Here is a 56,884-nt window from a genome sequence, read left to right on the forward strand (position 1 = left end):
CCGGGCTTTTCCCTTCGGTCTTGCGTTTCCGACTCTATCAGACTCTTTCGTGTCCGATTCCCGGTCGAAGCGGGGCCGCTTTCCAGTTCCACGCTTTCGCGTTTCCCTTTCCAGCGGTTCCAACCTTACCAGACTCTTTTCTCACCGTTTCCGGTTCGAATATGAATTCCGGTGGCCGATTGGAGCGGCCTTGCCTTTCGGCTGACTCGACTTTATCAGAAACATTCAGTCGAACTAAATCGACTGTGTGATTCGGAATGAGAGAATCAATGGCTCTGCGGAAATGTGTTTCCGGTGAGAGCGAGCTAGACGTTAACCGTTGGGATCGGACCTGTCCAGTCCGACGCAACCGTTAAAATCTACCTCCCCATGTCCACCGTGTCAACGGTCTCTTGGGGAGAAGTTGAGACTAGCAGGTCAGCGGGGTCGTACGCACATCAGGCAGCGACCGGAAGCTCGGCGCTGCGTTCCGTGGGATCCAGGTCTCCCTGGTCTCCTGCTCGTGCGGCTCGGCCTCCCAGGATGTAGACGTACCCGAGGAAGGCCAGCTCGGCCGTGATGCCGAGAGCGATTCTCGCCCAGGTCGGAAGGCCGGAGGGGGTGACGAAGCCTTCGATGAGGCCCGAGACGAACAGGACCAGGGCGAGGCCGATGGCCATGCCCATCGCCGCTCTGCCCCGTTCGGCGAGGGCTGAGCGGCGACTCTGCGGGCCCGGGTCGATGACCGTCCAGCCGAGGCGCAGGCCCGTACCCGCTGCGACGAAGACAGCGGTGAGTTCGAGCAGGCCGTGCGGGAGGATCAGCCCCAGGAATGTGTCGAGTCGGCCGGCCGCGGACATCAGACCGATGCCGACCCCGAGGTTCAGCACATTGGCGAAGAGGATCCAGATCACCGGGATGCCGAGGAACGCTCCCAGGACCAGGCACATGGCTGCGGCCTGGGCATTGTTCGTCCAGACCTGGGCGGCGAACGATGCGGCCGGGTGGCTGGAGTAATAGGTCTCGTACTCCCCGCCCGGACTCGTCAGGCGGCGGAGGTCGTCCGGTGCCGCGATGGCCGACTGGACTTCCGGATGCGTACCGATCCACCAGCCGATGACTGCGGCCAGCAAGGTCGAGAGCACAGCCGTGGGTATCCACCAGTGTCTGGATCGGTAGACGGCGGCGGGGAAACCACTGGTCAGGAAGCGTGTGGCGTCGCGCCAAGTGGCTCGGCGAGTGCCTGTCACCACCGACCGGGCACGGGCCACGAGCTGAGTGAGGCGCGCGGTGAGCATCGGATCCGGGGTACTGGACTGGAGAAGAGAGAGGTGCGTGGCCGTGCGCTGATATTGCTCGACGAGTTCATCTGCTTCCGCGCCGGTGAGTCGGCGCCCGCGGCGCAGGAGATGGTCCAGGCGGTCCCACTCGGTGCGGTGGGTGGTCACGAAGACGTCGAGGTCCATGGTCGGCTGCTGCTCCAGGCATGGGTGCGTACGGGGTGCGTACTACGGCGGCGCGCTGCGGGTCAGCTTGGCAGACTGAGGCCCCGACGGGCAGGGAAGACCGGCGAAGGATGGGGTAGCGATGAGTGAGCTCGTGACCGGGGACGCGGTCGTGCTGGGACTGCGGCCGGCTGAATTGCCGAGTCGGGCTCTGGCTCTGGCCATCGATCTCGCCCTGGTGGGGACGGCGTTCGTCCTCGTGTCGATCGGGCTGGCCATGGCGACGGCGAAGCTGGACGACGCGGCACTCGCGGCGATATCCGTCGCCTCCTTCCTGCTGGTGCTGGTGGGTGGGCCGATCGCGGTGGAGACGCTCAGCCATGGGCGTTCGCTGGGGAAGCTGGCGTGCGGGCTGCGGGTGGTCCGGGACGACGGCGGGCCGATCCGATTCCGGCATGCTCTGGTGCGCGGGGCCATGGGGGTCGTCGAGGTTCTGATGACGCTCGGGGTTGTCGCCTGTATCGCTTCGCTGGTGTCGGCGCGGGGACGGCGGCTCGGTGATGTGTTCGCGGGGACGCTCGTCGTACGTGAGCGGGTGCCGGCCGGGCGGGCGGCTGCCGTGCCGCCTCCGCCGCCGTGGTTGGTCGGGCGGTTCGCGGGACTGGATCTGTCGGCGGTGCCGGACGATCTCTGGCTGGCGATACGCCAGTACCTGACGCGGATCCATCAGCTCGACGCGCAGGTGGGCTGGTCCATGGCGGGACGGCTGGCCGGAGAGTTGGCGACGCGGACCGGAGTTCCGGTGCCCGAGGGGGTGCCGGCCGGGGCGTATCTGGCGGCAGTGGTGAACGAACGCCAGGCGCGGGATGCGCGGCGGGTGCTCGCCGCTGGTCGAGGCAGTGCGGTGCAAGCGAGGTCCGGGCGGGTCGAGGGTGCGGACGCCGGTGCGGGCGGGCAGGCGGGGAGCGGGGCATTGAACGGTGGAGATGTTGCTTCCCCGTCGGCAGAACCCCTGCCGGTGGAGTCCCGGCCGGCTGCGGAGGTCGCCGGGGCACCCGCTCCCGTGGGGCTGGTGGTGGAGGAGAGCGGGGCTGCGCCCGCTGCGACGGGGTTCGCGCCGCCTGCCTAGTGCTGTGGCCTTTCGTTCTGGATCAGGCCGGATCGGTGCACCGGGGCACGCGAGCCCCGGTGAGATCCGGACGGAAGACCTCAGCGCGGTGACGGTGGGGATTCCAGGTCTTCGAGCTCGATGCCGGGCGCCGAGAGGACCACGTCGCCGGCGATGTGCACAGTGTGCTGTTCGCCGGTGTCCAAGGCGCTGACCTGGTATTCGTCCACCGTCAGAGGGCCGTTGTCAGTGGTGTGCGCTTCACTGTTCACCAGGGCCCAGGACTGGTCGACGGTACGGGGGGCGAGGACCGGGTCCGTGAAGGCGACCAGGCGGACGCGGGTCGCGGGGGAAGCGGGGGTGAGGCGCAGCAGTCGTGCGGTCGCGACGAGGAATGCGGGGGATGTGCCGGTGAAGGCGTGGGCGCGCGCATTGCCTTCGGTGGCGTGAGTGCCGGTCGGGTCGGTGCGGACCCAGGTGACGCCTTCGAGGGCGGCGCCGCGGACCTGCCAGCTCGCGGCGTGGAGTTCGAGGCGGATGGGGCGGCCCAGTGCATCGAGGGTGAGGTCGACGGACCCGAGGTGGTCGCCGGAAGGGGCGGTGGTCTGGGAGACGTAGCGCCAGCCGGAGGGACCGGGGGCGCACTGGAAGTGTTCTTCGCCGAGGAGGGTGTGATCGTGGAGATCGTGGAGCGAATATCGGCCGCGGGGCATGGGGTCCTTCGGGGTTCCTCGGGCTGAGCGGGTGCGGTACGGCGCAGGCCCCCGACACGGGGGTGCGGGGGCCTGCGCTCGTAGCTGCTGCTGAGGCTGTTCCGTCTGTCACCGGTCGGTCGTCACCGACCGGTGGTGACGTGCGCGGTCGCTGACGGGCGGGATCAGTAGCGGTAGTGGTCGGGCTTGTACGGGCCTTCGACCTCGACACCGATGTAGGCGGCCTGCTCGGGGCGGAGCGTCGTCAGCTTCACGCCGAGCGCGTCGAGGTGGAGACGGGCGACCTTCTCGTCCAGGTGCTTGGGCAGCACGTAGACGTCGGTCGGGTACTCCTCGGGCTTGGTGTACAGCTCGATCTGGGCCAGGGTCTGGTCCGCGAACGAGTTGGACATCACGAACGACGGGTGGCCGGTGGCGTTGCCCAGGTTCAGCAGACGGCCCTCGGACAGCACGATGAGGACCTTGCCGTCGGGGAACGTCCAGGTGTGGACCTGCGGCTTGACCTCGTCCTTGACGATGCCGTCGATCTTCGCCAGGCCGGCCATGTCGATCTCGTTGTCGAAGTGACCGATGTTCCCGACGATGGCCTGGTGCTTCATCTTGGCCATGTCGGCGGCCATGATGATGTCCTTGTTGCCCGTGGTGGTGACGAAGATGTCGGCCTTGTCGACGACCTCGTCGAGCGTGGTCACCTGGTAGCCGTCCATCGCCGCCTGCAGCGCGCAGATCGGGTCGACCTCGGTGATGATCACGCGGGCGCCCTGGCCGCGCAGGGACTCCGCGCAGCCCTTGCCCACGTCGCCGTAGCCGCAGACGACGGCGGTCTTGCCGCCGATGAGGACGTCGGTGGCGCGGTTGATGCCGTCGATCAGGGAGTGGCGGCAGCCGTACTTGTTGTCGAACTTGGACTTGGTGACGGCGTCGTTGACGTTGATCGCCGGGAAGAGGAGGGTGCCGTCGCGGTGCATCTCGTAGAGCCGGTGCACACCGGTCGTGGTCTCTTCGGTGACACCGCGGATCTCGGACGCCAGCTGGGTCCACTTCTGCGGGGACTCACCGAGGGTACGGTTCAGCAGGGTGAGGATGTGGCCGTACTCCTCGCTGTCCGCGGTCGACGGGTCCGGGGCCGCACCGGCCTTCTCGAACTCGACGCCCTTGTGGACGAGGAGCGTGGCGTCACCACCGTCGTCGAGGATCATGTTCGGGCCACCCGTGGGGGTGTTCGGCCAGGTCAGAGCCTGCTCCGTGCACCACCAGTACTCTTCGAGCGTCTCGCCCTTCCAGGCGAAGACCGGGACGCCCGCAGGAGCGTCGGGGGTGCCGTTCGGGCCCACGGCGATGGCCGCGGCGGCGTGGTCCTGGGTGGAGAAGATGTTGCAGGAGGCCCAGCGGACCTCGGCGCCGAGGGCGACCAGGGTCTCGATCAGCACGGCCGTCTGCACGGTCATGTGCAGCGAACCGGTGATGCGCGCACCGGCCAGCGGCTGCGTGGCGGCGTACTCCTTGCGGATCGACATCAGGCCGGGCATCTCGTGCTCGGCGAGGGTGATCTCCTTGCGACCGAACGCCGCGAGGGAGAGGTCGGCGACCTTGAAGTCCTGGCGATTGGCGACCGTTGTCATAACGGGCTGCTCCTCGTGATGGGTGTCGAGGTGGGCACGGCTGGCTCTGCGGCGCCGGACATACGAATGCCCGGGTGCTCGCAGCACAGTCCGTCGGAGGCCCTCTCTCCCTCGGCCGGTCCGCGCGTACGGACCGATCGACCGCCATCAGCAGCGACGTCTGACACTGGCATCGAATCTACACCGATCGGCCCAGCCGCTCCCAGCCCGCCCGGACGGGCGGGGGTGAGGAGCGGCATGCCGGGGCGATCGGGACGGCGGGCCGAAAGGCTGGTGGCCGCCGATGGGAGGGGCGGTCGGGAAGGGGCCGGAGGATGTGGGTGCGTGGCTGCGTTCAGTGGCCGGAATGTGTCGAGGAGTCCGAAGGGCCGTCGGGAGTCGGCGAGGGAGATCCGCCCGGGGCCTTGCCGGGGTTGGTGCCGGCTGCGGCGGCCGCCTCGCTGTAGATGTCCGGTTCCAGGTAGATGACGCGGGCGATCGGGACGGCTGCGCGGATACGGGTCTCGGCGGCGTTGATGGCGTTGGCCACTTCGGTGGCCGTGTCGTCGTGCTGCACCGCGATCTTGGCGGCGACCAGCAGCTCTTCCGGGCCGAGGTGGAGCGTACGCATGTGGATGATGCCGGTGACCGTGTCGCCGTCGACGACCGCGGCCTTGATCTTCTCGACCTGGTCGGCTCCGGCGGCCTCACCGAGCAGCAGGGACTTCGTCTCGGCGGCGAGGACGATCGCGATGACGATCAGCAGGACGCCGATGCAGAGGGTTCCGATGCCGTCCCAGACGCCATTGCCGGTCGCGAGGGCCAGGCCGACGCCCGCGAGGGCAAGCACCAGGCCGATCAGTGCGCCGAAGTCCTCCAGGAGCACGACGGGGAGTTCGGGGGCCTTCGCGCGGCGGATGAACTCCTTCCAGGAGAGAGATCCACGGGTCGCGTTGGACTCCTTGATGGCCGTACGGAAGGAGAAGCCCTCGGCGATGACGGCGAAGACCAGTACGCCGACCGGCCAGTACCAGGCCTCGATCTCGTGGGGGTGCTTGATCTTCTCGTAGCCCTCGTACACCGCGAACATGCCACCGACCGAGAACAGCACGATGGAGACGAGGAAGGCGTAGATGTAGCGCTCACGGCCGTAGCCGAAGGGGTGCTGGGGGGTGGCCTCGCGCTGGGCCTTCTTGCCGCCGAGCAGCAGCAGTCCCTGGTTGCCCGAGTCGGCGACCGAGTGGACGCTCTCCGCGAGCATCGACGACGAGCCACTGAACAGGAACGCCACGAATTTGGCCACTGCGATCGCGAGGTTGGCGCCGAGTGCCGCCACGATCGCCTTGGTTCCGCCTGACGCACTCATGGGTGCCTGGTGTCCCTTCTTCGATGCTGCGGCCCTGGCGCCGCGGTACGGCCGGACATTGTTGCAGCCGTTGGTGCGGACGGTACGTCAGACCACCACAGTCGCGCGGAACAGGGTTCCCGTACCGGACACTTCGACCTTTTCGCCGGAGGGTACGAACACCGAGGCGCCGGGGGTGAGACCGAGCGTGCCCGCCTTCGGGGCGCCCGCGGTGCAGAGCAGGATCTGCGGGGCGCCCCTGGTCAGTTCGACGGGGTCCGCGCCGGGCGACAGATCGAAGCGCGAGAGCCGGAATTCGTCCACGGGCGTCTCGTACAGTTCCTCGCCGGACGGGGACGCCTCGGGGCGCAGGACACCGGGGTCGGTCGCCTCGAAGCGGACGATGCGCAGCAGTTCGGGGACGTCGATGTGTTTGGGCGTGAGTCCGCAGCGCAGCACGTTGTCCGAGTTGGCCATGATCTCGACGCCGAGGCCGTCCAGGTAGGCGTGCGGGACACCGGCGCCGAGGAAGAGTGCTTCGCCGGGCTGCAGTTCCACATGATTCAGCAGCATCGCGGCGAGGACACCGGGGTCGCCGGGGAAGTGGTGGGCGATCCGCGCGTACGGGGCGTGGGCTCCGCCGAGACGCTCGGCGGCAGCGGCTGCCAGGTTCACCGTTTCGGCCATTTCCGTCGGGTCGGCGCTGAGGATCGCGGTGAGGACCTCGCGCAGGGCCGCCTCTTCGGGATGGGCGCCGAGCAGGTCGACGTAGGGCTTGAGGGAGTCGATGCCGAGAGCCGCCATCGCCTCGGCCGCCTCGGTGGGCCTGCGGAAGCCGCACAGGCCGGTGAAGGGGGTGAGCGCGCAGATCAGCTCGGGCTTGTGGTTGGCGTCCTTGTACGTGCGGTGGGGTGCGTCGATCGGGACGGATCGGCGCTCCTCGTCCTCGTAGCCCCGCCCGGCCTGTGCGAGGTCGGGGTGGACCTGGAGGGAGAGGGGGGCACCGGCGGCGAGCAGTTTGAGGAGGAAGGGCAGGCGGGGGCCGAATTTCTCGACGGTGGCCCGGCCCAGTTCGCGCTCGGGGTCTGCGGCGATGACCTCGGTGAGGGCCTGTTCGTGGCCCGCCTCTCCGGTTCCGGTCATGCGGGTGAGGCGGGAGGGGGCTCCGGGGTGGGCGCCCATCCACATCTCGGCCTGGGGTTCCCCGGTGGGGGCGATGCCGAGCAGCTCGGGGATGGCGGTGGTGGAGCCCCAGGCGTAAGGGCGCACGGTGTTGGAGAGCCGGTCCATGGGTTCGTCCTTGTGAGATGCGTGGATCGGGGTGGTGGAGGCGGGCTTGGCGGCGCGGCGCGGGTGCAGTGGGGTGTGGTGTGCGGTGCGGGACCGGTTCGGGTCCTCAGGCGCGGGCTGCCGACGCGAGTGCCAGGTAGACGGCCGCGAAGTCGGTGACCGCGAGGAGTTCGGCCAGGGCTTCGAGCTCGGTGCCCTCGTCCGGTTCGAGCTCGCTGATCGCCGTGTCGTGGCCGAGGGCCAGTTCGCGGGCGGCGGGGCCGGCGCTCAGTCCGCCGGTGGGGCGGTCGCGGAGCAGTACGACGCGGGCGTGCAGCGGCTCCGGCTCCTCGACCCGGTCGCGGAAGAAGTCGTCGGGGTCGGCCCCGGCGGCGAAGGTGCCCGCCAGCAGCGCGCCGTGGGCGGGAAGTGCCTCGGGGAGTTCGGCGGCGAGGGCCGGTCGGCCGGACAGCTCGGCCAGGACCGCGGCGAATCTACGGCCGACCGGGGCCGCGGATTCGCCCTCCGTCCAGATGAGGGGCAGGCTGTCGGCGAGTTCGGCGGCGAGGGTCTTGGCCGGGTTGCTGTATGTGGCGATGGCCGGACCGCAGCGTTCCGCTGTGCGGTCCAGGCGGTCGGCGACACTCTGCAGTGCCTCGGCGGACGCGGTGACCAGGCCCACCCGGTCGAGCAGCGCGAGCAAGGGGGTGAACAGGGCCCACAGCGTGCCGGGTCCCGCCGCGGACGTCTCGGCGTCGTACTCGCCGTGCGGGGCGGTGGCCATCGGTACGAGGAGTCCGTGTGCCCCGTCGATCGCCTCGCGCAAGGGTGACTGACGGGGGGCGACGGCGACGACGCTGCAGCCGCGGCGGTACGCCTGTTCGGCGAGGAGGGAGAGGCCGGGTTCGGAACCTTCGGCCGTGACGATGAGCAGCAGGTCCACGGGGCCGGCCCAGCCGGGAAGCGTCCAGCGCAGCGCGCCCGCGGCAGGGGCGACCCCGGTGGGGTGGATGCGGGTGACGGGCGCGGAGGCTCCTGCCAGGGCGGTGATCAGGTCGGCCACGCCGGACGCGGCGGTGCCGGAGCCCGCGATGAGTACGGCGCGGGGGCGGCCTTCCGGGTTCAGCGCGGCGATCCCGGCCTCCGCCGCGTGCCGGGCGGCCGTGCGGACCCGGGCCCCGGCCTCGGCGGCGCCGCGGAGCAGGCCGCGGCGGTCGGCTCGGGCCAGCGATTCCGGGGCGTCGAGCAGCGACTCGTCGAGCATGGGGACGGTCCTCCGATCACATGCTGATCACCGTGCGGGTTAGGGCACGGATGCCGTTACGCGGGGCGGCGGGCCTCGTCGACGAGGAGGACGGGGATGCCGTCCCGTACCGGGTAGGCCAGACCGCAGTCCTTGCCGGTGCAGATCAGCTCGGGGCTGTCGGCTGCCGACCGGTCGTCGAGCGGAGAGTGACAGGCCGGGCAGGCGAGGATCTCCAGGAGGCCGGCTTCGAGCGGCATGGGGTGAGTCCCTTCAAGCAATCGAACAAGCGGTTCGGGTTCACACGGATCGGGCGACGTCAGCCTACCGCCGGGGTACGGGGGGCGCGGGCCGGGGCGAGGCGGGGTCGAGGAGCGCGAGGGCCGGGTGCGGGCTCGGCCGGGCGGGGGTCGCGGGGCAGGCCGATCGGCACCGCTCGGCAGGCCGGAATCGCTCGACCGGGCCGAATCCCCGGCCCTCGGACTCTCGCGGCAGTGCCCGTCCCCGTCCGCCCGGTCCCGCCCTACGCGGCCCGTGCCCGGACCAGGGCCAGGACCTCGTCCCGTACCGCCGTCATCGTCCGCTCGTCGCGGGCCTCGACGTTCAGGCGCAGCAGCGGTTCCGTGTTGGAGGCCCGCAGGTTGAACCACCAGTCCGGGCCCATGACCGTCAGGCCGTCCAGGTCGTCGGTCCTCACGCCGTCGCGGGGTGCGAAGGATTCGCGTACCGCCGCCGTGCGGCCAGGCTGGTCGGCGACCGTGGAGTTGATCTCGCCGGACCCGGTGTAGCGGTCGTACTGGGCGACCAGTTCCGACAGGGTGCCGTTCTGGCTCCCGAGCGCGGCCAGGACGTGGAGCGCGGCGAGCATCCCCGTATCGGCGTTCCAGAAGTCGCGGAAGTAGTAGTGCGCGGAGTGCTCGCCGCCGAAGATCGCGCCGTGCTCGGCCATCTCCGCCTTGATGAAGGAGTGACCCACGCGGGTGCGGACCGGCGTTCCGCCGTTCTCGCGGACGACCTCGGGGACGGAGAGCGAGGTGATCAGATTGTGGATGACGGTGCCGCTGCCGCCGTTGCGGGCGAGTTCGCGGGCCGCGACCAGGGCCGTGATCGCGGACGGGGAGACGCCCGCGCCCCGCTCGTCGACGACGAAGCAGCGGTCGGCGTCGCCGTCGAAGGCGAGACCCAGATCCGCGCCCTCGGCCACGACCCGGGCCTGGAGGTCGACGAGGTTCTTCGGGTCGAGAGGGTTGGCCTCATGATTGGGGAAGGTGCCGTCGAGCTCGAAGTACATCGGTACGAGGTCCACGGGAAGGCCGGCGAAGACGGTGGGGACGGTGTGGCCGCCCATGCCGTTGCCCGCGTCGACGACCACCTTCAGCGGGCGGATCGATGCGAGGTCGACCAGCGACAGCAGGTGTGCGGCGTAGTCGGGAAGCGTCTCGCGTTCGGTGAGGGTGCCCGGGGTGACGGCGGGCTGCGGCACGCCGGTCTCGGACCACTTCTCGACCAGGGCGCGGATCTCGGCGAGCCCGGTGTCCTGGCCCACGGGTGCGGCGCCGGCCCGGCAGAGCTTGATGCCGTTGTACCGCGCCGGATTGTGCGAAGCGGTGAACATGGCGCCGGGGAGACCGAGGCTGCCCGAGGCGAAGTACAGCTGGTCGGTCGAGCAGAGGCCGATCATGGTGACGTCCGCGCCGCGCGCCGCCGCACCGTGCGCGAAGGCTGCCGCGAGGCCGGGCGACGAGGGCCGCATGTCGTGGCCGATCACGATCGCGTCGGCGTCCGTCACCTCGACGAACGCGGCCCCGAAATGCTCGGCCAGCGACTCGTCCCACTGGTCGGGCACCACTCCGCGCACGTCGTACGCCTTCACGATCTGCGACAGATCAGCAGCCACGGGCCGGTCCTCCTGAGATTTCTTCGGACCGCCCAAACTACCCGGCGGCCGATCGGGCGGGCCGTGAGGTCCTGCGGCCGCAAGGCTGCACGGCTGCCCGGTCGTGCCCACGGTGCCGGTAGGCCGGTTGCTGCTCGGTCGTCCGGCGGCGGGCGGGACAGCCCTCGGGGCAGCATCCGTCCCAGCACCGTCGTGCTCCGCGCCAGGACCGGTCAGTCCGTCGATCGGGGACGTCGAGGAACGACCAGGCGAACACGCGAACGAGACGTGCCACTGCACGCCTCGCTCAGGAGTTCAGGAGTCCGGTGAACGATGCCTCGCTCAGGAGTCCGGTGAGCGCAGCACCCGCAGATGGCCGCGGCGTGCCACCTCCATCGGATCCGCTGCCTGCGGGCCGTCGCCCCTGCCGTCGGGGCCGCGGTCGTGCGGCCGCGCCGCTTCCCGTACGGCGTTGGCGAGCGCTTCGAGGTCGTCGCCGCTGGGGCGCGTGGGGGCGGAGGGGTCGGAGAGCCTGACGACTTCCCAGCCGCGTGGTGCGGTCAGCCGCTCACTGTGCTCGGCACAGAGGTCGTAGCAGTGGGGCTCGGCATAGGTGGCGAGCGGGCCGAGGACCGCAGTCGAGTCGGCATAGACGTACGTCAGTGTCGCGACGGCAGGGCGGCCGCACGCGGTGCGCGAACAGCGACGTACAGGGCTCACGATGTTGGACGGTACCGCACTCTTGAGCGGGCTGCGACGACTCTCCCTCAGCTCACCCCTCCGTGTCGCCCTGTCACCTCCGGCACGAGCGCCTTCCGGACACTCCTCCTGACCTGCGAAGGAACACAGAACCGCAGGTCATACCGGCAACGATTCCGGTCACCACTCGGCACAAAAGCTGTCATTCAGCAGGAGATCAACGGTCAGGAGCTGGGCCGGAAACGAGCTCCTGCTTGGCCGGATTGTTCAGGATTGGACAGGCCGACGCTCCGTCAGGGAGCGGCGGTCCGGCCGCCCCGTGGAGGGTTACCCTGCGTCAGTGATGGACAGTCCCGTACCGCCCCACCCGTCCGAGCCGCGCCCGCGTCGTCGTGACCGCCATGGCCGCGGCATGCGCGGACCCGTCGCCCCGCCCCAGGTGCCGCTCTCGGTCAGTCGGGCGGAGAACTTCCGTGATCTCGTGCAGGACTCGGTGGAGCGGCTGGAGCGGCGCTGGCCGCAGCTGGCCGATGTCGACTTCATGGTGCTCGATGTGCCGGGGACGCAGGAGGAGACCGTGCCGCTGGGGCGCGCGGTCTCCGCGGAGAAGGGCCGGCCCGCGCAGATCGTCGTCTACCGGCGGCCCGTCGAGATCCGTACCAAGAGTCGCGACGAGCGCGCCCTGCTGGTGCACGAGGTCGTGGTGGAACAGGTCGCGGAGCTGCTCGGGCTCTCGCCGGAGTCGGTGGATCCGCGGTACGGGCAGGAGTAGGACCGGCCGTCCGGGCAGGACGGCCGGTTCCACCGGGACCGTCCGCTCAGTCGTCCAGGACGGCCAGGTCCTGGACGGCCGCGGGCACCTCCACCGTTCCTCCGTCGTCCGGCAGGGTCTGCACGGTGAACATCTGGACGCCGTTCAGCGGAATGCTCAGTGTGCGCGCGGCGTACACCGGGCCGCCCGACTCCGTCCGGACCGTCAGCGCGTAGCCGCCCTTGAGCCCGGACGGTACGGGCGGGGTGACCGCGAGCGTCGTACGGCCCTTGACCGTGTACGTCTTGACGACCTGCTCGCCGCCCTCGCTGCCCGCGGAGGCGGTGACCTTCACGGTGGCGGTGGCGTCCGGTGCGGTGAGTGAGAGCGTGGACCCCTTGGCGCGGTTGTCGGCCACGGTCGCCTGGGCACCCACCGGGGCGGTCGCCGGGATGTAGCCGACCTCCTGCCCGGAGCCCTTGCCGCGGACCACGCGCAGTGCGGCCACCACCGGGGTGCTCTTGTTGCTCCGGGCCGGGGTCAGCAGCAGGGAGCCGGGCTCGCCCTTGGTGATGTCCTTCAGGTCGATGCTCGCGGTCATCCTCGACTTGACGTGGAGGTCCTCGTGCCCGACCGGGGAGATCGCGCCGTTCTTGCCGAGCAGTTTCACGTTCAGATCGGCGTCGGCGTCGCTGGGCGCGAAGACCACCAGGCGGACCGAGGTGGCGTCCGCGGGGATGCCGGGGAGCACCAGGGTGCCCGACGGGTCGGCGGAGGCGGCCAGCCAGTCGCTGCCGGTCTCGTCGTCCGCGGTCCGGATGACCGCGCCGACGCGTCCGGTACGGGTGGTGACGTGGACGGTCACGTCCTCGGCCACCTCGCTGGTCAGTGTGGAGATCAGGACCGGGACGCTGGACCGGGCGGGCACGGTGATGCCCTCGCCCACGTCGGACTTGAGACTGCCGTCCGGGCCGTACAGCTCGATGTCGGCGACGGCCGCGGTGTCGTCGGGGTTGGTGAGGTGGACGTAGTCCTCGCGGGACTTCGCGGTGCTCGCGGCCGGGAACCAGAAGTCGGTGTCGGGCCCGGTGCAGCTGACACCGAGCAGACCGCGGCCGCTGCCCGCCTCGACGGTGGTGGTCTGCTGCGCGGTCCAGCCGGGGGCCAGACGGCCGGTGGCGGTACCGACCAGCGCGGGGGTGTCGGCACCGGACGCGTCGGCGGTGGCGGGTTTGCCGGGTTCCTTGAGGGAGACGACCGGCTTTCCGGCATCCGCCGTCTTCTTGTCCTTCTTGTTCTTGCTCCCGCCCTTGCCCGTGGCGTCCTCGGCCGTGGCGGACGTGGACTGCTTCAGTTCGGCCGTACCGGCTTCACCACCACCGCCACCGCCGCCCGCCGGGGTGAAGGACGTGTACGTCGTCTCCGCGAGGTCCGAGAGGCCGGGCGCGGGGCAGAGCAGGCTGGACCGTTCGACGGGCAGTCGCGTGGCGGTCTTCGCCTCCGTCGTGCCCCCGTCGCCCGGCGCGGTGGCCGCGGCGAATCCGGTGACGGCGGCGAGGGCGACGACGCCCGCGATGAGGGACAGGCTGGTGGACTTCACTCGGACTCGCCTCGCGATGCGTTACCGGTCGGCCACGGGTGCTGGCCCGGGGCGTTCCCGTCGGGGTTCTGCGGGTCGTACTGGCTCTGCCCGCCGTAATGGGCCTGGGGGTCGTACGGGGCCTGCGGATCGTACTGCTGGTCCTGCGCGACGTACGGGGCCTGCGGGTCGTACGACTGCTGGTGCTGCTGTTGTGCGTAGCCGTACAGGTCGTAGGCCTGCTGCTGGTACGGGTCGGCGGTCGCCGAGTGGTCCTGATGCGTGCCGTACTGGCCGTCCTGGTACTGCTGTCCGCCCTGGTACTGCTGGTAGTCGCCGCCCTGGTACTGCTGCGCGTCCCATTCGCCGTACTGCTGCTGCGGCACCGCCGCGTACTGGCCGCTGTCGGGCTGCGCGGCGTACGCGTCCTGGCCGTCGGGCTGCGCGGCGTACGCGTCCTGACCGTCGGACTGCGTGGCGTACGCGTCCTGACCGTCGGACTGTGAGGCGTACGCGTCCTGACCGTCGGTCCGCGGCGGCTGCGGCTCGGCCGTCTGCTGCGCGGGAATGTGCTCACCCGCCTGCTCCGCCGGGACGTACTCCCCCGCCGTCCCGGGTGGCTCCTCGGCATGTCCGTCCCCGGCCGGTTCCCGCGCGGCCTCGGCCTCGGCCTGGGCGGCCGCCCGGAGCCTGCGCGCCCGGCGCCCCTCACCCGCGAACGACTCCGCCGGAACCGTCATGGTCTCCTCCGGCAGGTCGTCGTCGATCTCCCTACGGCGGCCCGGCAGGGCGAGGACCAGCAGGACCACGGCCAGCGCGGTCTGGGCCCAGACCCAGGCGGTGTGGGTGAACGGGGCGTTGTAAGTGAGGTCCAGCGTGCCGCCCTCGGTGGGAAGCTCGAAGCCCTGGGCCCAGCCGTCGACGGTCTTGCGGGTCAGGGCCCGTCCGTCGAGCGTCGCCTCCCAGCCGGGGTCGGCGGCGTCGGCGATCCGCAGGACCCGGCCGGAGCCGCCTGCCGGGATCTTGGCGTGCGCCTCGACGGGGAGGGAACCGACGGGCAGCTGTTCGCCGTCGGTACCGGAGGGGACGATCATGATCCGGGCGACCTGCCGGTCGACCCGCCACAGGGCACTGCCGTCCAGCTGACTGAGCCGGCTGAGACCCGGGGTGGCGTCGAGGACCCGGCTCATCTCCTTCGGAGCGCCGTCCCGCACCAATACATAACGGATCGCGAAGCCGCTGAGCTGGCTGCCCTGGTCGGCACCGGAGCCCGCGACCAGATTGGCGACGACCTTGTCGAGGTGGCTGTTGCTGCCGCCCGCCTCGGCCAGTTCGGCGTCGCCGAGCCGCGCACCGGAGCCACGGACCAGGGTGTACGACACGCTGGCGGGCGAGGTGCCGCCGAGGACCAGGGTGCGCGGCTGGTCGCGCGTGGTGCTCTCCTCCGCGACGAAAGCGGGCACCTGCACCGGGTCGCGGCGCTCCAGCGGGCCCGCGGCGCCACCGATCATCCAGCCCGCGGCGGCCAGCACCGGGGCGAGGCCCGCGGCGACGGCGATCAGCGCGGCGACGGGCTGGCGCCAGCCGAAGCTGAGCTCGGCCACACGCACCCGGGCGCCGTCCGCGCCGACCAGCGCGGCCGCGATCAGTGCGATGCCGTAGACGAGGGTGGCGGGGCCCGCCCAGCCCGAGCCGTTGGCGAGAGCGGCGAAGACCAGCCCCACCAGCGCGACGGCCCACGCGGTGCGTACCGCGAACTGCCGCTCCCCGCGCAGCAGCGCGGCCAGCGCGGCGAACACGATGCCGAGCAGCAGCACGCCACCCGCGGCCTTGGGGCCGCCGGGGCTGATGCCGAGCAGGTCGAGGGCGGAGGCCGTGCCCGAACCGATGTCCAGGCCCGCCTCCTTCAGGAACGCGGACGGGCTGGTGAGGAGCGAGAGCGACCACGGCGCGAGAACCAGCATCGGCGTGCCGACCGTCGCGAGGAAGCGGAGCCCGTACGCGGCGATGTCGTCGCGGCGCAGTGCGAGCACGCCGATGCCGAGGACCACGGCGAGCGGCCAGACGATGGGGGTGAAGGCCATCGTGAAGGTGAGGAGCAGGGTGTACGCCCAGGTGGCGCGCCAGCTGCCGCGGGCGTCGCCGTCGGCGCGCATACCGTGCGCGGAGACTGCGGCACGGGCGATCAGCGGCAGCAGGACGGCCAGTACGGCGGTGCCGAGACGGCCCGTCGCCAGGGCGCCGGTCGCTGCGGGCAGGAAGGCGTACGCGACGCTCGCCCAGGCCCGCAGCAGCCTCGATTCGAGCAGCGGCCGGGAGACGAAGTACGCGGTGAGTCCGGCGAGCGGGACCGAGCAGACCAGCAGCAGTGTGAGTGCGAAGCCGGTCGATCCGAGGAACAGCGCGGACAGCGCGGAGATCACGGCCAGGTAGGGCGGCGCGGTCTGGGTGCCGCCCGTGCCGATCGTGTGCCAGCCGTCCGCGTACTTGCCCCACAGGTCGGAGACGTCCGCGGGGGCCGGCAGCAGCGCACCGCCCGCGAGCGCACCGCCGCCGAGCAGGCCGCGACAGGCGACGAGCGACCCGAGCAGCAGCACGGCGAAGAGCACCGGGCCCGGCTTGCGCCCGATCCGCTTCAGCCGCGCGAACTGCTCGACCTCCAGGAAGTCGGCGTCGTCACCGCCGGGACCGGACTCCACGGCGCCGTGCCGGGAGCCGCCCGAGTCTGCGTCGGAACCGCTGCCGAGGTTTCCGGCGACCTGCTCGACGGTGGCGCGGACGGTGGCACCGGGCGGCGGGAAGAGTCCGCGCAGTTCGGCCTGGTCGACCGCGCCCTTGCCGCGATCGCGCCGGGCCGAGAGGATCCGTCCGGGGCGGAGCAGCGTGCCGAAGAGCCCGGCAACCTCGTCGACGGCCTGGCCGGGCACCTTGCCGACGAGATAGGCGAGGGTGCGCAGCAGCGTACCGACGACGAGCCGGAGCAGCACCCAGGGCAGCACCTTGGCGCGTGCGTTGGCCAGCATCGTGTAGACGGCACCGGCCTTGTCGACGCGGTGCGGGGAGGCGACCGAGCGGCCCGCGCAGTCGATGGGGCGACGCTCCCGGGCGGACGCCTCGGCGTGCCTGAGGACGGCGTCGGGGGCGACGAGCACCCGGTGCCCCGCGGTGTGGGCGCGCCAGCACAGGTCGACGTCGTCGCGCATCAGCGGAAGCCTGCGGTCGAACCCGCCGAGTTCTTCCCAGATGTCACGGCGGATCAGCATGCCCGCGGTGGAGACGGAGAGCACGGTGCGGACCTGGTCGTGCTGGCCCTGGTCCTGCTCACGCCGGTCGAGTCCGGTCCAGCGGCGACCGCTGTTGGCGATGGAGACGCCGACTTCGAGCAGTTGCTTGCGGTCGTACCAGCCACGGAGTTTGGGCCCGACGATCCCGGCGTGCGGGTCGGTGTCGACGACGCGCAGCAGTTCGGCGAGGGCGTCGGGCTCCGGTGCGCAGTCGTCGTGGAGCAGCCAGAGCCACTGCACGGGTTCGCCGTGCGGCAGTTCGGGCAGGTCGTACGCGTCGTCGCGCCAGGTCCTGCTGACGGGGTCCCAGCTGCTGGGGCGCTTGAGGTACGGCAGGTCCTCGGGGGTGAGGACGCCGGCCGTGCGGGTCGCCTCGTCGACGGCAGTGCCGAAGCTCGTACGGCGCGCGAGGTGCAGGACCCGTTCGGCGCCGAGCGCCTCGGTGACCAGCTGCGCGGAATCGTCGGCGCTGCCGGTGTCGGCGGCGACGACGTTCTGTACGGGGCGTTCCTGCCCGAGCAGTCCCGCGAGCGCGTCGGGCAGCCAGCGTGCGCCGTCATGGGAGACGAGCACGGCGGTGACGACATGCCGGGGGAACTCTGGGGCGGCGGCGGCCGCGTACGGCGCCGTCGGTTGGCTGTGCACGGACATCGAGGTACGGGCCCTCCGGCCGGGTCCGGGGGGCGTCCCCCCGGGGGCTGCATCGGTGTACACGCGCGCTCCGTCGGGGCGTTGGCGCGTCTCGGACGGAGCCCCACACTAACGGTACGGACAGCCACGACGGCGCCGAGCGGTTGAACGGGGGCGACGACGAGGGGCGGCGGGCACGGCTATGGCCCGTCGTCCGCGGGCGGGGTGCAGGCGGCGGGCCATGGTCGGTCAGTGATCCGGTACGCGTTCTCACGCGCGTCCGGCGAGTGGGTCGTGAAGATCCGGTGCGCGGTCCGGACCCTCCCTTGTTCTGTTGTTCTGCATTCACGTGTCCCGCTGTTCCGCTGTCACGGCGGTTCACGGTCGCGGTGGTTCACGGTCATGGCGGTTCACGGTCGTGGTGTTCCGCCTGTCGCGGTGTTCCGCCTGTCATGCCGGTTCGCGGTCGCGGCGGCCCGCCGTCGAGCTGTTCGCGGTCAGACAGCGGCCTTCTTCAGGCGGCGCCGTTCACGCTCGGAAAGGCCACCCCAGATTCCGAACCGCTCGTCATTGGAAAGGGCGTACTCAAGGCATTCGGACCGGACTTCACAGGCGAGACAGACCTTCTTGGCCTCGCGGGTGGATCCGCCCTTCTCGGGGAAGAAGGACTCGGGATCGGTCTGGGCGCACAGTGCGCGCTCCTGCCAGCCGAGTTCCTCGTCCGCGTCCTCGACCAGCAGTTGCTGGAACAGCTCGGTCATGTGCGCCCCTCGTCTGTCTCTTGCGTCCCCGTGATGCAGCCGTTACTGATTGCGGCCGAACGACACGAGTGAAATTACAAGTGTGTAGCTCCAGGCCAGTCAAGCGAAGATCTGCTATTGGCCCCGGTATTCACTCTGCGGAACCAAGGGTATGCGGAAAGTGTGCAAATCACCAAAAACCTGACATATGCCATGCGTCCCACCGTGCCCCCTTCTCTCACCGAGTGAGACGACCGGGACCGTCTTCATGTTTCGATTCGATCACCGAAGCGACCGAGATCACAGTCAGGTCACGGGGCACCAATGACGTTTACGGGCGCGGCTGATGCGCCACATCTCCGCCTCGCCGACCGCACAAACCTTTCCCTCGGTTCAGTAACCGGATGAGGTGAAACATTACCCCCAAATCGGGCATCAAGTTGACAGCGAAGGATCGAGCCGGTCTCCTTGACTGCATGCCAGCGACCGCAGCGATGTACGCCACCCACATCCGTGGGTTCCGCAGCGCTGTCCTGACTCGCTGTTGCTGTTCCAGCTGTCACAGCTGTTGATGCCCCAGGGCACCGGCTCTGATCCAGCTCCTCTCCGCCGAGCCCCTCGCAGAGCGTCTCCCTAGACCTTTCTCTCTGCGTTTCCCCGGCTCTCCGGTCTCCGCGACACCCCGCACATGCACCCCCCATGCCGAGGAACCACCGCTTCCATGAACAGCGACAGCGACCTTCAGATCGCCGGCGACATCCTTGAGGTCCAGCACCTCCTCCAGCCGGCCCGCGAGCACCCCACCACCGTGGCCGAGTTCGTCGGACTCGCCCGCACCATCGCCGCCGACCGCGCGCAATGGGCGCCGCTCGTCCGCTACGACGCCACCACCCGCTGGTACCACCGGCTGCGCGCCGTTCCCCGAACTCTCGGCTCCGCTCAGGCGGGGGAGACCCCGCCCGGATACGAGATCTGGCTGCTCAGCTGGGTCCCCGGCCAGGGCACCGGCCGTCATGACCACGGCCCGTCCTCCGGTGTACTGACCGTCCTGGAAGGCCGGTTGACCGAGCACACCGAACGCGGCACGCGGACGCTGGAGCCCGGCGCCCAGCGCGTCTTCGCACCCGGCTATGTGCACGAAGTGGTCAACGACTCCCTCGAACCGGCCATCAGTCTGCACATCTACTACCCGGGCCTGACCGAAATGCCGATGCACGCAGCGCAATGCGCCCCGACCGCCGCGGATGCCGTACTCGCCTGACAGTCCCACCCGTCGCCCGCCACCACCCCCACAAGGACCAGGCTCCGCCTGACAGTCCCACCCGTCGCCCACCACCACCCCCACAAGGACCAGGCTCCGCCTGACAGACTGTTGGGCATGCGCATTGTGGTTCTGGCCGGCGGTATCGGTGGTGCTCGTTTCCTGCGTGGCCTCAAGCAGGCCGCCCCCGACGCGGACATCACGGTCATCGGCAACACCGGTGACGACATCCATCTGTTCGGGCTGAAGGTGTGCCCCGACCTCGACACCGTGATGTACACCCTCGGCGGTGGCATCAACGAGGAGCAGGGCTGGGGGCGTACGGACGAGAGCTTCCAGGTCAAGGCCGAGCTCGCCGCGTACGGGGTGGGACCCGAATGGTTCGGGCTCGGCGACCGTGACTTCGCGACGCACATCGTCCGCACCCAGATGCTGGGCGCGGGCTATCCGCTGAGCGCCGTCACCGAGGCGCTGTGCGCGCGTTGGAAGCCGGGAGTCCGGCTGCTGCCGATGTCCGACGACCGGGTCGAGACCCATGTCGCGGTCGACATCGACGGCGAGCGCAGGGCGATCCACTTCCAGGAGTACTGGGTGAAGCTGCGCGCCTCGGTCGAGGCGCAGGCGATCGTGCCGGTCGGTGCCGAGCAGGCCAAGCCGGCGCCCGGCGTGCTGGAGGCCGTCGCCGAGGCCGACGTCATCCTCTTCCCGCCGTCCAACCCCGTCGTGTCGGTCGGGACCATCCTGGCCGTGCCCGGGATCCGGGAGGCGATCGCCGAGGCCGGGGTCCCGGTCGTCGGCCTCTCCCCCATCGTCGGGGACGCGCCCGTGCGCGGCATGGCGGACAAGGTGCTCGCCGCCGTGGGCGTCGAGTCGACGGCGTCGGCCGTGGCCCGGCACTACGGCTCCGGGCTGCTCGACGGGTGGCTGGTCGACACCGTGGACGCCGGGGCCGTCGACGAGGTGGAGGCCGCCGGCATCCGCTGCCGGGCGGTGCCGCTGATGATGACGGATGTCGACGCGACGGCGGAGATGGCCCGGCGCGCGCTGGCGCTGGCCGAGGAGGTACGGGCGTGAGCACCGAGTCCTCCGGTTCCGCCCCGGCACCTTCCTACCGCGTCTGGGCACTGCCCGGGATGCCCGAGGTGCGGGCCGGGGACGACCTGGCGAAGCTGATCGCCGCGACCGAACCGGGGCTGGCCGACGGCGACGTCCTGCTGGTCACTTCGAAGATCGTCTCCAAGGCGGAGGGCCGGATCGTCGAAGCCACCGACCGGGAGGCGGCGATCGACGCCGAGACGGTACGGGTGGTGGCGCGGCGCGGCACGCTCCGGATCGTCGAGAACCGGCAGGGTCTGGTCATGGCCGCCGCCGGTGTCGACGCCTCGAACACCCCCGCCGGAACAGTGCTGTTGCTGCCCGAGGACCCGGACGCATCGGCGCGCGCGATCCGGGACGGGCTGCGGGACACCCTGGGCGTCGAGGTCGGGGTCGTCGTCACGGACACCTTCGGGCGCCCGTGGCGCAACGGGCTGACCGATGTCGCGATCGGCGCGGCCGGGGTCCTGGTGCTGGACGATCTGCGCGGCGGTACGGACGCGTACGGCAATCCGCTCAGCGCGACGGTGGTCGCCACCGCCGATGAGCTGGCCTCGGCAGGCGACCTGGTCAAGGGCAAGGCCTCGGGACTGCCCGTCGCCGTGGTCCGGGGCCTCGGCCATGTCGTGGACCCGACGGATTCGTCGGGCGGGGCCCGCGCGATGGTGCGGGTCGCGGCCGACGACATGTTCCGGCTCGGCACGTCGGAGGCGGTGCGGGAAGCGGTGACCCAGCGGCGGACGGTGCGCGAGTTCACCGACGAACCGGTGGATCCGGGGGCGGTGCGGCGGGCCGTGGCCGCGGCGGTGACGGCGCCCGCGCCGCATCACACGACGCCGTGGCGGTTCGTCCTGCTGAAGTCCGAGGAGGCACGGACCCGGCTGCTCGACGCGATGCGGGAGGCGTGGATCGCGGATCTGCGCCGGGACGGCCGGAGCGAGGAGTCGGTCACGAAGCGGGTGCGACGGGGCGATGTGCTGCGCCGGGCGCCGTATCTGGTGGTGCCGTGCCTGGTGATGGACGGCTCCCACACGTACGGGGACACGCGGCGGGACACCGCGGAGCGCGAGATGTTCGTCGTCGCCGCGGGGGCCGGCATCCAGAACTTCCTGGTGGCGCTGGCGGGCGAGCGGCTCGGCTCGGCGTGGGTGTCGTCGACCATGTTCTGCCGCGAGGTGGTGCGCGAGGTGCTGCAGCTGCCGGAGTCCTGGGATCCGCTGGGGGCGGTCGCGGTGGGGCGTCCGGCAGGCGCACCTGTCCCGCGGGCGGGGCGGGACCCGGAGGGGTTCGTCACGGTGCGGTGAGGCGGGGGCGCGGGCGGGGGGCGTCTCTCCCCGTCACAGGCGGGCGATGTCGCCGCGGGTCATGCGTGGGGCCCGGCGGGGCGGGACGCGGCCCGAGAGCAGGATGAGTCGGGTCGCCCGGTGGCGCTGGCCCGCGTAGGGGGCGAGCAGGGCCAGCATCTCCTCGTCGTCGGCGTTCCGGTTGTCCGCCAGCGCGTGGCCGACGATGCCGGGGAGGTGGAGATCGCCGACCGTGACCGCGTCGGCCGCGCCGTTCGACCGCTGCAGGGTCTCGGCCGAGGTCCAGGGACCGATGCCGGGGATCAGTTCCAGGCGGGCCATGGCCTGAGGGAGTTCCATGGCCGACGCCTCCTCCAGACGACGGGCCACCCGTACCGCGCGCAGGATCGTGGCCGAGCGTTTGGAGTCGACGCCCGCGCGGTGCCATTCCCAGGACGGGATCAGCGACCAGGTGCGGGCGTCCGGCATGACATGCAGGCCGAGAGCGGTGAACGCGGCGTCGTCCGTGGGGCCGGGCGCCGGGCTGCCGTGCCCACGGACCAGGTGGCGCCAGGCCCGGTACGCCTCGTCCGTGGTCACCTTCTGTTCGAGGATCGACGGGATCAGGGACTCCATGACCAGCCCGGTGCGCAGCAGGCGCAGGCCGGGGCGGCTGTGCCGGGTCAGGGCGAGCAGCCGGTGGCGCGGGCGGAAGGCGTCCGGGTCGTCCGTGGCGCCGAGCAGCATGGGCAGCTGGTCCAGCAGCCAGGACGCGCCCGGTCCCCAGGCCGTCGCCTCGATCCGGCCGCCCCGGGCCGTGACGCGGAGGGTGCCGGGGCCGGCGGGGGTGCGGCAGGCCCGCCAGACCGCGCCGTCCCGCGTCATCCGGAACGTGGGGTCGGCGGGGCCTCGACGCAGTGGCCCGAGGACCAGACGCAGGTCGAGCGGGCCGGGCGGGGTCCAGTCGCGGGTCAGCGCGTCCGTCGCCGGAGCCGCCGCCTGGCGCGGGACGGCAGCGCGAGAGGCGCTGCGTGGTGCGAATCGTCCTGCCACGGTGAGGTCCTCGGTCGTCAGGGGTGCCTGTCGAGGGTAACGGCCTGGTCCGCTCTCCATCGTGCGCACCGGGCCGTAACGGCTTCTCCCGGAGGGGACCGTACGCGCACGGGCGGGTGCGCGGCGGTGTGCCGGACCGTTCCGCCGTGCTACTCGTCGGACGAGAAGCGCACCGCCGCGTCCGGCAGGACCGCCCCGCACCAGACACGGATGCCGTCGCGGAGTTCGTTGTCGGCGCCGATCCGGGCCCCGTCCCCGATGACCGCGCCCTCCATCACCGTACGGCTGCCGATCCTGGCACCGGCTCCGACCAGCGAGTCCGTGATCACGGCCCCCGGTTCGACGACCGCCCCGGCCAGTACCGCCGAACCGTCGATCCGGGCCCCCGCGCCGATCAGGGCGCCCTCGCCGATGACCGTACCGCCGCTGAGCTTGGCGTCGGCCGCCACGGAGGCCGTCGGCAGGACGAGCCGCTCGCCGCAGCGGCCGGGGACGGCCGGGGACGGGACGTGGCCCAGGACCAGGTCGGCGGAGCCGCGCACGAAGGCCTGCGGGGTGCCGAGGTCCAGCCAGTACGTGGAGTCGACCATGCCTTGGAGGTGTGCGCCGGAGGCCAGCAGTCCGGGGAAGGTCTCGCGCTCGACGGAGACCGGCCGGCCGGCCGGGATGGCGTCGATGATCCGGCGTCGGAAGATGTACGCCCCCGCGTTGATCTGGTCGGTGACGATCTCCTCGGGCGTCTCGGGCTTCTCCAGGAACGCGGTGACCCTGCCGTCGGCGTCCGTCGGTACGAGACCGAAGGCGCGCGGGTCCTCGACCCGGGTGAGGTGGAGGGAGACATCCGCCCCGGAGGCGGTGTGCGAGGCGACCAGCGCCTGGATGTCGAGGCCCGTGAGGATGTCGCCGTTGAAGATGAGCACCGGTTCGTCGGGCCCCGAGGTGAGCCGGGAGGCGACGTTGCGTATCGCTCCGCCGGTGCCGAGCGGTTCGCGTTCGGTGACGTACTCGATGTGCAGACCCAGCGACGAACCGTCCCCGAAGTACGGTTCGAAGACCTCCGCCAGGTACGAGGTCGCGAGCACGATGTGCTCGACCCCGGCGGCTCGGGCCCGCGCCAACTGGTGGGTGAGGAACGGGACGCCCGCCGCCGGAACCATGGGCTTGGGGGTGTGGACCGTGAGCGGGCGCAGCCGCGTTCCCTTGCCGCCGACCAGGAGGATCGCTTCTCTTGCCTCTGTCACAGCGCTGACTCTGCTTCCTGGTGGGGCCCGGCCGGTTTCGGCTGGCCAGTGTATGCAGTCCGGTTCGCTACGGTTCGGCCGTCCCCGGTCAGCGGCCCGCAGCGGCCCGCGGTGGTCTTTCGCGGTCGTCCGGTCAGCGGCCCTGCAGACGGGCGGAACTGGTCCTGGTCGAGCCGAGCTTCTTGTAGAGACGCGCTCCGGGGCATTCGGTTGCGAAGCCGTCCCGATGGCCGGAGATGACGTTGAGTGTGGCCTTGGTGCCCTTCTTGAACTTGTTCCCGCCACCCGAGACGAGCGTCGTCCTGCCGCTCGGGTCGGCTCCGGACAGGCCGAGTTTCCAGGCGGTGAGCTTCGCGATGGCGTTCACCGCGGAGGCCGACGGGTTCGACCCGGTGAAGGTGCCGAGCACTGCGATGCCCGTGCTGTTGGCGTTGAAGCCGAGCGTGTGAGCTCCCAGGACGGGCTTCGTCACGCCGCCCGCGCGTCCCTCGTAGATGTTTCCGCACTTGTCGACGGCGAAGTTGTAGCCGATGTCCCGCCAGCCGCTGCTCTCGACGTGGTAGCGGTAGATGCCGCGCAGGACGGCGGGTGCCTGGGCGCACGTGTAGTTGTTGCCCGTGGCGCTGTGGTGGATGAACGCGGCCTTGACGGTCTTGGTGTAGACGAAGGCGCGCTCCCTGAGCTTCTCGTCGGCGCCCCAGCCCTTGCGGGTGATGATGCGCGGCCGGGGTCCGATGTACGGCTGGGCGCCGGGGGCGAGCCCGGCCTCCGCCTCGGCGAGTGCCTCGGACTCCGCCTTGCTCAGGGCGGGGAGCACGCGGCCGTCGAGCACTGTGGTGCGACCGTCCTCGTCGTCGCCGGAGGACTCGGGACCCGCCGCGGGGTCCTGCTGCGGGTCCTTGCCGGGGTCGACGAGTTCGAGGCGCAGACCGGTGGGCAGCGGTACGGCGGATTCGGTCCGGTCCTGCGGATCGGGCGCCGCCGGGCGTACGCGGACCGAGACGCCGTCCGAGTCTCCGACCCAGAGCGGAGCGGTGGAGCCGCGGACGGTGCCGGATTCGCGCTCGGTGGTCCCGGGGTCGGCGCCGTGCTCGGCGTTGTGCGTCTCCAGGTCCTGCCAGCCGGACCAGCGAGTGGTGCCGAGGGCTCGGGTTCGGACCTGGACGGTGCCGTGGAGTTCGGTGTCCGGGTCGTCCCAGACGACGCCGACCAGGGAGAAGGAGCGGACGTCACGTTCGAGCAGCCCCTGTTCGGCGGCCGCGGTGGTCCTGGTGGGGTCGCCGGTGGATTCGTCGAACGGTGCCGGCAGGGGCGACAACGGCAGGGACTGCGTCGAGCCCGCGGCGTCGGAGGGCTCGGCGGACCCGGCGGGGGCGGTGAAGGTGTCCGGGGCGGCGCTCGCGGGCGCGGCCGACGGCAGTACGAGTACCGCCGCGCAAGTGACACCGATCGAGGATGCAAGGAAGGAACGCATACGAACGATCCTGGGCACATTCCTACAAGTCCTGCTACCGGGATGTCCCGGCACAATTGACGGGCCGTCTGCCGAACCGGTGTACCCGGTGCCCGTCGATCCCGCCCGGCCCGGCGCCGCCGCGTACCCTTGCGCGGATGAACGCCACCGACCGCACCCCCGCCGACCTGCTGCGTTCCGCGCTCGCCGCGGACCCGGCCCGCCCCTTGGTCACTTTCTACGACGACGCCACCGGAGAACGCGTCGAACTGTCGGTGGCCACCTTCGCCAATTGGGTGGCCAAGACCGCCAATCTCCTGCAGGGCGACCTCGCCGCGGAACCCGGCGACCGGCTGGCCCTGCTGCTGCCCGCGCACTGGCAGTCCGCGGTCTGGCTGCTGGCGTGTTCCTCGGTCGGTGTGGTCGCCGATGTGCAGGGCGACCCGGCCGGCGCCGATCTCGTCGTCAGCGGCCCCGACACGCTGGAGGCCGCGCGCGCCTGCCGCGGCGAGCGGGTCGCCCTGGCGCTGCGCCCGCTGGGCGGCAGGTTCCCGCAGACGCCCGAGGGCTTCGCGGACTACGCGGTCGAGGTGCCGAGCCAGGGCGACCGGTTCGCCCCGTTCGCACCGGTGGACCCGACCGCTCCGGCGCTGGCGGTGGGCGGGGTCGAGCTGACGGCGGCGGAACTGGTGGCGCGGGCCCACGAGGACGCGGCCGGTCTCGGGCTGACCGCAGGATCGCGGCTGCTGACGGGGCGCGCGTACGACACCTGGGAGGGCCTGAGCTCGGGGCTGTTCGCGCCACTGGCCGCCGGGGGGTCCGTGGTCCTGTGCCGGCACCTGGAGCAGTTGGGTGAGGACGGTCTGGCGAAGCGCGTCGAGAGTGAACGGGTCACCAACACCGCGGTATGACAAGCGCCCTGAGGACCACTCGTCCGGCCCATAGCGGGTCGAGTCCTCAGGGCTGTGCCTCAACTCCGGTACATGATCGGCGGTACAGACCACTCGGGACACAACCAAGCGTGAGGTTCAGCCGTCTACTCCTGCGACCGGCGGCCCAGCGCGCCGCCGAACGTGAAGGATGGACGCAGACGTGAGCGAAAGCGCCGGCCCGCCGGAGAACTCCGACGACTCGGCCACGGGCGAGGGCCCGTCGCAGGCGGGGGACGACTCCGGTGTCTCTCCCGAGACCCCCGCCGGGCACCGGCACCACTGGCTGCGCTGGACCGCGCTCGGCGTCTCGCTCGTGGTCCTGGTCGCGGCGGGCGGCGGCTGGTGGCTGTACCGGAAGCTCGACGGCAACATCAGGACCGACACCTCGGCGGCCGCCGAACTCAAGACGTACGAGCGGGAGCGGCCCGCCACCGTGGTGCACGACGCGGAGAACATCCTGCTCATCGGCTCCGACAGCCGGGCCGGTGACAACCGCGAGTACGGTCGCGACGACGGCGGCAGCCAGCGCTCGGACACCACGATCCTGCTGCACCTGGCCGCGGACCGGAAGAGCGCCACCGCGATGTCCCTGCCGCGCGACCTGATGGTGTGGATCCCGGCCTGCCACAAGGCGGACGGTACGGCCACGAAGAAGCAATTCGCCCAGTTCAACTGGGCCTTCGAGTTCGGCGGCACCGCGTGCACGATCCGTACGGTCGAGAAGTTGACCGGCATCCGGATCGACCACCAGATGGTCGTCGACTTCAACGGTTTCAAGGACATGGTCGACGCCGTGGGCGGTGTCGAGGTCTGCCTCAAGAAGCCGGTGGACGACCCCGACGCCCACCTCAAGCTCCCCGCCGGACGCCAGAAGCTCGACGGCGAGGAGGCCCTGGGCTACGTACGGGCCCGCAAGTCGATCGGCAACGGCAGCGACACCGAACGCATGGACCGCCAGCAGCAGTTCCTGGGCGCGCTGGTGAACAAGGTGCAGAGCAATGGTGTCCTGCTCAATCCGACCAGGCTGTACCCGGTGCTGGACGCCGCCACCAAGTCGCTGACCACGGATCCCGGGCTGGACAGCCTCAAGGACCTGTACGACCTGGTGCGCGGCCTGCGCGACGTACCGACCGACAAGGTGCAGTTCCTGACCGTGCCCCGGCAGCCGTACGCCGCCGACCCGAACCGGGACGAACTCGTCCAGCCCGATGCGAACCGGCTTTTCAAGCGGCTGCGCGAGGACGCCCCGGTCACGGTGGTCCCGGCGGACCGCCTCAAGAACGACGACGGGAAGAACACCGGGAAGAGCAATGCCGCGACCGATGCGCCGGACGCCGCGGGCCCGAACCCCACACCGACCTATTCGGGCAACAACGCGGCTGCCGACCTGTGCAAGCAGTAAAGCAATTCCCAAGCAGAAGCCGGTGATCGGGGTGCAATGAGCAGAATGACCAGTTGTAAGGACCGTGGAATTTGTCACGCTCGTCGCTCGACGTAGAACTGGGCCGATAGTGTGACGCGATCCGGTGCTTCCGGCCTTCGGGCCGCGCACTTCCGGAGCGAAAGATCGAGCGCCTGAACGGGGGAGGCGCCTCGCGTGGCACCGACGGAGGACTCAAGCAACCGTGGATGCGCAAAGCCGTGGGCGGGCGGATGAATTCGACCCCGCAGACCAGTGGGTCCTCAACCCGCACACCGGCGATTACGAACTGCGACTGAATAATTCCGGAGGGGATTCGGCCGGCACTTCCCAGCCGTCCACCCCGCGTATCCCCCGTCGCAGAGAACCGGTCCGAGACGGTGACGGCGAGCGCAGAACCACGACGCGTGACAGCGGCGGTGAGCGCCGGGGTCCGGCCCGTGACGGGCAGGGGTCGGGTCCGCGCGGCGAGGTGCCGGGACAGCGTGGCCGCCGTTCGGCCAACGGCCCGCGCGGCCAGGAGCGTTCCGGTCACGGCGAGCCGGCGGGCCGCCGCAGCCGCAAGGCCCCCAAGGCCCGCCGCAAGAAGGCGCTGCTGTGGACGGGTGGCACGATGGCCTTCGTGCTCGTCGGCCTGTCGGTGGGCGGGTACGCGCTGTACCAGCACTTCAACGGCAACCTGAACACGGTCGACGTGGGCGGGGCCGGCAACAAGAACGTCTTCGACAACGACGCCCCGATCAACATCCTGATCATCGGCACCGACAAGCGCACCGGCAAGGGCAACGAGGGCTACGGCGACAAGGGCAGCGTGGGCCACGCCGACACCAACATCCTCTTCCACGTCTCCGAGGACCGCACCAACGCGACGGCGCTGAGCATCCCCCGCGACCTGATCACCAACATCCCGGACTGCACCGTCAAGCAGGACGACGGCACGGAGAAGCTCGTCCCGGGTACGTCGAACGTCCGCTTCAACCAGAGCCTCGGCCAGGAGGGCCGTAACGCCGGCTGCACCATGGAGACGGTCAGGGAGATCACCGGCCTGAAGGTCGACCACTTCATGATGGTCGACTTCAACGCGGTGAAGGAGCTGTCCACGGCGGTCGGCGGGGTCGAGATCTGCCTGGCCAAGCCGGTCAAGGACCCGGACTCGCACCTGGACCTGCCGGCCGGTGAGCATCGCGTCCAGGGCGAGGACGCCCTGGCGTTCGTACGGACCCGGCACAGCTTCGGCAACCATGGCGACCTGGACCGGATCAAGGTCCAGCAGCAGTTCATCGCCTCGATGATCCGGCAGATGCAGTCCGACTCCACCCTGACCAGCCCGACCAAGCTCTACAAGCTGGCGGACGCGGCGACCAAGGCACTCACCGTCGACACCGGCATCGGCACGGGGAAGAAGCTGGCCGCGCTGGCTCAGGAGCTCAGCAAGGTCAACACCAAGAACATCACCTTCGCCACGGTGCCGGTGCTCGACAATCCGGCCGAGAAGACACCGGTCACCGTCGTGCTGAACCCGGCCAAGTCCGACCAGCTGTTCGCCATGATGCGCGACGACACCTCGCTGACCGAGGTGAAGTCGAAGAAGAAGGCCGCGAAGAGCAAGCAGGACGCGCTCCTCAAGGGCTCGAAGGCGGCCGCAGGCGACGTACGCGTCGATGTGTACAACGGCGGCAAGGTGCCCGGCGCCGCACAGGCGACCGTCACCTGGCTCCAGAACGAGCAGGGTGTGCTCAAGTCGACCAACAAGGCCAACGCCCCGGCGAAGGCCACGAAGACGACGCTGGAGTACGCGCCGAACCAGGCGGACCAGGCCCGCGCGCTGGCCGCCATGATGGGCCTGCCCGGCTCGGCCATGAAGCAGGGCACCACGGACGCCGAAGGGCTCCAGGCGATGGTGCTGACGCTGGGCGACGACTTCAAGGGCGCGGGCACTCCCATCACCGGGCCGGCCAAGGTGCCGGCCGACATTCAGCAAGCAAACGCCGACAAGGCAGAGTGCGCCAAGTGACATCGGGTCACTGCGCCAAACCACGAGTCTGAGCAGCAGGGGGGTCCTGGTGGGACGGAGCGGTACACCCGGAGAGGAGACGCGACCACGCGTCCGGCACGCCGGTCAACTCGGCTGGGACGACGGGCTCTACGAGGACGCGTCGGCGAAGTCCCCGGACTCCGCCGACGACGGCCGACAGCCCGGCGCGGCGGACGACGGTCACCGGCGCGACGGCCGCAAGAGGCGCGGCAAGAAGGGCAAACGCCGGGCGCTGCGCTGGGTCGCGTCGGTGACCGCGCTGCTCATAATCGGCGGCGCGGGGGCCGGATACCTCTACTACGAGCACCTCAACAGCAATATCAAGAAGGCGGATCTGACCCTCGGCGACAAGAAGATGGCCGACCACAAGGCCAACGCCGCCGGTCAGACCCCGCTGAACATCCTGCTCATCGGCTCGGACGCGCGGGACTCCAAGGAGAACCAGAAGCTCGGCGGGGCCAAGGACACCTTCGGGGCGCCGCCCCTGGCCGACGTGCAGATGCTGCTCCACCTCTCAGCCGACCGCAGCAACATGTCGGTGATCAGCATGCCGCGCGACACCATGCTGAAGATCCCGAAGTGCACCGACCCGGAGACGAAGCGCGTCTACCCCGCGACCACCGGTCTGGCGATGACCAACGAGACGCTCGGCCGCGGCGGTCCCGGATGTTCCGTGGCCACCTGGTACGAGCTCACCGGCATCACCATCGACCACTTCATGATGATCGACTTCTCCGGTGTGGTCTCGATGGCGGACGCGATCGGCGGCGTCCCGGTCTGTGTCAAGGGCAATGTCTACTCCCACACCAGCGAGGGCCACGGCTCCGGGCTGAAGCTGGAGAAGGGCACCACGAAGATCAAGGGCAAGCAGGCCCTCCAGTGGCTGCGGACCCGCTACGGCTTCGAGGACGGCACCGACCTCGGCCGCACCCACGCCCAGCACATGTACATGAACTCGATGGTCCGTGAGCTGCGCAAGGGCACCAAGCTCACCGACCCGGGCAAGCTGATGAGTCTCGCCGACGCGGCGACGGACGCGCTGACGGTCGACAAGGGCCTCGACACGGTCAAGAAGCTCTACGACCTCGCGGAGGAGCTCAAGAAGGCGCCCACCAAGCGCATCACCATGACGACGATGCCGAACGTCTACGGGACGGGCGACCTGAAGGAGCGGGTGCTCCCCAAGCCCGGCGAAGCCGACCAGCTCTTCCAGATGGTCCGCGACGACATCCCGCTCGACGGCAGGGCGTCCAAGCGCAAGAAGAAGGCCCCGGTCGCCGAGAAGCCCACCTCGACCCCGGCCGAGACCCCTGTGACCGTCCGCAACGGCACCCGTACCGAGACCGAGTACCCGGCCAAGGGCCGTGCGACGACGGTCAAGGACCTGCTGGCCGAGAAGGGCTTCACCCAGGGCTCGATCGACGCGCAGAACACCGAGTCGGCGGTCCGGACCACGGTGTCCTACCCCAGCGTGGACATGAAGGGCAACGCCCAGGCGGTCGCCAAGGCGCTGGGCATTCCGCTGAGCGCGGTGAAGAAGTCGACCGCCGTCTCGGGCATCACGCTGACCGTGGGCGCCGACTGGCGGGACGACGGGGACTACCACGCGCCCTCCGCCGAGGAGAAGACCCCGGACAGCGCACGGGCGCTCAATGGCGACGACGAGGGGGCCTGCATGGACATCCAGCCGGGCTTCGGCTGGTAGCGCCGTAACGGGCACGACGCACGGTGGGGGGCCTTCCGACGCTTCGGAAGGCCCCCACATCCTGTCGACGGCTGTACGGCGACGGCCGGGCCCCGGACCACGGTCATGCCGTGACGGCCGGAACCCGAGCGACGATCACGCGGTGACGGCCGGACGCCGGCTGGCGATGACCTTCTTGGCCAGCGAGCGCGGGCTGGTCAGGAAGCCGTACCCCCACGACATGTGCATGGTCGCGAGGGCCACCGGGATCTGGGCCCGCGCCTTCAGCGACAGACCCTTGCCGGCCGGCACGGACCCGGCGACGATCGCCGCGACGTAACCGGCGGGGACGACGAAGGCCCACGGGGTGACGGCCGCGCCGACCACGATGCCCGCCGCGATGGCACAGACGGCGGTGGGCGGCGCCAGATAGCGCAGGTTGATCGAGCCGGAGTGGTAGCGGGCGACGACGTGCCGCCAGCGGCCGTAGTCCTTGTACTGCTTGGCGAGCGCCCGCACGGAGGGGCGCGGCCGGTACTGCACCTTCAGCTCGGGCGAGAACCAGATCAGTCCGCCCGCCTCGCGGATGCGGAAGTTCAGCTCCCAGTCCTGGGCGCGGATGAACTCCACGTTGTAGCCGTCCGCCTTCTCCAGGGCCTCACGGCGGAAGACACCGAGATACACGGTCTCCGCCGGGCCCGCCTGGCCGCCGGTGTGGAAGGCCGCGTTGCCGACGCCGATCTTCGACGTCATGGCGGCGGCCACGGCGTCCTCCCAGGCGTTCTCGCCCTCGGCGTGCATGATGCCGCCGACGTTCTGCGCACCGGTCTCCTCCAGGAGGCGGACGGCCGTCGCGATGTAGTTCGGCGAGAGCATGCCGTGGCCGTCGACCCGCACGACTATGGGATGCCGGGAGGCCTTGATCGCGGCGTTGAGGGCGGCCGGGGTGCGACCGGTCGGGTTCGGGACGGTGTGGACGCGGGGGTCCTCGCGTACCAGTTCCGCGGCGATCTCGTCCGTACGGTCCGTGGAGGGGCCCAGCGCGATCACCACCTCCATCTCACCGGCGTACTCCTGCTCCAGGATGTGCCGGACGGAGTTCCTGAGATGGCGTTCCTCATTGAGCACCGGCATGATCACGGAGACGGCGGGGAGCTGCGCGGCAGACATGGTGGTCCTCGGGTGGTCCTCGGGAGCGCCGGGGGTTCGCACCCCACAAGGCGGCGTTATTCGGCCGCCACGTTACCGCGAATGGGGGACCCGGGCGCGCGCCGCCGGGTCGCTCGGCGGAGTGCAGATCATATGGGCCTACTGTGCGAACGATCCCCCCTGTACCACGGAGGTTCCCCCCGTGCCCACGCCGCACTCCTCCCCCCGTTCGCCACGCCGCCGCGGAGTTCCGCCGCAGCGCAGGTCCAGAAGGCAGGACGAGCGGCCACGCTGGGGCATGCGGGTGGTGACCGGCATTTCCGTGCTGGTCCTCGGTGCCGGAGGGATCGGCCACGCGGTGGTGACGAGCCTGGAGAGCGGGATCGACCGGATCGACCCGTTCAAGGACATGAAGAACCGGCCCCGGGCCGGTCACGGCATGAATCTGCTGCTCGTGGGCACGGACGGCCGCGACCGGATCACCGCGGAGGAGAAGCGGAAGTACCGGTTGGGCGGTGCGCCCTGCAACTGCACCGACACGGTCATGCTGGTGCATCTGTCGGCGGACAAGGAGCGCGCGAGCGTCGTCTCGTTGCCGCGGGACAGCTACGCGGAGATCCCGGAGCACAAGGACCGCAACAGCGGCGAGACGCACGCCGCCCACCCGCTGAAGCTGAACGCCGCGTACGCCGAGGGCGGACCCGGTCTGACGGTGCGGACCGTGGAACAGATGACGGGCATCAAGATCGACCACTACCTGGAGGTCGACTTCACCAGCTTCATGAAGACGGTGGACACCCTGGGCGGGGTGCGGATCTGCATGGCCCGGCCGATGAAGGACTCGTACACCGGTCTCGATCTCGCCGCGGGCACCCACGAGCTGAACGGCGGGCAGGCACTCCAGTACGTCCGCTCCCGGCACGTCGACGGGGCCGCCGACCTGGGCCGGATGCAGCGCCAGCAGAAGTTTCTCGCCTCACTGATCAAACAGGTGACCAGCAACGGTGTGCTGCTGAACCCGGTGAAGTTCCGGGACGTGGCCTCGACGATGCTCCGCTCGGTCCGGGCCGACAAGGGCTTCGGTACGGAGCAGATGCTGGAGCTCGGCCAGGCGATGCGCGGTTTCTCACCCGCCTCGTCCGAGTTCACCTCCGTACCGCTGGGGAACGTCGCCTTCCCGGTCAACGGCGTCGGCTCCACGGTCAAATGGGACGAGCCGAAGTCGAAGAAGCTCTTCCAGGCACTGCGCGACGACAGGCCGCTCGCCCCGGACCGCTCCGGACAGCCGAAGTCCGTGCAGGTCGAAGTCGCCCCGCAGCGGATCCGGGTCCAGGTCTACAACGGGACCCCGAGGGACGGGCTCGGCAAGACGGTCGACGACGCACTGCACGCCACCGGCTTCGACACCACGCGAGCCCCGCTGAACGGCGAACCGAGTGATCTCAAGCGCACCCTGATCACCTACGACCCGCGCTGGGACCGGTCCGCGAAGTCCCTGGCCGGCGCGTTGCCCGGGGCCGAGCTGCGGGCGGTGAACGGGCAGGGCGCCATGCTGAAGGTGACGGCGGGTGCGGACTTCGAGAAGGTGCGGACGGTACGGGGCAAGGAGATGAGCCAGGGCGAGTTCGGCACGGTCACGGGTGACCAGGTGGCGTGCCCATGACCGTACGCGACCGCCCCTGACCGTTCGTGTCCGTGGGCGAGTCCGTGGGCGAGTCCGTGCTCAGTCGACGTCGATCCCGTCCGCCACGCGCTTCTCGCGCAGTTCCTTGATCGCGCGGCGCCGGGCGAGACGGTGGGTGCGCCGGATCTGTGCCTCCTGGTAGCGCCGCTTGTCGCGCTCCGTCTCCGGTATCACCTGCGGTACGGGGCGGGGCTTGCCGTCCGCGTCGACCGCGGCGAACACCAGATACGCGCTGCCGACCTGCTGGGCGGGGGTGGATTCGTTCCACCGCTCGGCCATGACGCGGACGCCGACCTCCATCGAGGAGCGGCCGGTCCAGTTCACCTGGGCGCGGACGTGAACAAGGTCACCCACGCGGACCGGCTCCAGGAAGACCATCTCGTCCATCGAGGCCGTCACCGCGGGTCCGCCGGAGTGCCGGCCGGCCACGGCACCCGCCGCGTCGTCGACCAGCTTCATGATCACGCCACCGTGCACCGTACCCAGCAGATTGGTGTCGCTGCCGGTCATGATGTGGCTGAGGGTGGTCCGGGAAGCGGCGGTCGACTTGCCTGGAATGTCGCCCTCCGGGCGCGGGGCCTGATCTGTCATACCGTCCACCTTATGCGGGGGCTTCCGTCCGGCGGCAATGCATCAGCTTCGCAACAGCCCTGATGCGATTTCCCGCACCCCCTGTAATACCGGCACACCCGGCCTGCACACTGGACCGCATGAACGATTGGCCCGAGGGATGGTCCGACGACAACCGCGGCGGCAACCGCTACGGGCAGGGCAGCGCCGGCGAGCGGCCCGAGGGCGCCCGCTCGATGCCGCACATCCAGCGGCGCCCCGCCCCGCCGAGGCAGCGGCCGATCCCCCAGCAGCCGGGCGGCTACGACAACGGTGGTCCGCAGTACGACAGCGGGTACAACACGGGCCAGGTCTACGGCGGCGGCAACGCCGGCGGCCGGGGCAACGGCAGCGGCCAGGGCGGCGGCGGTTACACGCAGGGGCGCCCTGCGCCGAACTGGGGCCGCCGGATAAAGATAGGCACGCTGTCCCTGGTCGTCGTGGTGCTCGCGGTCTCCATAGGCACGTACTTCTGGGCCGACTCCAAGCTCAAGCGCGAGGTGGACCTCTCCAAGGTCATCGAGCGGCCGAAGGCCGGCGACGGCACCAACTACCTGATCGTCGGCTCCGACAGCCGCGCGGGCATGACGGCCGACGACAAGAAGCGGCTGCACACCGGCTCCGCCGAGGGCAAGCGCACCGACTCGATGATGATCCTGCACGACGGGTCGAACGGGCCGACGCTCGTCTCCCTGCCCCGTGACTCGAACGTCGAGATCCCCTCGTACAAGGGCTCCGAGTCCGGCAAGCTCTACCCGGCCCGCGGCCGGTTCACCAAGCTGAACGCCGCGTACGCCGAGGACGGCCCCGAACTCCTCGTCCGTACCGTCGAGTTCAACACCGGGCTGCACATCGACCACTACGTCGAGATCGGCTTCGGCGGCTTCGCCAAGATCGTGGACGCGATCGGCGGGGTGGAGCTGGACATCCCCAAGGGTTTCAAGGACAAGAAGTCCGGCGCCGACTTCAAGGCGGGCAAGCAGACACTGAACGGCGAGCAGTCGCTGGCCTTCGTCCGCACCCGGTACGCGTTCGCCGAGTCGGACCTGGCCCGTACGAAGAACCAGCAGAAGTTCCTCGCGGCGCTGGCGAGCCAGACGGCGACGCCGTCCACGATCCTCAACCCGTTCAAGTTCTACCCGACGATGAGCGCCGGCCTGGACACGCTGATCGTGGACAAGGACATGTCGCTCTGGTCCCTGGGGCAGATGTTCTTCGCCATGAAGGGCGTCACGGGTGGCGACGGCACGTCGATGAACATGCCGATCTCGGGCTCCGTCGGCGGCAATCTGGTCTGGGACAAGGCCAAGGTGAAGCAGCTCGTGGAGCAGCTCAACAACGACGAGAAGGTCACCGTCTCCGGCAACTGACCGCAGGCGGCAGGCGGCAGGAACGATCAGGGCTCGGACGGTTCGCGGTCCGAGCCCTGTTTCCTGCCCGGCGGTCCCGGGAAGCCCGGCCCGTCCGCGCGGTCACTCTCCCGGCCTGCGCCCCCGGGCCAGCAGCGCCACATGCGGGAGCGCCAACCGGCCGTCGTCCGCTGTGAGTTCGGTGCACAGCATGTCGTACTCCCGCTTGGCCGCGGCCACCCCGGCCGGGCCCCGGCTGTTGACGAGCTGCCCGATCGCGCCCACCCCGGCGGCCGGCCCGCCCCTCCCGGCTCCGTCGCCCGCCCACGTCGAACGCGGTCATCCCACGCCTCCCATGGGCCCCTGCGGCTCGGTCTCGTCCAGGTCCTCGTACAGCGCGTCCAGGATCCGCCCCGTGGGCTCGCCCTGCGGCGACAGCTCGGCCAGGCACCAGCCGGGCAGTTGTCGCTCCACCTCGGGCGGGAGGTCGCCGTCGGCCGGGTCGGCCAGCCCGTAGAGGAGACCGAACGCGGTCTCCTTCGCCACCTCGCGGGCTATCTCCCCCAGGTCACCGGGGCTCAGGCCGAGGGCCAGCGCCCGCTCGACCGCGCCACCGGCGAGCCCGTCCTTCCGGTACGCCTCGACCCAGTCGGGGGCCGCGGCACTCCACCCGTCGATGTCCTGCCAGACCATGCGCAGGAACCGGTAACGGGCGAGCTGCGGAATGTTCTCCTCGGCCTCGGAGTCGGCCCAGCCCGCGGCGTCGTCGGCGCCGAGCACGGTGAACAGGTCGGTGAGCCTCTCGATGTCGGTCATGAACGTGGAAGGTACGGCACGGGCGCGCGGGCCGGTCCCGAGGGGCCGGCCCGCGCTGTTTCACGGAAGCAGGGTCACGAGGCCTTCTTCAACGTGAAGTTGCCGGTCGTCGTCTCCCCCTTCTTGATCTTCACAGTGGTGACCACCGGCTGGTAGCCGTCCTTGGCCACGATCACGGTGACGGGGTTGTTGCGGGCGTCGAACCACAGGGCGAAGGTGCCGTCCTTGGCGGTCCGCAGGGTGTAGCTGTTCGCCCAGCTGTCGATCTGGACGGTCGCCCCGGCCAGTGGCGCGGTGCCGCCCTTGCCGTCGGCGCCCAGCACGGTGCCGGCGTACTTGCCCCAGTCCTTCGGCGGGTTGACGTGCATCTTCACGCCGACGTCGGCGACCGAGTACGGGGTGTCGGTCCGGACGGTCAGCGCCGCGGTGTAGTCGCCGGGCTGCGTGACCTCGGGGACCGTGGCGTCCAGGCCGACGGTGATCGTGGTGCTCTCCCCGGGCTGGAGTGTCACCTTGTCCTTGCTCGTGGACAGCCAACTGACGTCCGAGGACTCGCCGCCCTGGTCGTAGCCGGGCAGCACCTCGACGGTGGACACCGGCGGCGTCGAGCTGCCGCCGGGGTTGCCGCCGACCTTGTAGAAGCCGGAGGCAGCACCCACACGGTAGACGCTGGTGTTGGCGTTGGGCAGGGCGGTCCAGCTGCCGGTGCCCGGGTCGAAGGCGTAGCCCTGGTTGGTGATGGCGGCGCTGTCGTTGACGACACCGCTGGAGACCAGCAGCTTGCCGCTACCCACGCCGTACGCCGAACCCCACAGGTCGGCGGGCATGTCGGCGACGGCCGACCAGCTGTCGGTGCCCGGGTCGTAGACGTAGGCGTGCTTGGTCGAACTGCTGCCGCCGCTGCCACCGGCGCAGTAGAGCTTGCCGCCGATGCCGCCGCAGGACTGCCAGGAGATCGGCTCCGGGTAGGCGGCGATCTGGGACCAGCTGTCCGACGACGGGTCGTAGACCGTGGCGTCCGTGGTGCCACAGCTGTCGGTGCAGCCGCCGACGACGTACAGCTTGCCGCCGAGCACCGCGCTGCCCGAACCGGCGTACGGCTTGGGCGAGGACGCCTTGGTGGACCAGCTGTTCGACGCCGGGTCGTAGACCTCCAGCTTGGCGTCGGGGTCGCCGTCGGCACCCCAGCCGCCGACCACGTACAGCTTGCCGCCGATGAAGCCGTGGGCCGGGCTGCCCTCGCGGGTGTCGGCCGCGGAGGCCAGCTTGGTCCAGGAGCCGCTGTCGGGGTCGTAGGCGTAGAGCGCGTTGGTGTCCGCGCTGCCTGTGTAGCCGAAGGCGGAGTAGACCTTGCCGTCGTGGACGGCGACCACGTTGTCCTGCACAGCGGTCGGCAGGTTGGCCACCGGCTGCCAGGCGTCACCGGCCGCGTTGGCCACCACAGCCGCATCCGAGGTCTTGCCCTTGCGCAGGGCCAGCGGGGAGTAGTCGCCCTTCACCAGGTTGAGCGGCGCGCCGCCCTTCAACTGCTGGGTGAAGCCGCCCGGCTGCTCGCCCAGGGTGAGGCCGGCAGGCGCACCGCCGGTGTTCTTCACCGTCAGGCTCTGGGTGGCCTGCTTGCCCCAGCCGAGCGTTTTGTCGACCGAGCCGGGGGTGACCACCAACTTGCCGGTCTTCAGGTCGAAGACCGCCTGGGTGGTGCTGTCCGGAGCCACCTTCACCGTCTTGGCCAGGTCGGCGTATTGCGACTTGGAAGCGGTGTACGTGTGGCTGCCGGTCTTGGAGGTGAACATCCAGTAGAAGCCGCCGCCGAGGGCCGGATCGTCCGGGGTGGCCGCGGTGATGGCCTTGTCCTGCGAGGCGTCGGCGTTGACGACGGTGGCGCCGACGACACCGTCGCCGGTGTTGGCGTCCTTCACGGTACCGGCCACCAGACCACCAGTGACAGGCTCGTAGGTCCGCTTGCCCACGAACACGTTGTCGAGCTCCCACCAGTAGCCGTAGCTGCCCGTGAAGTGGAACCGCAGCTGCACGCCGGACTTCCCGGCGTAGTCGGTCAGCGGAAGCTCGACATGGGCAGGGCCGGTCAGGGTGGTGGTGCGGTTCCAGATGTTGGTCCAGGTCGCACCGCCGTCAGTGCTGACGTCGATGTTGCCGGCCTGGTTGGAGTAGCTCTTGTAGTCGGTGTCGAACTCCAGTTGCGGGCTGTCGTTGCCGGTCAGGTCGAAGACCGGCGAGATCAACGAGGTGTCCTGCTTCTTGCCGCTGCCGATCTTGTCACTGTCGACCATGGCGAAGGCGCCGGAACCACCGGTCTTGTTGCCCCGGTTGCCGAAGTCGTCGAAGGCCCAGCCGCCGGTGGTGCCGTCGGCGTTGACCACGCTCCAGCCCTCGGGGGCGCCGGCGGTGGAGTCGAAGGGCTCGGTCGGGCCGGACCGCTTGACCTGGTAACCGGGCGCCGTGGCCGCCTGGGCGTCCACCGGGACCGCGACGTTCACGGTCTGCGCCGCGTCATCCACGGCCACCTGCTTGGTGACCGCCTTGTAGCCGGGGTACACGGAGGTGAAGTGCAGGGTGTAGTCGGCGCCCTGCGGCAGGTCGACGCTGTACGCGCCGGTGTACGGGTCGGTGAAGACCGGGGCGCCGGGCACGTCATCGATGGTGATCTTGGTGTAGAGCGGCCAGCCGTGGCCGGATCCGTCGGTCACCTTGCCGGTCACGGTCTGCCGGGCCACCGCGTCCAGCGCGAAGTCCATCGTGACGGTGCCATCGTCGACGACGACGCCGTGGGCCTTCTTGGGCGCGTACCCGTAGGCGTACGCGGCCATGTTGTAGGTGTCAGGCGGCACCGTCAGGTTGTAGTGCCCCTGGGCGTCGGTGGTCGACCGGTAGATACCGGCTACGACGGAGGCGCCGGAAAGCGCCTTGCCTGAGCTGTCGGTGACGGCGCCGGAGATCTCGCCGTGCGAGCCGACGCCGGAGGCGGCGAGACCGCCCCCGGGATGCGTCGCGGTGGCGACGGTGCCCGGAGCGGCTGCCGCGGCACCGGTGGCAGCCTGGGCTGCGGGTAATCCCGCAGCCATGACTGCGACAGCCGCCGCGGTGAATGCGGCCAGTCGCGCGGAGATCCTCCGCGCGGCCGGTCTGGAACGCCTCGAAGTGCGCAATGTGTGACTCCCATGCAGCTGAGCTGGGGTCGACCCGTGCGCTGGTTCTCGGTCGACAGCAGATGGATTCATCCGCCGGGACACACTAAACATCTTTGCCATGTTCTCGACAAGAAGGCGTCCACGACGGAACACGACGCAACATGGACCCGCCCATTTGCGATGATCCATCAGCTACCGGTCACGCACCCTGGCGATGCCGGCGGCGGTGACGGTCCCGAATCGCTCAGCTCGTCAAAGTGCCCTGGTGGAAGTACATACGCCAGCCCACTTCCGTCAGACGCCACACGGAGCTCCGCCATGCCCGGCGCCCGCTGTGGTCGGCGAAGTACGTCAGATGAACGATGCCGGGAGCGAGTACGACCCCCGACATATCGCTGACCTCGACCGGAGCTTCGGGGGTCACCGAACCGTCACTCGTCACCGTGAGGATCGACGTCGCGTCCCAACGCCGTCCCGACGCTCCGATCTCCAGGAACTCCGGGTCCAGAAGCTCCGAGACCAGGGCCGGCGAAGCACGCACGTCAGGGTCGAGCAGCCGCATCTCCGCCTCAGTGGCCGCTTGAACGGCACTCTCACTCTCGTCTGCCATACACGGACCCTACGGACGTTCCTCGTCACGTCACAGCGAATTGTTCACGCAACGCAAGCGGCGACACCGGCGATGACATCATCTCCCGTCACCTTTATGGCTGGGTTGATCACCAACTGCCGCCGGTGTCCTGATCGGCCGCCGGTGTCCTGATCGTTCTCACCGAAGCCGGTCACCGTCTCATCCAATCCGGTCGGGGTGGAGGCCCGAAAGGACATCCGCGCCCGGCCGTCACGCGGGCCGATGTCCGGCCGGCCACTCCCCAGTGCGGGCGAACCGCTCGATCTCGGCCTCGTAGGGTGTGGGGTCGAGGCCTCGCGCACGCACCCAAGCCGTGTTGAGGGGGCGAGTGCGTGTGGGATCAGTGACCGGCGGCGTACGAGACGAAGCCCACCCAAGCACCTGCCGCGAAAGCGAGCCGGGGCCCCTGCAAGTTCTTGGAGTCGCGGACGTGGACCGTACCGGGTGCGGACGCCACCTCAACGCAGTCGTTACCGTCGCCGCTGCTGCTGTAACTGCTCTTGAACCACTCCAGCTCCGAGGCGTCCCTGGCAAAGGGCTTGTGGATCATGTCTCTCCCAGAACTTGCTCGATGAAGGCCAGCGACTCCCGTGGCGAAAGAGCCTGGGCCCGGATCATCCCATAGCGCAGCCCAAGGATCCTGAGCTGCTTCGGGTCGGAGACCGGGCGTCCGCCGAACGCTCCCTCGGAACGCCCCACCGCACTGCCGTCGGGGAACTTCAGAACCTCGATCAGCCCACCGGTCCCGGGATGCTCCTCGCGATGGGTCGGCATCACTTGGATCGCCATATTCCGCAACCGCCCTACTTCCAAGAGGCGTTCGAGTTGTCGGCGCAACACCATTGTGCCTCCGACCGGACGGCGAAGCGTCACCTCTTCCTGGACAAAACTCAGCGATGGAAGGGGATCCCGGTCGAAGATGGATCGCCGGGCCATGCGAGCAGCCACCACACGGTCCATCTCGTCCAACGTGTAGGCGGGCAGCCATGACGCGAACAAGGCCCGCATATGCTCCTCGGTCTGCAACAGGCCGTTGATGTTGTGGTGGTGGTACGCCTCCAGCTCGACAACCTTGGCCTCTAGCTTCGCCAGATCCCGCACCTTCTTCGGGTACCGGACCTCCGCCACATCCCGCTTCATGGCGGCCAGCTTCCCGCCCGCGCCCAACACTTCGTCCGCCCGGTCCAGGAACTCCGGCCGGGGGATGCGCCGCCCGCCCTCCACCTTGTAGACCAGGTCCTCCCCGTACCCGATCGCGGCCCCGAACTCGCCGGCCCGCAGCCCCACCGACTCCCGCCACGCCTTGATCTGACGGCCCACCGCAGCGACCACCGCCACCCCGGACTCGTCGTCAGGGTCGACGTCCCAGCCCGGCTCGTCCGCCCCGCCGTCGCGGCGCTCCGTACCGGTCTCATCCACGCTCATCCGTGCCCCACTTCCAACGTGCATGCGGTCTTTGCTCAACCCCTGGTGTCCCCAGCACGCCACCCCGGACAGCCGGGACAGCACTGGACAAGCACGGGACAATCACCGTACGCAAGGGGCTCGTTGCCGTTCACGGTACGCACGCCCCGCCCACGCTGAGTGGCGTGAACCAACACATCACTCGAACCGAACATTTCGCTCACGTCCGGCAGTTCACCGTGCTGCTCTCTCCCACCCGCCGGGCGCCCGGCTCGCCCGTCTCCTGGCCACGGTGCATCTGGGCGACTGGGGGATCGTCTGCCAACCGGCCGCGCACATCGTCGCCGAGCTGGCCGCCAACGCCGCCGTCCACGGCCGCGTACCGGGTCGGGACTTCCGACTCAGTCTCACCGTCCGCCGCGACGAACTCCTGCAGATCGAGGCGACCGACACCCGGGCCGAGCAACTGCCCGTCGCTTCCGGACCCGACCGGCACGCGGAGAGCGGGCGCGGTCTGCTGATCGTCGAGGCACTCGCCGACCGCTGGGGCGTCGACCTCGGACCCGTCCCGCACAAGACGATCTGGGCCGAACTCGACCTCGTACCGCGACCGTTCCACCATGTCGCGGAAACCCACGACCCGGCTAACCACGTCGCCGCGTTCCACGACGCATAAGGCTTTTAAGGACCTGGGGAAAATACCCTTCCCACCCAAACCCGACCCCGGTCCCGTCGCCGTCACTCACTCGGGTGACATGGGGCAACTGGGCTGGATTTCAAGCAGGTTGGCTGGCATATGCTCGCCGCGACAACTCCAGAACATGCGACGGCCCCCGACCGAGATTCGCACTCTCAACCGGGGGCCTGACCACCGAGGAAGTAGGAGCTTCCCGATGGATACCCCGCAGGTTACCGCGCCCCCGCGCGCCCCGTATCCCGTACCCGGAGACGCCACACCGGCGTCCGGTGTCATCCACATCAACGTCCGGCACGCCGCAGGCTTCACCGTCATCGGCAATCACCTCGCCCAGCACCACGGGCTCTCCCTCGCTGCGATCGGGCTCGCCGCCCACATCCAGTCGCTCCCCGCCGGAGCCAGGATCGGCATCAAGCACCTCGCCGAACGCTTCCCCGACAGCGAAACCCGCATCGCCGCGGCCCTGCGTGAACTCGAAGCCCACGGCTACCTCCACCGCAGCCGCGTACGCCTCGCCGACGGCCGCATCGTCACCCGCACCGTCTCGTACAACCGGCCCGACGCGGTCGCACACCCCGCCCCGGCCCCTCGCCCCCGGACGAGTCCCAGCAAGCCGGCCCAGCTGCCCGCACCACCGCAGCCACGTGTAGCCGCTCCCGAGCCACCCCCCGCACCCACACCGCAACCGCCCGTGCCGCCGCCCGTCCTCGCACCGGCCCCCACCGCCCGCACGACGCCGTCTCTGCCGCTCCCCCATCCGCAGGAACTCACGCCGGAGCTCCAGCGTGTGGCCACCGCGCTCCTCGCCGACCTGCGCCGCCACACGCCTCGACTCGTCCTCTCCGAGAACGACATCCGCGCCCTCACCCCCGGCGTCGCCACCTGGCTCGAACGCGACGCCCACCCCGACACCGTCCGCCACGCCCTCACCACCGACCTCCCGAATCCCCTGAAGCACCCGGCCAGGCTTCTGCACCACCGGATCACGGCGCTCCTGCCACCGCCGTTGCCGGAAGCCCAAGACCTCGCACCCGCACGCCCCGGCGTCATCGTCATCCCGCTCCAGAACTGCGACCGCTGCGACCGCGCCTTCCGCTCCCGCCACCCCGGCCACTGCCGCGACTGCCGACCAGACCTCCACACAGCCGCCTGACGGAAACGCCACTCAACCCGAACGGACCTCCATGGTCAGCTCGCCCCACGAGGCAATGCACCGCATCTTCCAGGAGTACCCCAGCCTCTTCTCCCGCGTCTCCGAGGTGCTCGGAGTCGACATCCCACCGCCCACCTCGGCCACCGCCCTGCCCACCGACCTCACCGAGGCCCGTCCCGTCGAACGCCGGGTGGACACCCTCCTGCGCATCGAAACAGAGCACGACGGGCCTTCCTCCTCGCCATCGAAGCCCAGGGCAAGAAGGACCCGCGCAAAACCGCCAGTTGGCCGTACTACGTCAGCTATCTCCACAACAGATACGCTCTGCCCATCCTGTTGCTGGTCGTCTGCCAGGACCACACCACCGCCGAACGGGCCGCACGCCCCATCTCCATCGGCGTCCGTCAATGGCAGACACTCGCTCTGAACCCCCTCGTCGCGGGTCCGCACAACATGCCTGTCATCACCGATGTGGCCGAAGCCCGCAAAGACCTCGCGCTCGCCACCCTGGCCGCCATCACACACGCCGACAATCCGGACGTCGGTGCCATACTGAAAACCCTGTCCGCCGCACTGCGGGACACACCGGAAGCAACCGCCGACCCCCTCGTCGAACTCACCGCGCAAGGCCTGGGCAACCGCCCGGCCGCACAACAGTGGAGGAATCTGGTGGCCGTGGACCTCTCTTTCTACAAGTCCTTCATGTCGGAAGAAATCCGGGACGAAGGCCGGGCAAAGGGCCGAGTAGAAAGCCTGCTACTGGTTCTCGAAGCGCGCGGAATCGCCATTACCGACGAGATCCACGAGAAGATCACCACCTGCGACGACCCCCAGCTCCTGCGCCAGTGGCTCAACCGCGCCGCCACCGCCGCCACCGCCGAGGACGTCTTCGCCGAGGAGTAGCCCCGCGCCGGCGACTGCACCCCTCCTGGCCGCATACGCACGTCCGGCCCCCGATGCGCGCATCGGGGGCCGGACACCACGGCGATAACCGTCCTACGGCAGGTTCCGCGCCATCACGATCCGCTGCACCTGGTTCGTGCCCTCGTAGATCTGCGTGATCTTCGCGTCGCGCATCATCCGCTCCACCGGGTAGTCCCGCGTGTAGCCGTAGCCGCCGAGCAGCTGGACCGCGTCGGTGGTGATCTCCATCGCGACGTCGGAGGCGAAGCACTTGGCCGCCGCGCCGAAGAAGGTGAGGTCGCCGTCGAGGCGCTCGGACTTGGCGGCGGCCGAGTAGGTGAGCTGGCGGGCCGCCTCCAGCTTCATGGCCATGTCGGCGAGCATGAACTGGATGCCCTGGAAGTCGGCGATGGGCTTGCCGAACTGCTTGCGCTCCTGGACGTATCCCTTGGCGTAGTCGAGGGCGCCCTGCGCGATGCCGAGGGCCTGGGCCGCGATGGTGATGCGGGTGTGGTCCAGGGTCTTCATCGCGGTGGCGAAGCCGGTGCCCTCCTCGCCGATGATGCGGTCGGCGGGGATGCGGACGTTGTCGAAGTAGACCTCGCGGGTCGGGGAGCCCTTGATGCCGAGCTTCTTCTCCGGGGCGCCGAAGGAGACGCCCTCGTCCGACTTCTCGACGACGAAGGCCGAGATGCCCTTGGAGCGCTTGGTCGGGTCGGTGACGGCCATCACCGTGTAGTACTCGGAGACACCCGCGTTGGTGATCCAGCGCTTCACGCCGTTGAGCACCCAGAAGTCGCCGTCGCGCACGGCCCTGGTCTTCATGCCCGCCGCGTCGGAACCCGCGTCGGGCTCGGAGAGGCAGTACGAGAACATGCCGTCGCCCTTGGCCAGCGGGCCCAGGTACTTCTTCTTCAGGTCCTCGGAACCGGAGAGGATCACCGGGAGCGAGCCGAGCTTGTTCACGGCCGGGATGAGGGAGGAGGAGGCGCAGACACGGGCCACCTCCTCGATCACGATGACCGTGGCGAGGGCGTCGGCGCCCGCGCCGCCGTACTCCTCGGGTACGTGCACCGCGTGCAGGTCCGCGGCGGTCAGTGCGTCCAGCGCCTCCTGCGGGAAGCGCGCCTCCTCGTCGACCGCCGCCGCGTGAGGGGCGATCTTCGCCTCGGCGAGCGCGCGCACCGTCTCGCGGAGCATCTCGTGCTCCTCGGCCGGACGGTACAGGTCGAAATCGGTCGAACCCGCCAAGACGCTCACTCCCCATGAAGCTAACTACCGTTAAGTAACCCAATTTTAGAGCCCGGCTCCCGTGATGGCCTATGCAATGCACGCGTGAGCTTCATGACAGGGGTGGGAGAGGAGAACCCACGCGGGCTGCCGGAAACCGGGCCTTCGAGGGCACGACTATGCTCGTTCACCGCACGTCTGTCCGCATCTTCCAGGAGCACCCCATGGCCCTCAGGATCACTGTGATCGGCACCGGCTACCTCGGCGCCACCCACGCCGCGGCCATGGCGGAACTGGGCTTCGAGGTCCTCGGCCTCGATGTCGTGCCCGAGAAGATCGAGATGCTGGGCGCCGGCCGGGTCCCGATGTACGAGCCGGGCCTGGAGGAGCTGCTCCACCAGCACGTCGAGGGCATCGAGGGATCGACCGGGCGGCTGCGGTTCACCACCTCGTGGGAAGAGGTGGCGGACTTCGGCGACGTCCACTTCGTCTGCGTGAACACTCCGCAGAAGCACGGTGAGTACGCCTGCGACATGAGCTACGTCGACAGCGCCTTCGAGTCGCTGGCACCGCATCTGACCCGGCCCGCCCTGGTCGTCGGGAAGTCGACCGTCCCGGTGGGCTCGGCGGCCCGGCTCGCGGCGCGGCTGGCGGAGCTGGCCCCGGCGGGCGCGGACGCGGAGCTGGCCTGGAACCCGGAGTTCCTGCGCGAGGGCTTCGCAGTGAAGGACACCCTGCACCCGGACCGGATCGTCGTCGGCGTCGCGAGCGAGCGGGCCGAGAGGCTGCTGCGCGAGGTGTACGCGGTGCCGGTCGCCGAGGGTTCGCCGTTCGTGGTGACGGACTTCCCGACCGCCGAGCTGGTGAAGACCGCGGCCAACTCCTTCCTGGCCACGAAGATCTCGTTCATCAACGCCATGGCCGAGGTCTGCGAGGCCGCCGACGGTGATGTGGTGAAGCTGGCCGAGGCGATCGGGCACGACGAGCGGATCGGCTCGAAGTTCCTGCGGGCCGGGATCGGCTTCGGGGGCGGCTGCCTGCCGAAGGACATCCGGGCCTTCATGGCACGCGCCGGCGAGCTGGGCGCGGACCAGGCGCTGACCTTCCTGCGCGAGGTCGACTCGGTCAACATGCGGCGCCGCGGCCACATGGTGGAGCTGGCCCGGGAAGCCGTGGGCGGCGATTCGTTTCTCGGTAAGCGGGTGGCAGTTCTCGGCGCGACGTTCAAGCCGGACTCGGACGACGTACGGGACTCGCCGGCGCTGAACGTGGCAGGGCAGATACAGCTGCAGGGCGGCCAGGTCACGGTCTTCGACCCGAAGGGCATGGACAACGCCCGCAGGCTCTTCCCCACGCTCGGTTACGCGGGCTCGGCGCTGGACGCGGTGCGCGGCGCGGATGTGGTGCTGCATCTGACGGAGTGGCGGGAGTTCCGCGAGCTGGACCCGGCGGCGCTCGGCGAGGTCGCCTCCCGCCGGATCATCCTGGACGGCCGCAACGCGCTCGACAGCGAGCTGTGGCGCAAGGCCGGCTGGACGTTCCGGGCGATGGGACGCCCGACGGCCTGACCCGCCCCCTCAGAGCCTGTCGGGGGGACCTCCGACCGAGCGGCCACGCCCTGGCCACGCACGCCTCCCGCGTCGTCGTCGGTCGCCGACTCCCTCCTCCGCCTCGGAATCGCACGCACCGGACCGCGCCCGCCATCCGGTCCGAGGTCACCCGACGGGCTCTCAGCCGCGCTTCGCGCGGTAGGTGCGCATTTTGGCGCGGGCGCCGCACACCGACATGGAGCACCAGCGGCGGCGCCCCGCCGGGCTGCGGTCGTAGTACGCCCACTGGCAGTGCTCGGCCTCGCACGCCTTGAGCCGGGCCCAGGTGCCATCGGCCGCCGCGGTGGCGATGGCCGCCGCGACGCGCGCGGTCAGCCCTGCCGGTTCGGCCGCGGGGCGCAGTGCGGCGGCGCCCGCCGCATCCACGCTGACGCGCAGGGGCGCTGCGGCGAGCAGCCGGTCGAGCGGGGGCGCGGCGGCGCCGTCCGGCGGGCGGTGACCGGCGTGGGCGAGGCATGCGGTGCGGAGCGCCTCGCGCAGCACGCGCGCGCCCGGCACCTCGGACTCGGTGAGAGAGAAGACGGAGCGCCCGTCCGCAGTGTCGAGGGCGTCCGCACCGGTCTCGATGTCCAGTGTGTTGACCAGGGCCTCGATCAGGGCGAGTCCACCGGGCGCGGAGTCCTTCGCATTCATGGTTGCGACGTTACCTCCGATGCGGCAGCATGCAGTAACGGTTACCTGTTGAGACGTTCTAGGGGTAACTTTTCCTGCCCGAAGTGTCTTCCCGTTCGAAGGAGGAAGTGCCATGGCTGTCGCCACGCTGGGTGCTGTCGTTCTGGACTGCCCCGACCCCGCCGCGCTCGCCGGCTTCTACGCCGGGCTGCTCGGCGGACAGGTCGAGGACGACGGCGAGGGCTGGGTGGAGCTGACCGGGGCCGGGGGCACACGGCTCGCGTTCCAGAGCGCGCCCGGTCACGTACCGCCGCAGTGGCCGCGTCCGGACGGTTCGCAGCAGTTCCATCTGGATCTGTCCGTGCCGGATCTGGACGCGGCGGAGAAGGAGGTGCTCGCACAGGGCGCGACCGTGCTGGACGCGGCGGACCGGGAGCGGACTTTCCGGGTGTACGCGGATCCCGCGGGGCACCCGTTCTGTCTGTGTGCGTGTTAGAAGCGGGCGGAAAAACGTGCGGGGCGCCCCGAGGGGCGCCCCGCACTCAGGAACTCCGGCTCAGCCGGCCCGGCCGTCCAGCTGCTCGATCGTGGCGTGCGACGGTGCCCGGCGCGTGCCCAGCTCGCGCGCGACGTCCTCGGCGTCGCGCAGCACCCGTACCGCGTTCTGCCAGGTGAGCTTGGCGAGATCGGCGCTCGACCAGCCGCGGCCGAACAGCTCCGCGATCAGGTTCGGATAGCCCGCGACGTCCCCGAGGCCCTCCGGGAGGAAGGCGGTGCCGTCGTAGTCGCCGCCGATGCCGATGTGGTCGATCCCGGCGACCTCGCGCATGTGGTCGAGGTGATCGGCGATCGTCGCCACGGTCGCCATCGGGCGGGGGTTGGCCGCCTCGAAGGCTGCGTGGATCTCCATGGCCCGCGCGGTGGTGTCGAGGTGGTGCAGGCCGTGGGCGCGCAGGTTGTCGTCCGCGGCACGGGTCCAGTCGACGGCCGCCGGGAGGACGAACTTCGGTACGAAGGTCGCCATGGCGATGCCGCCGTTGGCCGGAAGGCGGCCGAGGACGTCGTCCGGGATGTTGCGCGGGTGGTCGCAGACTGCTCGCGACGAGGAGTGCGAGAAGATCACCGGCGCCGAGGAGGTGTCGAGCGCGTCGCGCATGGTGGTGGCCGCCACATGGGAGAGGTCGACCAGCATGCCGGTGCGGTTCATCTCCCGTACGACCTCGTGGCCGAAGGGCGAGAGACCGCCGACGCCCGGCTCGTCGGTCGCCGAGTCCGCCCACGCGATGTTGTCGTTGTGGGTGAGCGTCATGTAGCGGACGCCCAGGGCGTGCAGGGCACGCAGGGTGCCCAGCGAGTTGTTGATGGAGTGGCCGCCCTCGGCACCCATCAGGGAGGCGATGCGGCCCTCGGCGCGGGCCGCCTCCATGTCGTCGGCGGTCACGGCGCGCCGCAGGTCCGCGGGGTGGCGCTCCAGCAGCTCGGCGACCACGTCGATCTGTTCGAGCGTGGCGCTGACGGCTTCGTCGCCCGCCATGTCGGACCGCACGTAGACGGACCAGAACTGGGCGCCGACGCCGCCCGCGCGCAGCCGCGGGATGTCGGTGTGCAGATGAGCGGACTGGTCGGTGGCGATGTCGCGGGCGTCCAGGTCGTAGCCGACCTGTTCGCGCAGCGCCCACGGCAGGTCGTTGTGCCCGTCGACGACGGGGTACTCGGCGAGGAGCTCCGCCACCCGCTCGAGCCGTTCGGCCTTCTCCACCGGGGCCTACTTCCCGAAGCCGAAGGAGTCGGCGCCCTGGACCTTGCTGCGGAGCCGCTTGCCCTTCTCCGTCGCCTGGTCGTTCAGCTCCTGCTGGAACTCCCGCATCCGGGCCAGCAGCTCGCTGTCGTGGGCGGCGAGGACACGGGCGGCCAGCAGGCCCGCGTTGCGCGCGCCGCCGACCGAGACGGTCGCGACGGGGACACCGGCGGGCATCTGCACGATGGAGAGCAGGCTGTCCATGCCGTCCAGGTACTTCAGCGGGACCGGCACGCCGATGACCGGAAGCGGGGTGACGGAGGCGAGCATGCCGGGCAGATGGGCGGCACCGCCCGCGCCCGCGACGATCACCTTGAGACCGCGCTCCGCGGCCTGCTCGCCGTACGCGATCATCTCGCGCGGCATGCGGTGGGCGGAGACGACGTCGACCTCGTAGGGGATCTCGAACTCGTCGAGGGCCTTGGCGGCCGCTTCCATGACGGGCCAGTCGGAGTCCGAGCCCATGACGATGCCGACGACCGGCGCGGCGGAGGCGGGGGAAGTCATTCGGTGATCGTTCCTCGCAGGTAGTCGGCCGCGTGCCGGGCGCGCTCACGCACGTCCGCCAGGTCGTCGCCGTAGGTGTTGACGTGTCCGACCTTGCGGCCGGGCTTCACGTCCTTGCCGTACATGTGGATCTTGAGCTGCGGGTCGCGGGCCATGCAGTGCAGATACGCCTGGTACATGTCCGGGTAGTCGCCGCCGAGGACGTTGGACATGACCGTCCAGGTGGCACGCGGACGCGGATCGCCGAGCGGCAGGTCGAGGACGGCCCGGACGTGGTTGGCGAACTGCGAGGTGATCGCGCCGTCCTGGGTCCAGTGCCCGGAGTTGTGCGGACGCATGGCCAGTTCGTTGACCAGGATGCCGGGCTTCCCGTCGGGTCCACGGGTCTCGAAGAGCTCGACGGCGAGGTGGCCGACGACACCGAGTTCGGAGGCGATCCGGAGGGCGAGCTGCTGGGCCTCGCCGGCGAGCCGCTCGTCCAGCTCCGGGGCCGGGGCGATCACCGTGTCGCAGACCCCACCGACCTGGATCGACTCGACGACCGGGTAGGCGACGGCCTGGCCGTGCGGCGAGCGGACGATGTTGGCCGCCAGCTCCCGTACGAAGTCGACCTTCTCCTCGGCGAGGACCGGGACACCGGCCCGAAAGGGGTCGGCCGCGTCCGTCTCGGAGCGGACCACCCACACACCCTTGCCGTCGTAGCCGCCGCGGACCGTCTTGAGGACGACGGGGAAGCCCCCGACCTCCTGGGCGAAGGCCGCGACGTCCGCCGGGTCCGTCACGATGCGATGGCGGGGGCAGGGCGCGCCGATCTCGGTGAGCTTCGCGCGCATCACCCCCTTGTCCTGGGCGTGCACCAGCGCGTCCGGGCCGGGGCGCACGGGGATGCCGTCCGCCTCCAGGGCCCGCAGGTGTTCGGTCGGTACGTGCTCGTGATCGAAGGTGATCACGTCACAGCCGCGCGCGAAGGCACGCAGCGTGTCCAGGTCGCGATAGTCGCCGACGACGACTTCGTTCACCACCTGGGCCGCCGAGTCCTGGGGGGTGTCACTGAGGAGCTTGAACTTGATGCCGAGGGGGATGCCCGCCTCGTGGGTCATACGGGCGAGCTGACCGCCGCCGACCATACCGACTACCGGGAACGTCACTCCTCCAGGGTATCCGCCGCCCCGAAGCCTGCCCGACGACGCCCTCCGCCGCCCCTGCCGAGCGGGGTAGTCGAGCACGGCCACACCTGGCCACACCTGTCCGAACATCCCCGGGCGCCCCGTGGGGGAGACGGCTAGCATGGCGTGGCCGACGTAACCGACAGACAGGCTGAGCGATCACCATGAGCGAACGGGGCGCGCTGCGGGCCCGGCTGGATCTGCTGGCCCGGGAGGTCGCCAAGTTCGGCGCGGTCGGCGCCTTCGGCCTGGTCGTCAATATCGCGGTGTCCAACCTGCTCTGGCGCACCACGGATCTCCAGGTGGTACGGGCGGGGCTGCTGGCGACGCTCGTCGCGATCCTCTTCAATTACGTCGGCTTCCGCTACTGGACGTACCGGGACCGCGACAAGAGCGGACGGACCCGCGAGCTGACGCTGTTCCTGCTGTTCAGCGCGGCCGGTGCGGTCATCGAGACCGGTGTGCTGTACACGGCGACGTACGGGTTCGGGTGGAACAGCCCGGTCCAGAGCAATGTCTTCAAGATCCTCGGGATCGGCATCGCGACGCTGTTCCGCTTCTGGTCCTACCGGACGTGGGTGTTCAAGGCGCTGCCCGCGAAGGAGACCGTGCTGAACGCCGAGGGGTTCATCAAGCAGGGGCGTACGGAGCAGGTGCCGCGGGTCGAGGCGGATTCGGCCGGGCGGTAGCCGCTTCACCGCACCGGGCGTTCGGGTTCCCGTCTCTTCAGGGCGACGCGGCTGAGGAAGAGCGCGAAGACCGGTGGCTGCTGCTGGAGCAGTTCGAGCCGTCCGCCGTCCGCCTCCGCGAGGTCCCTGGCCACCGCGAGGCCGATGCCGGTGGAGTTGCGGCCGCTGATCGTCCGCTCGAAGATCCTGGCGCCGAGGTCGGGGGGCACGCCCGGACCCTCGTCCGTGACCTCGATGACGGCCTGGTTGCCGGTGACCCGGGTGCGCAGCGCGACCGTACCGCCGCCGTGCATCAGTGAGTTCTCGATCAGGGCGGCCAGCACCTGGGCGACCGCGCCGGGTGTACCGACGGCCCGCAGCCCCTGCTTTCCGGAGCGGACGATGGCGCGGCCCTCGCCCCGGTAGGCCGGGCGCCACTCCTCGATCTGCTGCTTGACGACCTCGTCGAGGTCGAAGACGACGGCGGAGCCGGTCCGCGGATCGCGGGCGTTGGTCAGCAGCCGCTCGACCACGTCGGTGAGCCGCTCGACCTGGGTGAGGGCGATGTTCGCCTCCTCCTTCACCGTGTCCGGGTCGTCGGTGACGGAGATCTCCTCGATCCGCATGGAGAGCGCGGTCAGCGGCGTACGGAGCTGGTGCGAGGCGTCGGCGGCCAGCCGGCGTTCCGCGGTGAGCATCCGGGCGATCCGTTCGGCGGAGGCGTCCAGGACGTCGGCGACCCGGTCCAGCTCCGGCACTCCGTACCGCTTGTGGCGCGGGCGCGGGTCGCCGGAGCCCAGGCGTTCGGCGGTCTCGGCGAGGTCGGTCAGCGGTGAGGTCAGTTTGTTGGCCTGGCGCACCGCGAGGAGCACCGCCGAGACGATGGCCAGCAGGGCCACCGCGCCGATGATCAGCAGGGTGCGGCCGACCTCGCGGGTGACGGCCGAGCTGGACTCCTCGACGGTGACCCGTTCGCCCTGCTCCCCCTCGGCCGTGCTGCTGATCACCCTGCCGGTGGGGCGCGTACCGACTTCGAGGGGGGCACGTCCGGGGATCTTGACCAGGGCGTAGCGCTTTCTGGAGATCTGCTCGGCCAGCAGCGCGGGGTTGATCCGCTCGTCGCCCAGGAGCCGGCTCTCGACGACGCTGATCAGCCGCAGCGCCTCGGAGTCGACGCTCTCCTGGGCGCTGTTGCTGATGGTGCGGCTCTCGACGATGACGAGGGAGACGCCGAAGACGGCGATCACCACGAGCACCACGGCGAGCGTGGAGTTGATCAGTCTGCGGCGCATGAGGCTTCTGTACGTCAGCTCTTCTCGAAGCGGAAGCCGACGCCCCGTACGGTCGCGATGTAGCGGGGGTTGGCCGCGTCGTCGCCGAGCTTCTTGCGGAGCCAGGAGATGTGCATGTCGAGGGTCTTGGTCGACGACCACCAGGTGGTGTCCCAGACCTCGCGCATCAGCTGGTCGCGGGTGACGACCCGGCCGGCGTCGCGGACCAGGACCCGCAGCAGGTCGAACTCCTTTGCCGTGAGCTGGAGTTCCTCGTCGCCCATCCAGGCCCGGTGCGACTCGACGTCGATCCTGACGCCGTGGGTGGCGGGCTGCGGGGCGGGCTCGCTGGCGCCGCGGCGCAGCAGGGCCCGGACACGGGCGAGCAGTTCGGCCAGGCGGAAGGGCTTGGTGACGTAGTCGTCGGCTCCCGCGTCCAGGCCGACGACGGTGTCCACCTCGTCGGCGCGGGCGGTGAGCACCAGGATCGGCACGGTGTGGCCGTCGGCACGGAGCCTGCGGGCGACTTCGAGGCCGTCCATCCCGGGCAGGCCCAGGTCGAGTACGACCAGGTCGATTCCGCCCTGGAGGCCGGCGTCGAGAGCGGTCGGACCGTCTTCGCGGACCTCGACCTCGTAACCCTCCCGACGCAGGGCGCGGGCCAGTGGCTCCGAGATGGATGCGTCGTCCTCGGCGAGCAGTACACGGGTCATGGAGTGATGGTAGTCCGCGCAGGGGGGATGCCGTGAGGTGATCGAAAAGCCCTGCGGGTCCGCAGGCAGATTGGGCTGACGCCTTCGAATATGGGAGTGCGGTTCCATCGGAACCTGTGATCCATCTCTCAAGTCCATTCAAATCCGGCACTGTCGTGTCGTATGGTGGCTTGACGCCTGTTGCACTACTCAAGGACCCTTGGGCAGCTTTTAGCGCCGAGGGTTCTTTTGTTTTGTCGGTTGGTACCCGCCAGCCGTGACTTCAGTGAATGACCTGTGGCCGGGCCCGGAGCGTGAGGATGCGCACCGGGCGTGGATCCCGATGCGGTCGGTCCCCGTCTCCTCCAGTCGGCTCCCCATGAGTCCGGCGGTCGGGACGAATCCCCTGTCAGGCGTGGGGGTGGGGTGCGGCCGGGTCGGTGCCGGCCTCCCCCCACCGGGCGCGTCACGCTCACAAGGCGCCGCGTCCCGAGCAAGCAAGGATCGACCATGGCGTCCAGCCTGACGAAGGACCCGGCCAGTACTTCTGGATCCGAGAAGACCTTCTTCGGCCACCCCCGCGGCCTGGCCACTCTCTTCATGACCGAGATGTGGGAGCGCTTCAGCTATTACGGCATGAGGGCCCTGCTCCCCCTCTACTTGATCGCCCCCAACGGGCTTCACATGAACCCGGCCACGGCCACGGCGATCTATTCGGTCTACGTGTCGCTGGTCTACCTGCTCGCCATGCCCGGCGGCTGGTTCGGCGACCGTGTCTGGGGTCCCCGCAAGACCGTCGCCGTCGCCGGTGCCGTCATCATGATCGGCCACCTGGCGCTGGCGCTGCCCTTGCAGGGCACCTTCTTCGCCGGTCTCGGACTGGTGGCCATCGGCTCCGGTCTGCTGAAGTCCAACATCTCGACGATGGTCGGCCACCTCTACGACGGCCCGGACGACCCGCGCCGCGACGGTGGCTTCACGATCTTCTACATGGGCATCAACGCGGGTGCCTTCGCGGCGCCGCTGATCATCGGTACCATCGGTGAGAACGTCAACTGGCACCTGGGCTTCGCGCTCGCGGCGGTCGGCATGGGACTCGGCCTCGCCCAGTTCCTGATGGGCACCCGCCACCTGAACGAGCGCAGCCTCGTCGTCCCGAAGCCGCTGTCCGCCGCCGAGCGGGCGAGCACGCTGCGCAAGGGCATGATCTGGCTGGCCGTCGCGGCCGTCTTCTACTTCATCACGGTCGTCACCGGCGTCTACACGCTCAACTGGCTCCTGGTCCCCATCACCGTCGCGGGCCTGGTCATTCCGGTCGTCGTCCTGGCGCGCATCAAGCGCGACAAGGAGCTCAGCGCCACCGAGCAGTCGAAGATGTCCGGCTACATCTGGTTCTTCGTCGCCGCCGCCGTCTTCTGGATGATCTACGACCAGGGCGGTTCGACGGTCGCGATCTTCGCCGAATCCTCGGCCGACAACAGTGTCTTCGGCTGGAACTTCCCGGTCTCCTGGTACCAGTCGGTCAACCCGGTCCTGATCATGGCGCTGGCCCCGCTCTTCGCCGCGTTCTGGCTGTCGCTGAACCGCCGCGGCAAGGAGCCCAGCACCATCGTGAAGTTCAGCTCCGGCCTGGTGCTGGCCGGTGCGTCGTTCTTCCTCTTCCTGATGCCGCTGACGATCGCGACCGACGGCCACAAGGCCGCCGCGATGTGGCTGGTCGCGATCTACTTCGTCCAGACGGTCGCCGAGCTGACGCTGTCCCCGGTGGGCCTCTCCGTCACCACGAAGATGGCTCCGGCCAAGTACGCCAGCCAGATGATGGGTGTCTGGTTCCTGGCCGTCACCGCCGGTGACTGCACCACGGGTCTGCTCTCCACCGCGGGTGTGGAGCTCAACGGCACCGGCGTGGTCACCCTGGAGGCCTGCCTCGCCGTTGCCGCGGGTGTCGCGGTCTTCATGTACCGCGGCAAGGTCAAGCAGCTCATGGGCGACGTGCGCTGACGCACCGGACCCGGCTGTACGAAGGGCCGCTGGAAACCGTCCCATGGCGGTTTCCAGCGGCCCTTC

General features: G+C 70.1%; 46 protein-coding genes and 2 pseudogenes. 18 read left to right on the forward strand and 30 right to left on the reverse strand.

Going from position 1 to position 56,884, the window contains the following annotated elements:
* Positions 1–437 precede the first annotated feature (437 nt).
* Positions 438–1,445, reverse strand: coding sequence for a stage II sporulation protein M (locus ACIQCZ_RS19230; RefSeq protein WP_402283585.1), 1,008 nt, complete (start codon positions 1,443–1,445; stop codon positions 438–440).
* Positions 1,446–1,566: 121 nt separating this feature from the next.
* On the opposite strand from ACIQCZ_RS19230, the gene ACIQCZ_RS19235 reads away from it, so the two are divergent.
* A complete protein-coding gene (locus ACIQCZ_RS19235) occupies positions 1,567–2,553 on the forward strand; it encodes an RDD family protein (protein ID WP_402283587.1) in 987 nt (328 codons plus the stop codon).
* 80 nt (positions 2,554–2,633) lie between these two features.
* On the opposite strand, the gene ACIQCZ_RS19240 is transcribed toward ACIQCZ_RS19235, so the two are convergent.
* The 8 genes from ACIQCZ_RS19240 to ACIQCZ_RS19275 form a co-directional block, all read right to left on the reverse strand.
* Entirely contained in the window at positions 2,634–3,245 is a 612-nt protein-coding gene (locus ACIQCZ_RS19240; protein WP_402283588.1) for a hypothetical protein, read from the reverse strand.
* A 164-nt stretch (positions 3,246–3,409) separates the two neighbouring features.
* A complete protein-coding gene (ahcY, locus tag ACIQCZ_RS19245) occupies positions 3,410–4,867 on the reverse strand; it encodes an adenosylhomocysteinase (protein WP_402283589.1) in 1,458 nt (485 codons plus the stop codon).
* A 334-nt stretch (positions 4,868–5,201) separates the two neighbouring features.
* Entirely contained in the window at positions 5,202–6,212 is a 1,011-nt protein-coding gene (locus ACIQCZ_RS19250) for a cation diffusion facilitator family transporter (protein WP_402283591.1), read from the reverse strand.
* Between the two features lie 87 nt (positions 6,213–6,299).
* A complete protein-coding gene (gene manA, locus ACIQCZ_RS19255) occupies positions 6,300–7,481 on the reverse strand; it encodes a mannose-6-phosphate isomerase, class I (RefSeq protein WP_402283593.1) in 1,182 nt (393 codons plus the stop codon).
* Between the two features lie 106 nt (positions 7,482–7,587).
* On the reverse strand, positions 7,588–8,724 hold the full coding sequence (locus ACIQCZ_RS19260; RefSeq protein WP_402283594.1) for an SIS domain-containing protein: 1,137 nt from the start codon (positions 8,722–8,724) through the stop codon (positions 7,588–7,590).
* Positions 8,725–8,780: 56 nt separating this feature from the next.
* Entirely contained in the window at positions 8,781–8,963 is a 183-nt protein-coding gene (locus ACIQCZ_RS19265; RefSeq protein ID WP_328894320.1) for a Trm112 family protein, read from the reverse strand.
* Between the two features lie 263 nt (positions 8,964–9,226).
* Positions 9,227–10,600 carry a phosphomannomutase/phosphoglucomutase gene (locus ACIQCZ_RS19270; RefSeq protein WP_402283595.1) on the reverse strand — a complete coding sequence of 458 codons (1,374 nt, stop codon included), beginning with the start codon at positions 10,598–10,600 and terminating at the stop codon, positions 9,227–9,229.
* Positions 10,601–10,921: 321 nt separating this feature from the next.
* Positions 10,922–11,299 carry a DUF3499 domain-containing protein gene (locus tag ACIQCZ_RS19275; protein WP_351081039.1) on the reverse strand — a complete coding sequence of 126 codons (378 nt, stop codon included), beginning with the start codon at positions 11,297–11,299 and terminating at the stop codon, positions 10,922–10,924.
* Between the two features lie 322 nt (positions 11,300–11,621).
* On the opposite strand from ACIQCZ_RS19275, the gene ACIQCZ_RS19280 reads away from it, so the two are divergent.
* Positions 11,622–12,050, forward strand: a complete 429-nt coding sequence (locus ACIQCZ_RS19280; RefSeq protein WP_351081037.1) for a metallopeptidase family protein — start codon at positions 11,622–11,624, stop codon at positions 12,048–12,050.
* Positions 12,051–12,096: 46 nt separating this feature from the next.
* Here the strand turns inward: ACIQCZ_RS19280 and ACIQCZ_RS19285 are convergent, their stop codons facing one another.
* The 3 genes from ACIQCZ_RS19285 to ACIQCZ_RS19295 all read right to left on the reverse strand — a co-directional run bounded on the left by ACIQCZ_RS19285 (position 12,097) and on the right by ACIQCZ_RS19295 (position 18,283).
* Positions 12,097–13,629 (reverse strand): DUF5719 family protein, encoded by a 1,533-nt coding sequence (locus ACIQCZ_RS19285; RefSeq protein ID WP_402283597.1) that lies wholly within the window; start codon positions 13,627–13,629, stop codon positions 12,097–12,099.
* Positions 13,626–17,543 (reverse strand): glycosyltransferase, encoded by a 3,918-nt coding sequence (locus ACIQCZ_RS19290; RefSeq protein ID WP_402283599.1) that lies wholly within the window; start codon positions 17,541–17,543, stop codon positions 13,626–13,628. The genes ACIQCZ_RS19285 and ACIQCZ_RS19290 overlap by 4 nt, the downstream gene beginning before the upstream one ends.
* Positions 17,544–18,019: 476 nt before the next feature.
* Positions 18,020–18,283: a WhiB family transcriptional regulator gene (locus ACIQCZ_RS19295; protein WP_030927001.1), complete on the reverse strand. Its 264-nt coding sequence runs from the start codon at positions 18,281–18,283 to the stop codon at positions 18,020–18,022.
* A 700-nt stretch (positions 18,284–18,983) separates the two neighbouring features.
* Between ACIQCZ_RS19295 and ACIQCZ_RS19300 the strand changes: the two genes are divergently transcribed.
* The 3 genes from ACIQCZ_RS19300 (at position 18,984) to ACIQCZ_RS19310 (ending at position 21,922) form a co-directional block, all read left to right on the forward strand.
* Positions 18,984–19,523 carry a cysteine dioxygenase gene (locus ACIQCZ_RS19300; RefSeq protein ID WP_402283601.1) on the forward strand — a complete coding sequence of 180 codons (540 nt, stop codon included), beginning with the start codon at positions 18,984–18,986 and terminating at the stop codon, positions 19,521–19,523.
* 117 nt (positions 19,524–19,640) lie between these two features.
* Entirely contained in the window at positions 19,641–20,597 is a 957-nt protein-coding gene (cofD, locus tag ACIQCZ_RS19305) for a 2-phospho-L-lactate transferase (protein WP_351081029.1), read from the forward strand.
* A 59-nt stretch (positions 20,598–20,656) separates the two neighbouring features.
* Complete coding sequence (locus tag ACIQCZ_RS19310) at positions 20,657–21,922, forward strand: coenzyme F420-0:L-glutamate ligase (RefSeq protein WP_402284155.1); 1,266 nt, start codon at positions 20,657–20,659, stop codon at positions 21,920–21,922.
* 33 nt (positions 21,923–21,955) lie between these two features.
* Here the strand turns inward: ACIQCZ_RS19310 and ACIQCZ_RS19315 are convergent, their stop codons facing one another.
* From ACIQCZ_RS19315 to ACIQCZ_RS19325, 3 genes are all read right to left on the reverse strand, one after another.
* Positions 21,956–22,954, reverse strand: a complete 999-nt coding sequence (locus ACIQCZ_RS19315) for a DNA-3-methyladenine glycosylase family protein (RefSeq protein WP_402283602.1) — start codon at positions 22,952–22,954, stop codon at positions 21,956–21,958.
* Between the two features lie 149 nt (positions 22,955–23,103).
* Complete coding sequence (locus tag ACIQCZ_RS19320) at positions 23,104–24,195, reverse strand: sugar phosphate nucleotidyltransferase (protein WP_402283604.1); 1,092 nt, start codon at positions 24,193–24,195, stop codon at positions 23,104–23,106.
* A gap of 133 nt (positions 24,196–24,328) precedes the next feature.
* Entirely contained in the window at positions 24,329–25,669 is a 1,341-nt protein-coding gene (locus ACIQCZ_RS19325) for a peptidoglycan recognition protein (protein ID WP_402283606.1), read from the reverse strand.
* Between the two features lie 137 nt (positions 25,670–25,806).
* On the opposite strand from ACIQCZ_RS19325, the gene ACIQCZ_RS19330 reads away from it, so the two are divergent.
* The 4 genes from ACIQCZ_RS19330 to ACIQCZ_RS19345 all read left to right on the forward strand — a co-directional run bounded on the left by ACIQCZ_RS19330 (position 25,807) and on the right by ACIQCZ_RS19345 (position 31,740).
* The gene (locus tag ACIQCZ_RS19330; RefSeq protein ID WP_402283608.1) at positions 25,807–26,559 is read left to right on the forward strand and encodes a TIGR03089 family protein; all 753 of its coding nucleotides are present in this window, start codon (positions 25,807–25,809) and stop codon (positions 26,557–26,559) included.
* A gap of 181 nt (positions 26,560–26,740) precedes the next feature.
* Positions 26,741–27,982 (forward strand): LCP family protein, encoded by a 1,242-nt coding sequence (locus ACIQCZ_RS19335; RefSeq protein ID WP_402283610.1) that lies wholly within the window; start codon positions 26,741–26,743, stop codon positions 27,980–27,982.
* 223 nt (positions 27,983–28,205) lie between these two features.
* Positions 28,206–30,014, forward strand: a complete 1,809-nt coding sequence (locus ACIQCZ_RS19340) for an LCP family protein (RefSeq protein ID WP_402283611.1) — start codon at positions 28,206–28,208, stop codon at positions 30,012–30,014.
* A gap of 49 nt (positions 30,015–30,063) precedes the next feature.
* Positions 30,064–31,740 (forward strand): LCP family protein, encoded by a 1,677-nt coding sequence (locus ACIQCZ_RS19345; protein ID WP_402283612.1) that lies wholly within the window; start codon positions 30,064–30,066, stop codon positions 31,738–31,740.
* Positions 31,741–31,875: 135 nt separating this feature from the next.
* Here ACIQCZ_RS19345 and ACIQCZ_RS19350 read toward each other — a convergent pair whose 3' ends face one another.
* Positions 31,876–32,889 carry a glycosyltransferase family 2 protein gene (locus ACIQCZ_RS19350; RefSeq protein WP_402283614.1) on the reverse strand — a complete coding sequence of 338 codons (1,014 nt, stop codon included), beginning with the start codon at positions 32,887–32,889 and terminating at the stop codon, positions 31,876–31,878.
* 277 nt (positions 32,890–33,166) lie between these two features.
* On the opposite strand from ACIQCZ_RS19350, the gene ACIQCZ_RS19355 reads away from it, so the two are divergent.
* Positions 33,167–34,531: an LCP family protein gene (locus ACIQCZ_RS19355; RefSeq protein ID WP_402283616.1), complete on the forward strand. Its 1,365-nt coding sequence runs from the start codon at positions 33,167–33,169 to the stop codon at positions 34,529–34,531.
* Positions 34,532–34,591: 60 nt separating this feature from the next.
* Here the strand turns inward: ACIQCZ_RS19355 and ACIQCZ_RS19360 are convergent, their stop codons facing one another.
* Complete coding sequence (locus ACIQCZ_RS19360; protein ID WP_351081008.1) at positions 34,592–35,143, reverse strand: acyl-CoA thioesterase; 552 nt, start codon at positions 35,141–35,143, stop codon at positions 34,592–34,594.
* A gap of 119 nt (positions 35,144–35,262) precedes the next feature.
* Between ACIQCZ_RS19360 and ACIQCZ_RS19365 the strand changes: the two genes are divergently transcribed.
* A complete protein-coding gene (locus ACIQCZ_RS19365) occupies positions 35,263–36,531 on the forward strand; it encodes an LCP family protein (RefSeq protein WP_402283617.1) in 1,269 nt (422 codons plus the stop codon).
* Positions 36,532–36,633: 102 nt separating this feature from the next.
* Here the strand turns inward: ACIQCZ_RS19365 and ACIQCZ_RS19370 are convergent, their stop codons facing one another.
* The 6 genes from ACIQCZ_RS19370 to ACIQCZ_RS19395 all read right to left on the reverse strand — a co-directional run bounded on the left by ACIQCZ_RS19370 (position 36,634) and on the right by ACIQCZ_RS19395 (position 42,531).
* Positions 36,634–36,795 (reverse strand): hypothetical protein, encoded by a 162-nt coding sequence (locus tag ACIQCZ_RS19370; protein WP_402283619.1) that lies wholly within the window; start codon positions 36,793–36,795, stop codon positions 36,634–36,636.
* 54 nt (positions 36,796–36,849) lie between these two features.
* Positions 36,850–37,326 carry a hypothetical protein gene (locus ACIQCZ_RS19375; RefSeq protein ID WP_402283621.1) on the reverse strand — a complete coding sequence of 159 codons (477 nt, stop codon included), beginning with the start codon at positions 37,324–37,326 and terminating at the stop codon, positions 36,850–36,852.
* A gap of 74 nt (positions 37,327–37,400) precedes the next feature.
* Entirely contained in the window at positions 37,401–40,409 is a 3,009-nt protein-coding gene (locus tag ACIQCZ_RS19380) for a carboxypeptidase regulatory-like domain-containing protein (protein WP_402283622.1), read from the reverse strand.
* Positions 40,410–40,719: 310 nt separating this feature from the next.
* Positions 40,720–41,085 (reverse strand): DUF4440 domain-containing protein, encoded by a 366-nt coding sequence (locus ACIQCZ_RS19385; RefSeq protein WP_402283624.1) that lies wholly within the window; start codon positions 41,083–41,085, stop codon positions 40,720–40,722.
* A gap of 361 nt (positions 41,086–41,446) precedes the next feature.
* On the reverse strand, positions 41,447–41,656 hold the full coding sequence (locus tag ACIQCZ_RS19390) for a DUF397 domain-containing protein (protein WP_402283625.1): 210 nt from the start codon (positions 41,654–41,656) through the stop codon (positions 41,447–41,449).
* On the reverse strand, positions 41,653–42,531 hold the full coding sequence (locus tag ACIQCZ_RS19395; RefSeq protein WP_402283627.1) for a helix-turn-helix domain-containing protein: 879 nt from the start codon (positions 42,529–42,531) through the stop codon (positions 41,653–41,655). The genes ACIQCZ_RS19390 and ACIQCZ_RS19395 overlap by 4 nt, the downstream gene beginning before the upstream one ends.
* A gap of 164 nt (positions 42,532–42,695) precedes the next feature.
* Here ACIQCZ_RS19395 and ACIQCZ_RS19400 point away from each other — a divergent pair.
* The 3 genes and pseudogenes from ACIQCZ_RS19400 to ACIQCZ_RS19410 all read left to right on the forward strand — a co-directional run bounded on the left by ACIQCZ_RS19400 (position 42,696) and on the right by ACIQCZ_RS19410 (position 45,263).
* Positions 42,696–43,186: pseudogene (locus ACIQCZ_RS19400) on the forward strand (ATP-binding protein).
* Positions 43,187–43,403: 217 nt separating this feature from the next.
* Complete coding sequence (locus tag ACIQCZ_RS19405) at positions 43,404–44,360, forward strand: helix-turn-helix domain-containing protein (RefSeq protein WP_402283629.1); 957 nt, start codon at positions 43,404–43,406, stop codon at positions 44,358–44,360.
* A gap of 31 nt (positions 44,361–44,391) precedes the next feature.
* Positions 44,392–45,263, forward strand: a pseudogene (locus tag ACIQCZ_RS19410) (hypothetical protein).
* Between the two features lie 93 nt (positions 45,264–45,356).
* On the opposite strand, the gene ACIQCZ_RS19415 reads toward ACIQCZ_RS19410, so the two are convergent.
* On the reverse strand, positions 45,357–46,514 hold the full coding sequence (locus ACIQCZ_RS19415; protein ID WP_266752200.1) for an acyl-CoA dehydrogenase: 1,158 nt from the start codon (positions 46,512–46,514) through the stop codon (positions 45,357–45,359).
* Positions 46,515–46,717: 203 nt separating this feature from the next.
* On the opposite strand from ACIQCZ_RS19415, the gene ACIQCZ_RS19420 reads away from it, so the two are divergent.
* On the forward strand, positions 46,718–48,061 hold the full coding sequence (locus tag ACIQCZ_RS19420; RefSeq protein ID WP_402283630.1) for a UDP-glucose dehydrogenase family protein: 1,344 nt from the start codon (positions 46,718–46,720) through the stop codon (positions 48,059–48,061).
* A gap of 162 nt (positions 48,062–48,223) precedes the next feature.
* Here the strand turns inward: ACIQCZ_RS19420 and ACIQCZ_RS19425 are convergent, their stop codons facing one another.
* Positions 48,224–48,736, reverse strand: coding sequence for a CGNR zinc finger domain-containing protein (locus ACIQCZ_RS19425; protein WP_402283631.1), 513 nt, complete (start codon positions 48,734–48,736; stop codon positions 48,224–48,226).
* Between the two features lie 112 nt (positions 48,737–48,848).
* Between ACIQCZ_RS19425 and ACIQCZ_RS19430 the strand changes: the two genes are divergently transcribed.
* Positions 48,849–49,211, forward strand: coding sequence for a VOC family protein (locus ACIQCZ_RS19430; RefSeq protein WP_402283633.1), 363 nt, complete (start codon positions 48,849–48,851; stop codon positions 49,209–49,211).
* A 60-nt stretch (positions 49,212–49,271) separates the two neighbouring features.
* Here ACIQCZ_RS19430 and ACIQCZ_RS19435 read toward each other — a convergent pair whose 3' ends face one another.
* Genes ACIQCZ_RS19435 through ACIQCZ_RS19445 form a run of 3 tightly spaced genes read right to left on the reverse strand, consistent with a single transcriptional unit; the run spans position 49,272 to position 52,168 of the window.
* A complete protein-coding gene (locus ACIQCZ_RS19435; RefSeq protein ID WP_402283635.1) occupies positions 49,272–50,474 on the reverse strand; it encodes a dipeptidase in 1,203 nt (400 codons plus the stop codon).
* Between the two features lie 6 nt (positions 50,475–50,480).
* A complete protein-coding gene (gene purE, locus ACIQCZ_RS19440) occupies positions 50,481–51,020 on the reverse strand; it encodes a 5-(carboxyamino)imidazole ribonucleotide mutase (protein WP_376222834.1) in 540 nt (179 codons plus the stop codon).
* Positions 51,017–52,168 (reverse strand): 5-(carboxyamino)imidazole ribonucleotide synthase, encoded by a 1,152-nt coding sequence (locus tag ACIQCZ_RS19445; protein ID WP_402283638.1) that lies wholly within the window; start codon positions 52,166–52,168, stop codon positions 51,017–51,019. Before ACIQCZ_RS19445 ends, purE begins: the two co-directional genes overlap by 4 nt.
* Before the next feature lie 182 nt (positions 52,169–52,350).
* On the opposite strand from ACIQCZ_RS19445, the gene ACIQCZ_RS19450 reads away from it, so the two are divergent.
* A complete protein-coding gene (locus tag ACIQCZ_RS19450) occupies positions 52,351–52,875 on the forward strand; it encodes a GtrA family protein (RefSeq protein ID WP_402283641.1) in 525 nt (174 codons plus the stop codon).
* 5 nt (positions 52,876–52,880) lie between these two features.
* Here ACIQCZ_RS19450 and ACIQCZ_RS19455 read toward each other — a convergent pair whose 3' ends face one another.
* Both ACIQCZ_RS19455 and ACIQCZ_RS19460 read right to left on the reverse strand, forming a co-directional pair.
* Positions 52,881–54,146 carry an ATP-binding protein gene (locus ACIQCZ_RS19455; RefSeq protein ID WP_376286639.1) on the reverse strand — a complete coding sequence of 422 codons (1,266 nt, stop codon included), beginning with the start codon at positions 54,144–54,146 and terminating at the stop codon, positions 52,881–52,883.
* Between the two features lie 14 nt (positions 54,147–54,160).
* Positions 54,161–54,838, reverse strand: coding sequence for a response regulator transcription factor (locus tag ACIQCZ_RS19460; RefSeq protein ID WP_351080973.1), 678 nt, complete (start codon positions 54,836–54,838; stop codon positions 54,161–54,163).
* Between the two features lie 489 nt (positions 54,839–55,327).
* On the opposite strand from ACIQCZ_RS19460, the gene ACIQCZ_RS19465 reads away from it, so the two are divergent.
* Entirely contained in the window at positions 55,328–56,818 is a 1,491-nt protein-coding gene (locus ACIQCZ_RS19465; protein WP_402283643.1) for an oligopeptide:H+ symporter, read from the forward strand.
* The last annotated feature ends 66 nt before the right edge of the window (positions 56,819–56,884 follow it).

This window comes from Streptomyces sp. NPDC093149 (assembly GCF_044754145.1).
Classification (GTDB): domain Bacteria; phylum Actinomycetota; class Actinomycetes; order Streptomycetales; family Streptomycetaceae; genus Streptomyces.

Excerpts from the sequence above, each read along its gene's own strand:
- ACIQCZ_RS19230 (WP_402283585.1), bottom strand. The coding sequence starts at position 1,445 with ATGGACCTCGACGTCTTCGTGACCACCCACCGCACCGAGTGGGACCGC.
- ACIQCZ_RS19235 (WP_402283587.1), top strand. The coding sequence starts at position 1,567 with ATGAGTGAGCTCGTGACCGGGGACGCGGTCGTGCTGGGACTGCGGCCG.
- ACIQCZ_RS19240 (WP_402283588.1), bottom strand. The coding sequence starts at position 3,245 with ATGCCCCGCGGCCGATATTCGCTCCACGATCTCCACGATCACACCCTC.
- ahcY (WP_402283589.1), bottom strand. The coding sequence starts at position 4,867 with ATGACAACGGTCGCCAATCGCCAGGACTTCAAGGTCGCCGACCTCTCC.
- ACIQCZ_RS19250 (WP_402283591.1), bottom strand. The coding sequence starts at position 6,212 with ATGAGTGCGTCAGGCGGAACCAAGGCGATCGTGGCGGCACTCGGCGCC.
- manA (WP_402283593.1), bottom strand. The coding sequence starts at position 7,481 with ATGGACCGGCTCTCCAACACCGTGCGCCCTTACGCCTGGGGCTCCACC.
- ACIQCZ_RS19260 (WP_402283594.1), bottom strand. The coding sequence starts at position 8,724 with ATGCTCGACGAGTCGCTGCTCGACGCCCCGGAATCGCTGGCCCGAGCC.
- ACIQCZ_RS19265 (WP_328894320.1), bottom strand. The coding sequence starts at position 8,963 with ATGCCGCTCGAAGCCGGCCTCCTGGAGATCCTCGCCTGCCCGGCCTGT.
- ACIQCZ_RS19280 (WP_351081037.1), top strand. The coding sequence starts at position 11,622 with ATGGACAGTCCCGTACCGCCCCACCCGTCCGAGCCGCGCCCGCGTCGT.
- ACIQCZ_RS19290 (WP_402283599.1), bottom strand. The coding sequence starts at position 17,543 with ATGTCCGTGCACAGCCAACCGACGGCGCCGTACGCGGCCGCCGCCGCC.
- ACIQCZ_RS19295 (WP_030927001.1), bottom strand. The coding sequence starts at position 18,283 with ATGACCGAGCTGTTCCAGCAACTGCTGGTCGAGGACGCGGACGAGGAA.
- ACIQCZ_RS19300 (WP_402283601.1), top strand. The coding sequence starts at position 18,984 with ATGAACAGCGACAGCGACCTTCAGATCGCCGGCGACATCCTTGAGGTC.
- cofD (WP_351081029.1), top strand. The coding sequence starts at position 19,641 with ATGCGCATTGTGGTTCTGGCCGGCGGTATCGGTGGTGCTCGTTTCCTG.
- ACIQCZ_RS19310 (WP_402284155.1), top strand. The coding sequence starts at position 20,657 with ATGCCCGAGGTGCGGGCCGGGGACGACCTGGCGAAGCTGATCGCCGCG.
- ACIQCZ_RS19325 (WP_402283606.1), bottom strand. The coding sequence starts at position 25,669 with ATGCGTTCCTTCCTTGCATCCTCGATCGGTGTCACTTGCGCGGCGGTA.
- ACIQCZ_RS19330 (WP_402283608.1), top strand. The coding sequence starts at position 25,807 with ATGAACGCCACCGACCGCACCCCCGCCGACCTGCTGCGTTCCGCGCTC.
- ACIQCZ_RS19350 (WP_402283614.1), bottom strand. The coding sequence starts at position 32,889 with ATGTCTGCCGCGCAGCTCCCCGCCGTCTCCGTGATCATGCCGGTGCTC.
- ACIQCZ_RS19355 (WP_402283616.1), top strand. The coding sequence starts at position 33,167 with ATGCGGGTGGTGACCGGCATTTCCGTGCTGGTCCTCGGTGCCGGAGGG.
- ACIQCZ_RS19360 (WP_351081008.1), bottom strand. The coding sequence starts at position 35,143 with ATGACAGATCAGGCCCCGCGCCCGGAGGGCGACATTCCAGGCAAGTCG.
- ACIQCZ_RS19365 (WP_402283617.1), top strand. The coding sequence starts at position 35,263 with ATGAACGATTGGCCCGAGGGATGGTCCGACGACAACCGCGGCGGCAAC.
- ACIQCZ_RS19375 (WP_402283621.1), bottom strand. The coding sequence starts at position 37,326 with ATGACCGACATCGAGAGGCTCACCGACCTGTTCACCGTGCTCGGCGCC.
- ACIQCZ_RS19380 (WP_402283622.1), bottom strand. The coding sequence starts at position 40,409 with ATGGCTGCGGGATTACCCGCAGCCCAGGCTGCCACCGGTGCCGCGGCA.
- ACIQCZ_RS19385 (WP_402283624.1), bottom strand. The coding sequence starts at position 41,085 with ATGGCAGACGAGAGTGAGAGTGCCGTTCAAGCGGCCACTGAGGCGGAG.
- ACIQCZ_RS19390 (WP_402283625.1), bottom strand. The coding sequence starts at position 41,656 with ATGATCCACAAGCCCTTTGCCAGGGACGCCTCGGAGCTGGAGTGGTTC.
- ACIQCZ_RS19395 (WP_402283627.1), bottom strand. The coding sequence starts at position 42,531 with ATGAGCGTGGATGAGACCGGTACGGAGCGCCGCGACGGCGGGGCGGAC.
- ACIQCZ_RS19405 (WP_402283629.1), top strand. The coding sequence starts at position 43,404 with ATGGATACCCCGCAGGTTACCGCGCCCCCGCGCGCCCCGTATCCCGTA.
- ACIQCZ_RS19420 (WP_402283630.1), top strand. The coding sequence starts at position 46,718 with ATGGCCCTCAGGATCACTGTGATCGGCACCGGCTACCTCGGCGCCACC.
- ACIQCZ_RS19425 (WP_402283631.1), bottom strand. The coding sequence starts at position 48,736 with ATGAATGCGAAGGACTCCGCGCCCGGTGGACTCGCCCTGATCGAGGCC.
- ACIQCZ_RS19430 (WP_402283633.1), top strand. The coding sequence starts at position 48,849 with ATGGCTGTCGCCACGCTGGGTGCTGTCGTTCTGGACTGCCCCGACCCC.
- purE (WP_376222834.1), bottom strand. The coding sequence starts at position 51,020 with ATGACTTCCCCCGCCTCCGCCGCGCCGGTCGTCGGCATCGTCATGGGC.
- ACIQCZ_RS19450 (WP_402283641.1), top strand. The coding sequence starts at position 52,351 with ATGAGCGAACGGGGCGCGCTGCGGGCCCGGCTGGATCTGCTGGCCCGG.
- ACIQCZ_RS19455 (WP_376286639.1), bottom strand. The coding sequence starts at position 54,146 with ATGCGCCGCAGACTGATCAACTCCACGCTCGCCGTGGTGCTCGTGGTG.
- ACIQCZ_RS19460 (WP_351080973.1), bottom strand. The coding sequence starts at position 54,838 with ATGACCCGTGTACTGCTCGCCGAGGACGACGCATCCATCTCGGAGCCA.
- ACIQCZ_RS19465 (WP_402283643.1), top strand. The coding sequence starts at position 55,328 with ATGGCGTCCAGCCTGACGAAGGACCCGGCCAGTACTTCTGGATCCGAG.